The following is a 50,191-nucleotide window of genomic DNA, read 5'->3' as shown; positions in this document are numbered from 1 at the left end:
GTGGGCATGCAGGGCATAATCGCTTCACCGCCCTGCATGCCCACCCACCGCCCCAACCGTCCAGGGGTGACCGAGCACCGGCCCCTCAGAGCACCCGATGAACCCAGTTGAAGGGATCGGCGGAACGGCCGCGCTGGATGTCGACCAGTTCCTTGCGGAGGGACATGGTGACCTCGCCCGGGCCGCCGTCCGCAACGGTGAACTCGCCGTCGAGGCCCTTGATCGTGCCGATCGGGGTGACGACGGCCGCCGTGCCGCACGCGAAGGCCTCGCGGACGCGGCCGGAGGCGGAACCCTCGCGCCACTCGGCCAGGCTGATCGGGCGCTCGGTGACGGTACGGCCCGCGCGCTCGGCGAGCTTGATCACCGAGTCGCGGGTGATGCCCGGGAGGATGGTACCGGTCAGCGGCGGGGTGACCAGGCTGCCGTCGTCGAGGACCAGGAAGACGTTCATGCCGCCGAGCTCGTCGACGTACTTGCGCTCGATCGCGTCCAGGTACACGACCTGGTCGCAGCCGTGCTCGATCGCCTCGGCCTGCGCGGAGAGCCCGGCCGCGTAGTTGCCGCCGCACTTGGCCGCGCCGGTGCCGCCGGGGGCCGCGCGGGTGTAGTCCGGGGTGACCCAGACCGAGACCGGCTTGACGCCACCGGAGAAGTACGGCCCGACCGGGGACGCGATGACCAGGTAGAGGTACTCCATCGCGGGGCGGACACCGAGGAAGACCTCGCTGGCGTACGCGAACGGGCGCAGGTAGAGGCTGCCCTCCTCGCCTTCCGGGATCCACTTCCGGTCGATCGAGATGATCTCGTGGAGGGATGTGAGGAAGAGCTCCTCGGGGAGCTGGGGCATCGCCATCCGCTGGGCGGACTGGGCGAAGCGGGCCGCGTTCGCGTCCGGGCGGAACATCGCGACGCCGCCGTCGGGCAGCGTGTACGCCTTCAGCCCCTCGAAGATCTCCTGCGCGTAGTGCAGCACCGCGGCGGCCGGGTCCATCGGGATCGGCGCGCGGGCCTCGACGCGGGGCTCGTACCAGCCTTTGCCGTCGGCGTAGCGCACGGTGACCATGTGGTCGGTGAAGATGCGGCCGAAGCCGGGGTTGGCCAGCAGGGCGGCGCGCTCGGCGTCGCCTACGGGTACCGGGTTCGGACGGATCTCGAATTCGAGGCTGTCACCACCGCTCATGACAAGGAGACCTGCTTTCACAGAAAGATAGGCATGCGAGGGGCACCCGTGGTGCGCCCATGAAATCTACCCCGAACGGTCGTTAAAGCAACGACCGCCGGGGCATGGAGGAGGGTACGAGAACGGCGCTCAGACGGCGGCGGCGACCCGGTCGCCGACCTCGGCGGTACGCAGCGGCGCGCCCGGCGTACGGGACGCGACCTCGGCCGCGACCGCCTCGGTCACTCGCGCTGCCTCGTCGTGCCGGCCGAGGTGCTCCAGCAGCAGGGCGCCGGAGAGGATGGCGGCCGCCGGGTCGGCGATGCCCTGGCCGGCGATGTCCGGTGCGGAGCCGTGCACCGGCTCGAAGGTCGACGGGTACGTGCGCTCCGGGTTGACCGAGCCGCTGGCCGCCATGCCGATGCCGCCGGTGACGGCCGCGGCGATGTCGGTGAGGATGTCGCCGAAGAGGTTGTCGGTGACGACCACGTCGAAGCGCTGCGGGTTGCTGACCATGAACATGCTGGCCGCGTCGATGTGCTGGTACTCGGTGGTCACCTCGGGGAACTCGGCCGCGACCGCGGCGAAGGTCCGGGACCACAGGCTGCCCGCGTGGGTGAGCACGTTGGTCTTGTGTACCAGGGTGACGTGGCGCCGGTCGCGGCGCTGGGCGCGGGCGAAGGCGTCGCGGACGACCCGCTCGACGCCGTGCCGGGTGTTCAGGCTCTCCTCGGTGGCGATCTCGGCGGGGGTGTCCCGGTGCAGGACGCCGCCGGCGCCGACGTAGAGGCCCTCGGTGCCCTCGCGGACCACGACCATGTCGATCTCGCCGGGCTTCACGCCCGCGAGGGGGCTGGTGGTGCCGGGCCAGAGCTTCGACGGGCGCAGGTTCACGTACTGGTCGAAGTCGAAGCGGAGCTTCAGCAGCAGGCCGCGCTCGAGCACGCCCGGCGGGACGCTCGGGTCGCCGATCGCGCCGAGCAGGATGGCGTCGTGACCGGCCAGCTCGTCCTCGATCGCCTGGGGCAGCACCTCGCCGGTCCGGTTGTAGAGGCGGGCGCCCAGGTCGTACTCGTCGTACTCCACCCCGGGGAGGACGGCGTCGATCACCTTGCGGGCCTGCGCGGTCACCTCGGTCCCGATGCCGTCGCCGGCCACCACCGCGATCCGCGCCACGCTCACGTCGAACTCCCTCGAGAAATGAGAAACAACCCAGCCCACCGTAGCCCGATGTCCCGACAACCGGAACGGCGGTCTCACGAAATGAAACGGCGAGCAGGGGACCCCGGACGCCAACAGCCCCCGGACCGCGGCAAACGGTCACGGGGGCTGTTGCGACGAGTACGCGTGGCTCGGTCCCGCCCAAATTGTCACCGCTCGGCTCATGACGGACTCCGTCACCCGAAGACGGGCCCGTCTCAAGACGCGCGGCAGGGACAACGCTAGCGATGCGGACTTAAGACGCGCAAGACACGCCCCCGCGTGTCGGCCCACGGGTTCTCACACGAACGCTGCGGTGATGGCACCATGCGCCGGTGAGTTTCGACCTTGTGGTGTGGGCCATGGACCGGACGGCCGCGCCGGACGCCGTGCGCGAAGCCAATACCCGGTGCGCGGAGGGTATCCACCCGCAGCGCCCGGCCGATCCCCGTGTCGTCGCCTTCTATGATGCCCTGACCAGCCAATACCCCGATCGCGGCCCACACGCCGCGGCCCCCGGCTCGCCCTGGGCGAGCGCACCCCTGCACGCCGCCGCCGACCATATCCAGATGCGGCTCGACGAGAACTGCCCGGACGTGGTCCTGGAGACCATCGAACGGCTGGCCTCCGAGCTCAACCTCGACCTGCTCGATCTGCAGGACGGGACGGTCTATCGCGGATTCTGACGAGAGCGCCCGTTCCGACAGGGCCGCCGAGCACGGTGCGCGGCCCGGCCGGCCTGCCGGAACGGGCGCCTTCAGTTCCGCAGGTCCACGACGGCCGCCCGGGCCGAGCCGATCTCGGCGGCCAGGGCGGTCAGCAGGTCCGGCTCGACCGACGAGTCGACGGTCAGGGTCATCAGCGCCTCGCCGCCGGCCGCCCGGCGGGCCACCTGCATCGCCGCGATGTTGACGCCGGCCCGGCCGAGGGTGGTGCCGAGCAGGCCCACCACGCCGGGGCGGTCCGTGTACCGGAAGAAGAGCAGCACGCCGTCGGCCGGCTGGTCGAGCTCGAACCCGTCGACCTCGACCAGCTTGGCCCCGGCGCCGGCGACCGCACCGGTCCCGGCGACCGCGACGGTCCGTCCGTCGGGCAGGGCGCCGCGGACGGTGATCAGGCTGGGATGGTCACCGGTCTCCTCGGCGGTCTCGAGCGCGACCTCGACGCCCCGGTCCGCGGCGAGCTGGGGCGCGTTCACGTACGTCACCCGCTCGACCACCACGGGGGCGAAGAGGCCCTTCGTGGTGGCGAGCCGGAGCACCGAGACGTCGTGCCCGGCGGCGGCACCACGGACCTCCACGGTCACGTTCGCCGCCACGCCGCCGGCCACCGCGGTGAAGACCCGGCCGAGGCGCTCGGCGAGCGGCAGGAGCGGGCGTACGTCCTCGTCGACCGCGCCGCCGTCGCGGACGTTGACCGCCTCGGGGACGAACTCGCCGCGCAGCGCCAGGTCGACGCTCTGCGCCACCGCGAGGCCCGCCTTGTCCTGCGCCTCGACCGTGGAGGCGCCCAGGTGCGGGGTGGCCACCACGGTGTCGAACGCGAAGAGCGGCGACGCGGTGAGCGGCTCGGTCTCGTAGACGTCCAGCCCCGCGCCGGCCACCCGCCCGTCGGCGAGTGCCTCGGCGAGGGCGCGTTCGTCGACCAGGCCGCCGCGGGCCGCGTTCACGATCCGGACCCCGGGTTTGACCGCCGCCAGTTCCTTCTCGCCGATCAGGCCGACCGTCTCCGGGGTACGCGGCAGGTGCACCGAGACGAAGTCGCTCTCGGCGAGCAACTCCTCCAGGCTCACCAGCCGGACGCCGAGTTGCGCCGCCCGGGCGGGCTGCACGTACGGGTCGTACGCGACCAGCCGTACCCCGAAGGCCGCCATGCGCTGCGCGAAGAGGACGCCGATCCGGCCGAGACCGACCACCCCCACGGTCTTGCCCGCGATCTCCACGCCCGTGTAGGCGGAGCGCCGCCAGGCGCCCGCCTTGAGCGCCGCGCTCGCGCTCGCGGTGTGCCGCGCCACCGCCAGCAGCAGGGCCACCGCCTGCTCCGCCGCCGAGACGATGTTGCTGGTCGGCGCGTTGACCACCAGGACGCCGCGGGCGGTCGCGGCCGGGATGTCGACGTTGTCCAGGCCCACCCCGGCGCGGGCCACCACCCGCAGGCGTGGCGCGGCGGCCAGCGCCTCGGCGTCGATCCGGGTGGCGCTGCGGACGATCACCGCGTCGACACCGGCCAGCGCCGCCAGGAGCGCGGGACGGTCGGTGCCGTCCACGTGCTCGACGGTGTGACCGGCCCGCAGTACGGCGAGCGCGGCCGGAGCCAGCTCCTCGGTTACCAGGACGACGGAAGCCATGGGCCCTCCATCCAGAAGCACCGACATTGACACGCTCGAATCTATGACCTCGCCACGCCCGATGAGAAGACCGTCCGGCGGGAACCGCTGACCGGGCGGCGGCTCCGAGGGCACGCGGCGCAGCCCACTACCCTCACGAGCGTGAGCGGTGAAGAACCATCCCCCGGCGGGCCGAAACCGGACAAGGAACGGCAGATCCTGACGGCCGTCCTCGCCCTGCTGGGTGACAAGGGCATCGCCGGGGTGAGCATGCGCGCCGTCGCCACCGAGGCGGGGGTGTCGCTCGGGCTGGTCAACTACTACTACTCGGACAAGATGGGCCTGATCGCCGCGGCGCTGCGGCACATCGAGGAGCAGGACATCGCCATCGTCGCGCCCGAGGAGTCGGCGCCGCCGGTCGAGCGGCTCCGGAGCGCCCTGCGCCGCGTCGCCGACCGGGAGTACCTGACGACCGAATACCTCGCCCTGCGGCTGCAGCTCTGGTCCCTGGCGCAGGCGCATCCGGAGTTCGCGGAGATCAACACGACGGCGCAGAAGCGCTACCGGTCGGGGCTCGCCACGCTCATCCAGGCGGCCCGGCCCGGCGTGACCCGCGCGGAGGCCCGGCGGCGCGCCGCCGACGTCGACGTCATCCAGAACGGCATCTGGCTCACCGCCCTGCTCGGGCTCGACCGGGCGTCGGTCCGGCGCAGTGTCCGGCGCTGCGAACAGATCGCGCTGGACGGCTGACGGGCGTTCGCCGCCCATGAGAATGCCCGGCCGGAAGTCCGGCCGGGCATGTCGTGCGGCGGAACGCCGGCGAATCTCAGGCGGTCTCGGTGATGGGCCGGTCCACCCAGCTCATCATGCCGCGCAGCTTCGCACCGGTGATCTCGATCGGGTGCTTGGCGGCCTCCTCGCGGAACTTCTTGAGCTCCGGCGCGCCGGCGTCGTCGTCCGCGATCAGGCGACGGGTGAACTCGCCGGACTGGATGTCGGCGAGGATCTTCTTCATCTCCTCCTTGACCGACGCGTTGATCACGCGCGGGCCGGAGACGTAGTCGCCGAACTCGGCGGTGTCCGAGACGCTGTAGCGCTGGCGCGCGATGCCGCCCTCGTACATGAGGTCGACGATCAGCTTGAGCTCGTGCAGGCACTCGAAGTAGGCGATCTCGGGGGCGTAGCCCGCCTCGGTCAGCACCTCGAAGCCGGTCTGCACGAGCGCGGACGCGCCACCGCAGAGGACGGCCTGCTCGCCGAAGAGGTCCGTCTCGGTCTCTTCCTTGAAGGTGGTCTTGATGACGCCGGCACGGGTGCCGCCGATCGCCTTCGCGTAGGAGAGAGCGAGCGCCTGGCCCTCGCCGGTCGGGTCCTGCTCGATCGCGATCAGGGCCGGGACGCCCTTGCCGTCCACGTACTGGCGGCGGACCAGGTGGCCCGGGCCCTTCGGGGCGACCATGGCGATGGTGACGTCGGCCGGGGGCTTGATCAGCTCGAAGCGGATGTTCAGGCCGTGACCGAAGAAGAGCGCCTTGCCGGCGGTCAGGTTCGGCTCGATCGACTCGGCGTAGATCTTGCGCTGCGCGGTGTCCGGCGCGAGCACCATGATCACGTCAGCCCACGCGGCGGCCTCGGCCGGGGTCTTCACGGTCAGGCCCTGCTCCTCGGCCTTCGGACGGCTCTTGGAGCCCTCCTGCAGACCGACGACGACCTCGACACCCGAGTCACGCAGCGACAGCGAGTGCGCGTGGCCCTGGCTGCCGTAGCCGATGACGGCGACCTTCTTGCCCTGGATGATCGACAGGTCGGCGTCGTCGTCGTAGAAAACTTCGGCGGTCATGACTTCCTTCTTCTCTCGTCTTGCTCGGTGTCAGGCGGCGCGTAACGCCGGGCCCGTGGTGATGGAGCGGGATCCGCGGCCGATGGCCACGAGGCCCGACTGGACCATCTCCTTGATGCCGTACGGCTCGAGGTCGCGCAGCAACGCATCCAGTTTGTCGGGATTACCGGTGGCCTCGATCGTCAGGGTGTCCGGAGCGACGTCGATCACTCGCGCCCGGAACAGCTCGACGGTCTCCAGCACCTGGCCACGCTGCGCCCGATCGGCACGCACCTTGACCAGCAGGAGTTCGCGCTGGACCGACTGGGACGGGTCCAGCTCCACGATCTTGAGGACGTTCACCAGCTTGTTGAGCTGCTTGGTGACCTGCTCCAGCGGGGAGGAGTCCGCGTTGACCACGATCGTGATGCGGCTGACGTCCGGGTTCTCCGTCTCGCCGACCGCCAGGGAATCGATGTTGAAGCTGCGCCGGGAGAACAGCCCACTGACCCGGGCCAGCACGCCGGGCTTGTTCTCGACCAGCACGCTCAGCGTGTGCTTGTTCGTCATCAGAGGTCGTCCTCGTCGAAGGTCGGGCGCACGTCCCGGGCGAACAGGATCTCGTCGTTGCTGGTGCCGGCCGGGACCATCGGCCAGACCATGGCGTCCTTGCCGACGGTGAAGTCGATCACCACCGGCGCGTCGTTGATCTCCATGGCCTGCTGGATGACCTTGTCGACGTCGTCCTTCGACTCGCAGCGCAGGCCGACGCAGCCCAGCGCCTCGGCCAGCTTCACGAAGTCCGGGATCCGGTGCTTGTGGGTGCCCAGCTCGGTGTTGGAGTAGCGGCCGTCGTAGAAGAGCGTCTGCCACTGCCGGACCATGCCCAGGTTGCCGTTGTTGATCACGGCGATCTTGACCGGGATGCCCTCCAGCGCGCAGGTGGCCAGCTCCTGGTTGGTCATCTGGAAGCAGCCGTCGCCGTCGATCGCCCAGACCGGGGTCTCCGGCCGTCCGACCTTGGCGCCCATCGCGGCCGGGACGGCGTAGCCCATCGTGCCGGCGCCGCCCGAGTTGAGCCAGGTGCCCGGCTTCTCGAACTTGATGAACTGGGAGGCCCACATCTGGTGCTGGCCCACGCCGGCGCAGTAGATCGCGTCCGGGCCGACCAGCGCGCCGATCCGCTCGATCACGTACTGCGGGGCGAGCGTGCCGTCGGTCGGCTCCTCGTAGCCCAGCGGGTAGCGCTCGCGCAGCTCGTTCAGGGTGTTCCACCACGGCGCGTACTGCTCGACGCCGCCGGCCGTGGCGGAGACCGCGGCGATCAGCTCGTCGATCACGTGCCGGGCGTCGCCGACGATCGGGACGTCCGCGTGCCGGTTCTTGCCGATCTCGGCCGGGTCGATGTCGGCGTGCACCACCTTGGCGTCCGGCGCGAACGAGTCCAGCTTGCCGGTGACCCGGTCGTCGAAGCGGGCGCCGAGGGTGACCAGCAGGTCCGACTTCTGCAGCGCGTAGACCGCGGGGACGGTGCCGTGCATGCCGGGCATGCCCAGGTGCTGCGGGTGCGAGTCGGGGAACGCGCCGATGCCCATCAGCGTGGTGATCACCGGGATGCCGGTGAGCTCGGCCAGCTTGCGCAGCCCGTCGGTGGCCGCGGCCTTGAGCACGCCGCCGCCGACGTACAGGACCGGGCGCTTGGCCGCGGCGATCAGCCGGGCCGCCTCGCGGATCTGCTTGCCGTGCGGGTGCAGGGTCGGGCGGTAGCCGGGCAGGTCCAGGGTCGGCGGCCACTGGAAGGTGGTCTGCGCCTGGAGCACGTCCTTGGGGATGTCGACCAGGACCGGGCCGGGACGGCCGGTGAGCGCCAGGTGGAACGCCTCGGCCAGGATCCGGGGCAGCTCCTCGGCGGTCTGGACGAGGAAGTTGTGCTTGGTGATCGGCAGGGTGATGCCCTGGATGTCCGCCTCCTGGAAGGCGTCGGTGCCGATCGCCGGGCGGGCCACCTGACCGGTGATCGCGACGATCGGGACCGAGTCCATGTACGCGTCCGCGATCGGGGTGACCAGGTTGGTCGCGCCCGGGCCACTGGTCGCGATGCAGACGCCGACCTTGCCGGTGGCCTGCGCGTACCCGGTGGCGGCGTGACCGGCGCCCTGCTCGTGCCGGACCAGGATGTGGCGGACCGTGGAGTCGAAGAGCGGGTCGTACGCCGGGAGGATCGCACCGCCCGGGATGCCGAACGCGACCTCAACGCCGAGCGCCTCGAGGGACCGGACGAGCGCGCCGGCACCCGTCGTGGCTACCGGTGCCGTGACGGCCGGAGCGGTGTTCGCGGCCGCCGCGACGGTGGCCGGAGTGGCTCGATGGGCGAGGGTTTCTGGCGTGGGTCTCGTCATGGCAGTTAGACCTTTTCGGGTTGGCATCCGGCGGTACTTGAATCAGCCCAGTCTTTGAGCAACAAAAAAGGCCCTCGTGCGTATGCACGGGACCTAGCGCACTCACCCCTCATCGGGATGGTGCGCTCAGATAAGTACTCGGGACGCGAAGCACATGCGGCTAACCTTGCCCCATCTCACGGCCTGAGTCAACTGATCCCACATTTTGATCGTCACCCGGGGCTACGAACTCCGGATCCGTCGGCAGCAACGCTCTGAGCTGCCTGATCCCAGGTCCGAGCCTAACCATCTGGCTACGCGCGGTCGCGTCTTTCGGCGGACTCGTACGCGGTGCCGGCAACGCCCGCGACACGTGCGAGCGGGACGACTTGAGCCGCGACTCGAAGTGCTCGGCCGGCACGCCCCAGCCGAAGAGCGAGCCCTGCCCGAGCCGGCAGCCCGCCTCCTCGACGACGTCCCGCTGCGCCGGGGTGCCGATCCCCTCGGCGAGCACCTCCAGCCCGAGCCGGTGGCCGAGCCGGACCACCACGTCGACCAGCGGGGCCGCCGTGCCGGTCCGGGACTCGGGCTCGGCGACCAGCGCGTGGTCGATCTTGAGGATGTCGACCGGGAGGGTACGCAGCTGGGTCAGCGACGAGTACCCGGCGCCGAAGTCGTCCAGCGCGATCCGGACCCCGGTCTCGCGCAGCTCGGCCAGCCGGCGGACCAGCTCGTCCATGTCGGTGGCGACGGCGTGCTCGGTGACCTCCAGGACCAGGCGCTGCGCCGGTACGCCGTACTCCGCCAGCACGTCCGCGACCCGCCCGGCGTAGTCGGCGTTGTGCAGCTCCTTCGGCGACACGTTCACCGAGAGCCAGATGTCGTGCCCGTCGGCGAGCCAGGCGGCCAGCTGCCGGCAGGCGTTCTCCAGCACCCACGCGCCGATCCGGTCGATCAGGCCGGACTCCTCGGCGACCGGGATGAACTCGTCCGGCCGGACCGCACCGAGCTCCGGGTGCGTCCAGCGGAGCAGCGCCTCGCCGCCGACCAGCCGGGTCGAGGGGAGCGCCACCACCGGCTGGAACACCAGGCGCAGCTGGTCGCGCTCGATCGCGTGCCGCAGCTCGCCGGTGAGCGTGCCGCGGCGGCGCAGCAGCTCGTCGTAGCCGGTGTCGTACCGCTCGACGCGGTTCTTGCCGCGCTGCTTCGCGTACCGCAGGGCCAGGTCGGCGTCGTGCAGCAGCTCGCCGGTGGAGGCCACCCCGACGCTGGCGGAGAGGAAGATCTGGCCGCCGTCGACCTCGTACGGCTCCCCGAGCACCGCGAGCAGCCGGTGCGCCGCCAGCACCGCCTCGTCCGCGTCGCCGCGCATCAGCACCGCGAACTCGTCGCCGCCGAGCCGGGCCGCCACGTCACCGTCCAGCAGGTTGCGCTGCAGGCGGGCGCCGACCTCGGCGAGCACCGCGTCGCCCACGTCGTGCCCGCGCAGGTCGTTGACGGTCTTGAAGCCGTCCATGTCGACGCCGATCAGGGCGGCCCGGTCCGGGCGTTCCCGCAGCGCCACCTGGAGGCCGCGGCGGTTGGCCAGGCCGGTCAGCGGATCGGTGTGCGCCAGGTCGCGGAAGTGCGCCTCGCTCTGCCGCAGGCGCACGGTGTACCGCCGGACGTCGTCGAGCGCCAGATACTGCCGGGCGACCAGGGCCAGGCCCTCGACGCTGAGGCCGAAGTACCCGTACGCGTCCATCGTCCCGCCGGCGGAGAGGTGATAGCCCAGCGCGGCGAGGATGCCCAGCATCGGGACCACCGCGTACGCCCCGCCGCGCTCCAGCACGTCGCCGCTGATCCGGACCGGCCGGTCGGCGGCGCGGACCGCCCAGGCGACCAGGATCAGGCCCGCGCTGAGCAGCAGCACCGCGGAGAGGACGAGCCCGTCGCGCTGCCGGCAGATCCCGCCGGAGATGCCGGTCGCCGCGATCGCCATCACACTCACCCCGGCGCCCACCCGGACGGTGTGCCGCCGGGGCCGGTGCGCGTGCAGGCCGAGCACCCCGGTCAGGCCGAGCGCCAGCACCGCGAGGATCGCCGGGATCAGCACGGCCGGGCACTCGTTCGGCGTGGCGCCGCCGAGCAGGTGGGTCGGGTGGGCGATCAGCACCCAGCCGACGAAGAAGATCGCGGCGGCGATCACCAGACCGTCCAGCACGTGCCGGACCGCGGCGGCCGGACCGCGCGCGGCGCCGGGCAGCGCCACCGTGCCGGCCAGCAGGGTCATCGTGCCGATCCCCATCCCGATCGCGACCAGCGTGGCGAGCGACTGGGAGTGCATCTCCTGCATGCTGAGCAGCGCGGACGCGCATCCGGCCAGGGCCGCGCCGGTGGCGGTCGCGCCACCGGCGGCGAGCAGCAGATGCGCCCGGCGGGCCGCCCCGGTGTGCCGGCGGCCGGACTGCCCGAGGAACGCCACGGCCGGCACGGCGGCGAGCAGGCCCGCGAGGCCCGCCAGCTCCATACCGGACGGTGAGTGCACGGACACACTGTGCCGGATCTTCCGGATTTCCGCACCCCCCGGTGTCCCGAGCTGTGGACGTCACTCGCCGTGAGGGCCGGGACCGGTGGCACACTGGGTGACATGCCTGAGCTGCGCTCCCGGACCTCGACCCACGGTCGAACGATGGCCGGTGCCCGCGCCCTGTGGCGCGCCACCGGCATGACAGACGACGATTTCGGCAAGCCGATCGTCGCCATCGCCAACAGCTACACCCAGTTCGTACCGGGGCATGTGCACCTCAAGGACCTCGGTGGCCTCGTCGCCGAGTCGATCGCCGCGGCCGGCGGCGTCGGGCGCGAGTTCAACACCATCGCGGTCGACGACGGCATCGCGATGGGCCACGGCGGCATGCTCTACTCCCTGCCCAGCCGCGAGCTGATCGCCGACGCGGTGGAGTACATGGTCAACGCGCACTGCGCGGACGCCCTGGTCTGCATCTCGAACTGCGACAAGATCACCCCCGGCATGCTGATCGCCGCGCTGCGGCTCAACATCCCGACGGTCTTCGTCTCCGGCGGCCCGATGGAGGCCGGCAAGACGATCGCCATCGAGGGCATCGTGCACGAGAAGCTCGACCTGGTCGACGCGATGAGTGCCGCCGCCAACGACAACGTCACCGACCAGCAGCTGGACACCATCGAGCGGTCGGCCTGCCCGACCTGCGGCTCGTGCTCCGGCATGTTCACCGCCAACTCGATGAACTGCCTGACCGAGGCGATCGGCCTGTCGCTGCCCGGCAACGGCTCGACGCTGGCCACCCACGCCTCCCGCAAGGCGCTCTTCGAGGAGGCCGGCCGGCTGATCGTGGAGATCGCCAAGGAGTACTACGAGAAGGACGACGAGTCGGTCCTGCCGCGCTCGATCGCGAACCTGAGCGCGTTCGAGAACGCGGTCGCCCTGGACGTGGCGATGGGCGGCTCCACCAACACGGTGCTGCACCTGCTGGCCGCGGCCCGCGAGGCCGAGCTGGACTTCAGCGTGGCGGACATCGACGCGATCTCCCGCCGGGTGCCGTGCCTGGCCAAGGTCGCGCCGAACAGCCCGAAGTACCACATGGAGGACGTGCACCGGGCCGGCGGCATCCCCGCCCTCCTCGGTGAGCTGCACCGCGGCGGCGCGCTGAAGACCGACGTCCGCTCCGTGCACTCCCCCTCGCTGGACGCCTGGCTCGGCAAGTGGGACATCCGCGGCGCCTCGCCGTCGGCCGAGGCGCTGGAGCTGTTCCACGCGGCACCCGGCGGGGTGCGGACGACCGAGGCGTTCTCCACGCAGAACCGCTGGGCGAAGCTCGACACCGACAGTGAGGGCGGCTGCATCCGGTCGGTCGAACACGCGTACACGGTCGACGGCGGCCTGGCCATCCTCTTCGGCAACCTGGCCCCGGACGGCTGCGTGGTCAAGACCGCCGGCGTCGACGAGTCGATCTGGAAGTTCACCGGCCCTGCCCGGGTCTACGAGTCCCAGGACGACGCGGTCGCCGGCATCCTCGGCAAGGAGGTCGTCGAGGGCGATGTCGTGATCATCCGCTACGAGGGCCCGCGTGGCGGTCCCGGCATGCAGGAGATGCTCTACCCCACCTCCTTCCTGAAGGGGCGGGGGCTCGGCAAGGCCTGCGCGCTGATCACCGACGGCCGCTTCTCCGGCGGCACGTCCGGCCTCTCCATCGGCCACGTCTCCCCGGAGGCGGCCGGCGGTGGCCTGATCGCGCTGGTCCAGACCGGCGACGAGATCACCATCGACATCCCCGGACGGAGCATCACGCTCAACGTCCACGACGACGAGCTGGCTCAGCGCCGCCACGAGGAGGAGCGGCGCCCGAAGCCGTACTCGCCCGTGTCGCGTCAGCGTCCGGTCAGCGCGGCGCTGCGCGCCTACGCCTCGATGGCCACCAGCGCCAGCGACGGCGCCTACCGCCGCGTTCCGGAATAGGGACCGCTTTCCCGTACGCCCCCGGGGCCGGACGACCGCGACAGCGGGGTCCGGCCCTCGGCTTGCCCGGCCGTCACATCACCCGGCCGTCACATCACCCGGCCGTCACATCACCCGGCCGTCACCGTGATCGGGCGGCTTCGGGGCGTGCAGCTTAACCGGTCAAGTACACTCCGGGGCGAACGGCGGACGCAGACCGGGGCAGCGCCGTTAAGCTCAGCACCGCCGTGACGCGGGTCCTTCGGGGCGACAGCGGCGGCGCGGACGGAGGAGACTGAGTGAAACGGCCCACGATCGCGGACATCGCCCGGCGCGCCGGGGTGTCCAAGGGCGCCGTGTCCTACGCGCTGAACGGCCAGCCCGGCGTCTCCGACGCGACCCGCAAGCGGATCATCGCGATCGCCCAGGAGATCGGCTTCAACGCGAACAGCGCCGCCCGCGCGCTCTCCGGCGCCCGCGCCCGCGCCGTCGGCTTCACCCTCTGCCGCCCCGCCCGGATCCTCGGTATCGAGCCCTGGTTCATGGGCCTGATCAGCGGTTTCGAGGCCGAGCTCGGTGCCCGGTCGTACGCGCTGACCCTGCAGGTGGTGGCCACCCCCGAGCAGGAGGTCGAGGTCTACAAGCGCTGGTGGGGCGAGCGCCGGATCGACGGCGTGATCGTCACCGACCTGCGCGAGAACGACCTGCGCATCCCGGTCCTGCAGCAGCTCCAGCTCCCGGCCGTGGTGATCGGCGGCTCCGGCGAGTCCGGCACGGTCACCCAGATCTGGTCGGACGACGGCGGCGCGATCACCGAGGCGGTCCGCTACCTGGTGGCGCTCGGGCACCAGAAGATCGCCCGGGTCAGCGGTGTGCCGGACCTGCTGCACACCCAGGTGCGGACCCGCGCGTTCAACGACGTCTGCGCCTCACTCGGCCTGGGGGACGCGATCACCGTGCCCGCCGACTACACCGGCGAGGAGGGCAGCCGGGCCACCCGCCGGCTGCTGATCGGCGGCGACCGGCCGACCGCGATCATCTACGACAACGACGTGATGGCGGTGGCCGGGCTGGCCGTGGCGCAGGAGATGGGCCTCTCGGTGCCGGGCGACCTCTCGATCGTGGCCTGGGACGACTCGCCACTCTGCAGCCTGGTGCACCCGCCGCTGACCGCGCTCAGCCGGGACGTCTCCGGGTACGGCGCGCAGGCGGCCCGTGAACTGCTGCACGCCATCGACGGCCGGAAGGTCGGGAACGTCAAGGCGCAGACCGCGCATCTCACGCCACGGGGGTCGACGGCTCCGCCGCGTACGTAAGAAAGCTGTCAGGAAAGAAGAAGCCGCAGCCTGTGCGCCCCCGTAGCGTGGCTGCCATGACGCACATCGCCGACAGTCACGACCTGATCCGCGTGCACGGCGCGCGCGTGAACAACCTCAAGGACGTCAGCGTCGAGATCCCGAAACGGCGGCTGACCGTCTTCACCGGCGTCTCCGGCTCGGGCAAGAGCTCGCTGGTCTTCGGCACCATCGCGGCCGAGTCGCAGCGCATGATCAACGAGACGTACAGCGCGTTCGTGCAGGGGTTCATGCCGAACCTGGCCCGGCCGGACGTGGACGTCCTCGAAGGGCTGACCACCGCGATCATCGTGGACCAGGAGCGGATGGGCTCGGACCCGCGCTCCACGGTCGGCACCGCGACCGACGCCAACGCGATGCTGCGGATCCTGTTCAGCCGGCTCGGGAAGCCGCACATCGGGTCGTCGCAGGCGTTCTCGTTCAACGTCGCGTCGATCTCCGGCGCCGGGGCGGTCACCCTGGAGAAGGGCGGCGTCACCACCAGGGAGCGGCGCAGCTTCAGCATCACCGGCGGGATGTGCCCGCGCTGCGAGGGGCGTGGCGCGGTGACCGATTTCGACCTGACCGCACTCTACGACGAGGAGAAGTCGCTCAACGAGGGCGCGCTGACCATCCCCGGGTACAGCATGGAGGGCTGGCACGGCCGGATCTTCCGGGGCAGCGGCTTCTTCGACCCGGACAAGCCGATCAGGAAGTACACCAAGCGCGAGCTGGCCGACCTGCTCCACAAGGAGCCCACCAAGATCAAGGTCGACGGCATCAACCTGACCTACACCGGCCTGATCCCGGCGATCCAGAAGTCGCTGCTGGCCAAGGACCGGGAGGCGATGCAGCCGCACATCCGGGCCTTCGTGGACCGGGCGATCACGTTCACCACGTGCCCCGAGTGCGACGGCACCCGGCTCAGCGAGGGCGCCCGCTCCTCCAAGATCAAGGGGATCAGCATCGCGGACGCCTGCCGGATGCAGATCAGCGACCTCGCCGCCTGGGTCCGCGACCTCGACGAGCCCTCGGTGAAGCCGCTGCTCGCCAAGCTCCGGCACAGCCTGGCGTCGTTCGTCGAGATCGGCCTCGGCTACCTCAGCCTGGACCGGCCCTCCGGCACGCTCTCCGGCGGCGAGGCCCAGCGCACCAAGATGATCCGGCACCTCGGGTCGTCGCTCACCGACGTCACGTACGTCTTCGACGAGCCGACCATCGGCCTGCACCCGCACGACATCCAGCGGATGAACGAGCTCCTGATCCAGCTCCGCGACAAGGGCAACACGGTCCTGGTCGTCGAGCACAAGCCGGAGGCGATCGCGATCGCCGACCGGGTCGTCGACCTCGGCCCCCGAGCCGGCACCGCGGGCGGCGAGGTGGTCTTCGAGGGCACCGTCGAGGGGCTGCGCGCCAGCGGCACCCTCACCGGCCGGCACCTGGACGACCGGGCCCGGCTCAAGGCCACGGTCCGTACGCCCGCCGGGAAGCTGGAGATCCGCGGCGCCGCCACCCACAACCTGCGGAACGTCGACGTCGACATCCCGCTCGGCGTCCTGGTGGTGGTCACCGGGGTGGCCGGCTCCGGCAAGAGCTCGCTGATCCACGGCTCGGTCGCCAAGCGCGACGGCGTGGTCGCCGTCGACCAGACCCCGATCCGGGGTTCGCGTCGCAGCAATCCGGCCACGTACACCGGACTGCTGGAACCGATCCGCAAAGCCTTCGCCAAGGCCAACGGCGTGAAGCCGGCCCTGTTCAGCGCCAACTCCGAGGGCGCCTGCCCGACCTGCAACGGCGCCGGCGTGATCTACACCGACCTGGCGATGATGGCCGGCGTCGCCAGCCCGTGCGAGGAGTGCGAGGGCAGGCGCTTCCAGGCCTCGGTGCTGGAGTACCACCTCGGCGGCCGCGACATCAGCGAGGTCCTGTCCATGCCGGTCACCGAGGCGGAGCAATTCTTCGGTACGGGTGACGCCCGGGTCCCGGCCGCGCACGCCATCCTCACGCACCTGGTCGACGTCGGTCTGGGCTACCTGACCCTGGGCCAGCCGCTGACCACCCTCTCCGGCGGCGAGCGGCAGCGCATCAAGCTGGCCACCCGGATGGGCGAGAAGGGCGGCGTCTACATCCTCGACGAGCCCACCACCGGCCTGCACCTGGCCGACGTGGAGAACCTGCTCGCCCTGCTGGACCGCCTGGTCGACGCCGGCAAGTCGGTGATCGTCATCGAGCACCACCAGGCGGTGATGGCGCACGCCGACTGGATCGTCGATCTGGGGCCGGGCGCGGGCCACGACGGCGGCCTGGTCGTCTTCGAGGGCACACCCACCGACCTGGTCGCCGCGAGGTCCACGCTCACCGGGCGGCACCTGGCCGAGTACGTGGGGAGCTAACCGATGCGGTGGGTCTCCAGGTAGGCCTCGATCCGCTCGGCCGGGGCCGGTGGCGCCAGCGCCAGGCCCTGGCCCCAGCGGCAACCCGCGGCGGCGGCACGGTCGATGTGGGCCGCGGTCTCCAAGCCCTTCGCGACGATCTCCAGGCCCAGGCGTTTGCCCAGGCTGACCACGACGTCGATGATCGCGGGGCTGCCGCCCGACACCGCCTCGGACGGGGTGGCGGCCAGGGCGGCGCTCAGCTTGAGCATGTCGACCGGGAGACGGCGCAGGTGGGAGAGGGAGGTCTGGCCCGAGCCGAAGTCGTCCAGGGCAGCCCGGACGCCCAGCTTGCGGAGGCCGGTCAGCGCGGCGACTATCGCGGGGACGTCCTCGGCGATCCAGGTCTCGGCGACCTCGACGACCAGGCGTTCCGGGGCCAGGCCGTACCGGAGAAGGGTCTCGGAGACGTGCTCGGGGAAGCGGGCCGTGAGCAGCTCGCGCGGGCCGATGTTGACCGAGAGCCAGAAGTCGTCGTTGCCGGACCAGCCGGTCAGGCGGCGGCAGGCGGTGTCCAGGACCCACTCGTCCAGCTCGGCGGTGATGCCGAGGGACGCGGCGATCGGGAAGAGCTCCTCCGGCAGGATCGTGCCGAGCTGCGGGTGCCGCCAGCGCAGCAGCGCCTCCACCCCGGCCGGGCGGCCGTCCGACAGGCCCGCGACCGGCTGGAAGACCAGGTCCAGCTCGCCGCGGGCGGCGGCACCGAGCAGCTGCTGCTCCAGCTCCATCCGGCGGTGCAGCTGGATCTCGACGTCCGGGTCGTACCACTCGACGCGATCGTGGCCGATCTGGCGGGCGCGCTGCCGGGCCAGGTCGGCGTGGCGGAGCACCTCGTCCGAGTCGTCGCCGCCGGAGAGCTCGGCCAGGCCGACGCTGGTGTGCAGCTCGACCCGGGAGCCGGGCAGCGGGTACGCCTCACCGAGCGCCGCCACGATCCGGGTGGCGAGGGCGTACGCCGGAACCGCCGACTCGGTGGTCAGCACCGCGAACTCGTCCCCGCCCAGCCGGGCCGGCACGTCCTCGCCGGTGACCAGGGCGCGCAGCCGGCGGGCCACCTCGACCAGCACCGCGTCGCCGGTCTCCCGGCCGTGGGCGTCGTTGACCTCGGCCACCCCGTGCAGGTCGATCACGAGCAGGGTGCCGTGCTGACCGGCCCGGCGGCGGTGGGTGAGCAGGTCGCGCATCAGCGCCCGCCGGTTCGCCAGACCGGTGAGCTGGTCGAGATAGGTGAGCCGGGTCAGCGCGCGCTCCAGGTGGACCCGCTCGCCGACGTCCCGGACGTGCACCACCAGGGCGGCCACCTCGGGTACGGCCCGCTGGTCGGAGATCGTCGACTCGGTGTCCCGCCACAGCGCGGCGCCGTCCCGCAGCCGGGCCTTGACCAGCACCGGCGGGCCGCCCTCGTGCTCACCGGCGAGCACCGATCCGATCACCGCGAGCGCGTCGGCGGCGTCGTCGGGGTGGATCAGCTCGCGGTACTCCCGGCCCACCACCACCTCGTCGCGGAGCCCGAAGAGCCGGGCGGCGGCCGGGGACTGCCAGCGGACCCGCAGCCGTTCGTCGAGGACCAGCGTGAGGTCGGTGGCCCCGGCGACCAGGGAGCGGAAGTGCGCCTCGGTGACGCGCAGGCGGCCCGCGTACCGGCGGATGTCCCGGACCACCAGCACCTCGCGGGCGGCGAGCACGCTGACCATCACGAGACCGAAGATGATCGCCTCGTTGTCGAAGTCGCGGACGGTCACCAGGTGCCACACCGCGGCGACCACCCCGACGGCGGCCGGCACCGCCAGCAGGGGGTAGCTCGCCAGGTACTGGTCCGGGTTGCGGGGCTCGGCGGGCGGCAGCGGCACGTCGCGGCGCGCGCCGCCCAGCACGGCGGCGGTCAGCCCGGCCACCACCGGCAGGCCGAGCAGCGGGACCGCCGGGCCGGTCACCCCGAGGGCGAGCAGGTCGGCCAGCGCCCCGAGCGCGGCGAGCACCACCGCGGCGCCGGTGCCGCACCAGACCGCCGGGCGGACCCGGGGACGGGCGCGGAGCACCACCACGGCCACGATCGAGACGCCGCCGGCGGCGATCAGCACGGCGGGCACCGCGGCCGGGCGCGTCTCACCGTCCGGCGGGATCAGGTACGCGGCGAAGCCCACACTCACGCCCAGGCCGACCCCGTCGTACGCCCGCCGGAACCGGACCTTCCAGTCGGTGGCCGCGCCCGGCAGCAGCGAGGCGCCGAGCACGTAGCAGGCGGCGGCGACGCCCAGCCCGGCGGTGAACCAGCCGATCATGTGCGGCGGCGCCCACCAGGGGACCAGCATGGTCAGGGTGGTGGCGAGCGCGCCCATCCCGACGAACCCGGCGCCCCGGCAAGCCGCGAACGCCTGCTCGGCGTGGTGGATCGCCAGTGCCGTGCGGACCAGGACGACGGTGGCGGAGAGCCCGGCCAGGCCCACTCCCGCTGCCAGCGCCACGACGCCGGGCAGCAGTCCCCCGGCACCCGCGCACAGCACCGCGGCCGCCGCCGAGGCGACGGAGAGCGGAATCGTACGGGACACGGCCACGACGACGAGGTCCTCTGCGTTCGGGGCGGGAACAAGAGGCGGGCACCCGGTCAACGACCCGGCGCGGGCGCGGTTACGGCGCCCTACCCGGATCGTCGACCATGGACTGTCGCCGGTCAACTCGGACCTGCGTGAACACGCCAGGTCAGGGGTGGGATGATGGGGTACGTGAGCAGTCGTCCCGTCCTCCGTGTCCGCAAGTCCGGCGCTGTGCTGGTCGCGGCCGGCATCGCGTTCGTCGGCACGGCCCCGCTGGCCGGTTCCACCTGGGCGCTGGCCCCGCTGCTCCTGATCCCGGTCGTGTTCCTGCTCTGGGCCTGGCGCGCCGGCACCGACGTCTTCCCGGACGAGCTCCGGGTCCGCGCGCTGGCCGGCGGCACCACGGTGCCGTGGGACCGGATCGCCGAGCTGGCGCCGGACCGGTCCGGCCAGGTCTCCGCGCTGCTCGACAACGGCAACACGATCCGCCTGACCGGCGTGACCCGGGAGAACCTGCCGCTGGTCCTGGCCGCCGCGGGCCACGCCCCGGAGAAGCCCGCCGAGACCACGGAGGCCCCGGCCGAGCAGTGATCGGCGACCCGAGCCACGCCGGTGGATCGGTCCCGGGCGGAACTGTCAGGGAGCGCGGCTACCCTGGTCGGCAGCAAAGCTGAGGGGGTGTGTTGCTCGTGCGTTTCCGCCGGGGCCGGGCCGCGGTCGCGACACTCGGCACCGTGCTGGTGCTGAGTTCAGGGTGCAGCTTCGGGCCGCCCGACGCCGACGAGGCCGGGGCACCGCCCAATCTGCCCGGCCCGTCCGTCGCCGCCACCGCGAGCGCCGACCCCAACGAGCGTGAGGTCGCGGTCACCGTGCTGGCCAAGGGGCTGGAGGTGCCGTGGGGCATCGCCTTCCTGCCCGACGGCGCGGCGCTGGTCACCGAGCGCGACACCGGCCGGATCCTCAAGGTGGGCCCGGAGTCCGACGCCGACGGCCTGACCGTGACCGAGGCGGCCCGGCTGGGCGAGGTGCGCGCCTCCGGCGACGGCGGCCTGCTCGGCATCGCCGTCTCGCCGGACTACGCGACCGACAAGACGGTCTTCGTCTACTACTCCACCGCGAGCGACAACCGGATCGGCAAGCTGACGCTCGGCGGCTCCCTGCAGACGATCCTCACCGGCCTGCCCCGCTCCACCGATCAGAACGGCGGCGCGCTCGCCTTCGGCCCCGACGGATTCCTGTACGCGGGAACCGGCGACGGCACCCCATCCGGCTCGCAGGCCCCGAGCGCCAAGAGCCTGGGCGGCAAGATCCTGCGGATGACCACGGCGGGCAAGGCCGCGCCGGGCAACCCGGTCAAGGCCTCGCTGATCTGGGCCTCGGGCTTCCGCAACGTGCAGGGGCTGGCCTGGGACCAGAACAAGCGGCTCTACGCCACCGACAGCACCCAGCCCGAGTACGGCGAGCTCAACGTGGTCGTCAAGGGGAAGAACTACGGCTGGCCCAAGGCGGACGGGCCGGGCACGAACGCGGCGTACACGAACCCGCTCGCGTCCTGGCCGAGCGCGGAGTCGACCTGCGGCGGCGTCGCCACGGTGGAGAGCATGGTGGCCACCGCCTGCCTGCTCGGCAAGCGGATCTACCTGCTCACGGTCACCGGCAACGGGACCGTGCTGGGCACCCCGCAGCAACTGCTCACCGGCAAGTACGGCCGGCTGCGCGCGCTGGTCGCCGCGCCGGACGGCTCGCTCTGGGTGAGCACCTCCAACCAGGAGGACGCCGGCGAGCCCGACCCCGAGGACGACCGTCTGATCCGGCTGGTCTTCTCCGACGGTGGCGCCGGCCGGAGTTGACGGGGATGACTGTTTCACGGTTCACCGGGTGGGGCAGGTGAGGCCCCGATGACTGATGCGCTTGTCCGACTCCGCTCCTTCGGCGGGGCGATCACCCGGCACGGCCGGACCGTCGGCCACGGGAGTGTCCGGGTCTGGCGGCACCGGTGGGCTCACCGGATCCGGGTCGCCGTCGCGGTCGGCCTGGTCAGCCTCTGCTCGGCGCTGATCGGCGTCATGCTGTTCGCGCACGCCGACATCAACGTCGGGCCGTTCAAGGCCGAGATGTCGATCCGGCCGTCCCTGGTCGGCGGCACCGAGGTGAGCATCCCTCCGCTCGGCTCGCTGCACCTGGACAGCCACCGCGGCACGCTGCATCTCAAGGTGGCCCTCGGGTCACTCGACCAGAGCCGTACCGAAGAACTGATCGACAATCCGACGGCGATCAGCTCGGCCGGCGACCGCGCGGTCGAGGAGGTGGTGGACGGCGTCTCCAAGCTGGCCCTGCGGCTGGTCGCGCTCGCCGTGCTGAGCGCGATGCTCGCCGCCGCCCTGATCTTCCGGAACGTCCGCCGGGTCGCCGCCTCCGGGGTGACCGCGCTGGTCGCCGCGCTGGGCAGCCTCGGTCTGGCCGCCGCCACCATCCGCCCCGACGCGATCAGCGAGCCGCGCTACGAGGGGCTCCTGGTCAACGCCCCGGCGGTGGTCGGTGACGCCCGCCGGATCGCCGACAACTACGGGCGGTACGCCGAGCAGCTCCAGCAGATCGTCAGCAACGTCAGCCGCCTCTACACGACGGTCTCCTCGCTCCCGGTGTACGAGCCGGCCGGCAACACCACCCGCCTGCTGCACGTCTCCGACCTGCACCTGAACCCGGCGTCCTGGGGGCTGATCCGGACCGTGGTGCAGACCTTCGACATCGACGCGGTGATCGACACCGGCGACATGGTCGACTGGGGCACCGGCGCCGAGACGTCGTACGTCTCCTCGATCCCGTCGGTGGGCGTGCCCTACATCTACGTCCGCGGCAACCACGACTCGACCGCGATCCAGGCCGCGGTGGCGAAGCAGAAGAACGCGGTCGTCCTCGACGACGAGCTCTACACGATCGACGGCGTCACCGTCGCGGGCATCGGCGACCCGCAGTTCACCCCGGACAAGAGCGAGACGAACGCCAACGGCGACAACGCCGGCGTCGAGCTGCTCACCGAGGCCGGTCAGACCCTGGCGACCACGATCCGCGACTCCGGCAAGAAGGTCGACATCGCTCTGGTCCACGACCCGGCGATGGCCCAGCCGCTCTCCGGTGTCGTCCCGCTGGTCCTGGCCGGGCACAAACACTCGCGCTCGGTGAGCATGCTCCCGGCCCCCGTCGCGCCCACCCCGGACCCGTCCGCCTCGGCGCCGGCCTCGCCCGCCCCGTCCGCCTCCACCGCCGCCGAGCCGATCATGTCGACCCGGCTGATGATCGAGGGCTCCACCGGCGGCGCCGGGCTGCGCGGGCTGGAGGGCGAGGAGCCGACACCGCTCTCCCTCTCGGTCCTCTACTTCGACGAGAACCACGAGCTCAAGGCGTACGACGACATCCAGCTCGGCGGCACCGGCGAGTCCAACATCGAGATGCAGCGCAACGTCGTCGGCGTCGGCCCCGACGAGACCCCGAGCCCGTCGGCGTCGGCCTCCCCGGCGTCCAGCCCCTCGGGACGGTAGGACCTCCCGTACTCGATGATCGATTAACGTCTCCCCATCGTCACCGGGCGCATCGATCAACGGGGAGAGTCCATGAAAGACAACCGGGACACGGCGCTCAAGCCACCGGCAAGCTGGGAGTTCGGCACCAGGGCCGTGATGGCGGCGATCGGCGCGGCGGGCGGGTTCGCAGTCCTGCTCTTCGCCTGCGACCTGGCGCTGCGTCACTACCTGTCGACCGGCGACCCGGCGGTCTCACCGCTGCTGATCTGGGTCGTCGAGAATCCCACCGACATCCAGCTGCTGCACTTCCTGTTGCTCGGCGCCTACCTGGGCGGCTTCTACCTGTGGCGGCACCGAACCCGGGAGATGCTCGTCTACTTCGTTCCCGCGGACACCGCGACCCCGGTCCGGCACTGGTCGATCCCGGTCTGGAGCGCATCGGTCTTCGCGGCCTTCCTGATCCGCCTGAACGACCCCGGCGCGGGCTCCGACGCGCTCTTCGCCCTGCAGGTCGACGCGATCCAGGAGGCGGTCCGGATCGGCGGCATCACCGTGCTGCTGTTCGGTGTCTGGACCATCCGTGATCAGGTACGGCAGGCGATCGTCGACTCGCGGGCACCACGACCGCCCGCGCACCCGCCGATCGTCGCCGCCGAGTTCACCGAGGGGGTCGCCGACGACGGCTGGTGGTGGCAGGTCCGGGAGACCGTCCACGAGCAGGATCTGGTCATGCTGGTGAGCACCGGCGAGGCGGAGCACCGGTGGCTGTTCGTGCCGAAGGGCGGCGATCCGGCCGCGGTCCGTGCCACCGTGCCGGCCGGCGCGACGATCACCGCCTTCCCCGAGCCGCCCGCGGGCGGGGGCACCGAGGAGTGGACGGCGCCGGAAGCCGAGGAGTTCCACGGCCTGATCAAGGAGGCCGGGAGCGGGGAGCTCCGGTATCGGCGGGTCAGCCCGGACGAGGTCCCCGAGTTCCTGGCCGAGGCGCGGTCCGCGCTGCGCTGGGCGTTGTACCCCACCGACACCCCGGACTCGGTGGTCGCCGTCGCCCCCAGCGTGTGAGGCTCGGGTGCGCTGAGCACCCGAACCTCACACACCGGAGGGCGTACCAGAGATCAGGAGACGCCGAGGCGCTCCAGCAGCAACTCGCGGACGGTCTTGGCGTCCGCCTGGCCCCGCGTGGTCTTCATGACCGCGCCGACCAGAGCGCCCGCCGCCGCCACCTTGCCGTCGCGGATCTTGGCGGCGATGTCCGGGTTGGCGGCGATGGCCTCGTCGACTGCGGCGGTCAGCGCACCGGTGTCGTTGACCACCTCCAGGCCACGCGCGGCCATCACCGCGGCCGGGTCGCCCTCGCCGGAGACCACGCCCTCCAGCACCTGGCGGGCCAGCTTGTCGTTGAGCTTGCCCTCGTCGACCAGCTTCTGCAGCGCGGCGACCTGCGCCGGGGTCGCGCCGACCCCGGCCAGCTCGATGCCGAGCTCGTTGGAACGACGGGACAGCTCGCCGAGCCACCACTTGCGGGCGCCGGCCGGGGACGAACCCGCGGCGATGGTCTCCTCGATCAGCTCGACGGCGCCGGCGTTCGCGGCCGACTGCATCTCCTGCTCGGAGATGCCCCACTCCTCGCGGAGACGGGCCCGCTTGACGCTCGGCTTCTCCGGCAGGCTCGCCTTGAGCTCGGCGACCCAGGCCGGGTCCGGCGCGATCGGCACCAGGTCGGGCTCGGGGAAGTAGCGGTAGTCGGTCGCGGTCTCCTTGGAGCGCCCGGCGCGCGTGTCACCGGTGGTCTCCTGGAAGTGCCGCGTCTCCTGGAAGATCTTGCCGCCCTCGTCGAGGATGCCCGCCTGGCGGATGATCTCGGAGCGGACGGCGCGCTCGACCGAGCGGAGCGAGTTGACGTTCTTCGTCTCGGTACGCGTGCCCCACTCGTCGCCGGGCAGGTTCAGCGAGGTGTTGACGTCGCAGCGCATCGAGCCCTGCTCCATCCGGACGTCGGAGACGCCGAGCGAGCGGACGATGTCGCGGAGCTCGGCCACGTACGCCTTGGCCACCTCGGGAGCGAGCGTGCCGAGGCCGGGGACCGGCTTGGTGACGATCTCGACCAGCGGGATGCCGGCCCGGTTGTAGTCGACCAGCGACTCGGTCGCACCGTGGATGCGGCCGGTGGCGCCACCGACGTGCAGCGTCTTGCCGGTGTCCTCCTCCAGGTGCACCCGCTCGATGCCGATCCGGTACTCGACGCCGTCCACGGTGACGTCGACGTAGCCGTCCACGCAGAGCGGCTCGTCGTACTGCGACGTCTGGAAGTTCTTCGGCATGTCCGGGTAGAAGTAGTTCTTCCGGGCCATCCGGCACCACTCGGCGATGTCACAGTTCAGCGCGAGGCCGATCCGGATCGTCGCCTCGATGCCGGCCCGGTTCGCCACCGGCAGCGCGCCGGGAAGCGCCAGGCAGACCGGGCAGACCTGGGTGTTCGGCTCGGCGCCGAAGTCGGTCTTGCAACCGCAGAACATCTTGGTCGCGGTGCCCAGCTCGACGTGCGTCTCCAGGCCGATCACCGGCTCGTACCGGGTGAGGATCTCCTTGTAGCTCATCGTCGGCTCCATCGGATCGGTTAAGCAGGGCAACATTCCTAGATTAATAGGCCGGTCGTACGCGTCTCGCACGGGTGTCATGACACGTCACCGGCGATAGCCGAGCTGGGCGAGAGCGCTCGTCGTCCGATCGCGGACGGCGGCGAACGACGGCACCGTCCGCAGCACGTCCAATGAGATCGACTCGGCGAGCTCCTCGTAGAAGTCGTCGATCGGCCGGGCCAGCCGCCTCACCAGGCGGCCGATGGGATCCTTCGGCTCGGGGATCCTCTCGACGTCGCGCGGTCGCGCCGGGACGCCGAGCTCGGTGTCGGTCCACCGGACACCCAGCACGTCCCGGAGAGCATCGCCGTCGGCGAGCACCCACGCCTCGGTCTTGCGGATCGGGATCACCGGGATCAGCCGTTCCGGCCAGCCGGGATCCCAGGCGCCGAGCAACGGGCCGATCCACTCCCGGTTCACCCGGTCGGTGTTGCCGTCCTGGTCACGGTGCACGAAGACCAGGTGGAACTCGCCACGGTGCCCACGCACCAACTCGATGATCTCGGGAACCGTGGACGGTCGTGCTCCCCCACGAAGCGCGGTGACCGCGTCGACGTCCACGGAGTCGGCGAACTCGGTGCCGCAGACGTCTTCGAGGACCCGGCGCAGGAGGAACGGCAGAAAACGATCATCCGAGTTTCCCTCGGCGATCAGGGCCGACGTGAGGAAGCGCATCAGGCCTCCAGCACCTGGCGAACCTCGAACTCGGCGATCTCCGCCGGGCTGATCAGGCGCTCGTTCGGATCCCGGGCGTCCTGATCCGCCAACGACGGGCGTTCCCCGCTCCCGATCAGCCGGGGCTGGGTGATCCGGCTGCGGGACCGGCCCGGGAAGACCCGGGTGACCGTGGTCAGAAAGACCGCGTCCGCGCTCGGATCCAGCGCCCGCAGGATCGCCGGGGAGTGGCTGCTCAGCAGCAGTTGGACCAGGGGCGCGGCGGGATCGGACGACCGGCGCTCGACGGCCCGCTCGACCACCGAGTGCAGACGCCGCACGAGGGTGACGAGACGCTGCGGGTAGATGCCGTTCTCCGGCTCCTCGAAGCAGAGCAGGCCCGAGTTCGCCGGGTCGTAGGCCGCGGTGAGCAGCGCGGCGGCCCGGAGCGTGCCGTCGGACGCGACGCGGGCGGAGACCGGCTCGCCGCCGCCCCGCGCACGGAACTCGACCTCACGGCGACGCCGCTTCGTGTCCTCGTCGACCCGGATGCCGCTGACATCGGAGATGACGCCGGCCAGGTCGGCGGAGATGTCGCCGAGAAGGCCCTTCGGCCGATCCCCGCTCCCGGTGGTCTCGGCGATCCGGTGCAGGGTGTTGGGCAGGTGAGCCCCGTCCGCGGCGAGTTCCGCCGGGTCGTCGAAGCCGTCCGGGCGCCGCAACGCGGCCGGATCCAGGTGCAGATGCCGCCAGGAGGAGAGCTCGCGCTTGAGCGCGAAGAGCGTCGCCGACTCGCTGACCGTGCCGATGACCGACAGCACCGTGGACACCGCGCCGGTCGCCGGCAGCGACACCACCGCACCCTCGGCATCCCGCCGGATCAGGAAGGTCGTCCCGACCGTGTCGAGGAACGGCCGGTCACGACCGGACCCGGAAGGAATCGGGCGGGCGGACTCCTCGGCGACGAACAGCCGTGCCGAGCGCTGCTCGATCACGAGTTCGTAGCGCACCCGCGTATCCGGCAACGCCGCCGTCGCGCCGAAGTCGTCGGTGACCTCGCGGTCGAGCGTCACCTCGACCGCGAATCGCATCCGCGTCTCCCGGCGGCCCTCCGTGTCCTGGTGGAACAGCTCCGGCAGCTCGCCACGAGCATGCGGAGCGGCTTTCGCCAGCGGCTCGTGGGCCAGCCGGGAGAGGAACCGGAGTGCGTCGAACAGGTTGGACTTGCCCGCGCCGTTCCGCCCCAGCACCACCAGGAACGGTGGCAGGTCCAGGGCGAAATCGCGGAACGTCTTGAACCCGTCGATCTCGATACGAGTCAGCACTCCGGTCCTCTCCGATACTCAGAGGGCCGGCGGGGTGAAGGTGCCGACGGCGGACTCGAGAGCACCCGCGACCCGGTACATCCGGTCGTCGGCCAGGGTGGGCGCCATGATCTGGAAACCGACCGGCAGGCCCTCGGAGAGACCGCACGGGACCGAGATGGCCGGGCCGCCGTACAGGTTCGTCGGGATGGTGAAGAGGTCGGCGAGGTACATCTGGTACGGGTCCGAGGTCCGGGATCCGAACGGGAACGCCGTGAACGGGGTGGTCGGCGAGACGAGCACGTCGACCCGCTCGAACGCCGCCTGGAAGTCCCGGGTGATCAGGGTACGGACCTTCTGCGCCTGCCCGTAGTACGCGTCGTAGTAGCCGCTCGACAGCGCGTACGTGCCGAGGATGATCCGGCGCTTGACCTCGGGACCGAAACCGGCCTCCCGGGTCAGCGACATGACCTCCTCGAGCGACCGGCTGCCGTCGTCCCCGGCACGCAGGCCGTAGCGCACGCCGTCGAAGCGGGCCAGGTTGGACGAGGCCTCGGACGGGGCGATCAGGTAGTAGGCCGGGAGGGCGTACTGGAAGTTCGGGCAGGAGACCTCGACGACCTCGGCGCCCAGCTTGACCAGCGCCTCCAGCGACTCCCGGAACGCGGCGGTGACGCCGGGCTCGGAGCCGTCCGCCGCGAACTCCTTGACCAGGCCGAGCTTGACACCGGTCAGGTCGCCGAGCAGACCCTGGCGGGCGGCGGCGACCACGTCCGGCACCGGCTGCGGGATCGAGGTGGAGTCGCGCGGGTCGTGCCCGGCGATCGCCGCGTGCAGCAGGGCGGTGTCCTCGACGTTGCGGGCGCAGGGGCCCGGGGTGTCCAGCGACGAGGAGAACGCGATCAGGCCGTACCGCGAGGTGCCGCCGTAGGTGGGCTTGGCGCCGACCGTGCCGGTGACGGCGCCCGGCTGGCGGATCGAGCCGCCGGTGTCGGTGCCGATGGCGAGCGGGGCCTCGTAGGCGGCGAGCGCCGCGGCCGAGCCACCGCCGGAGCCGCCGGGGATGCGGCCCAGGTCCCACGGGTTCTTGGTGGGGCCGTACGCGCTGTACTCCGTCGAGGAGCCCATCGCGAACTCGTCCATGTTGGTCTTGCCGAGCATGATCGTGCCGGCCTCACGCAGCCGGGAGACGATCGTCGCGTCGTAGGGCGGCTTCCAGCCCTCAAGGATCTTGGAAGCGGCGGTGGTCGGCACGCCCTTGGTGGCGATGACATCCTTCACCGCGACGGGCACACCGGCCAGCGGTCCGGAAATTTCGCCCCTGTCCACCTTTTCTGCCGCTGCGAGAGCCCCCTCACGGTCGACGTGCAGGAACGCGTGCACCCGCTCGTCGACAGCCTCGATACGGTCCAGGTGCGCGGTCGCCACCTCGACGGCGGAGACCTCCTTGGAGGCGATCAGCGCGGCCAGCTCAGCTGCGGACTTCCTGGTCAAATCGGACACAGTCACTCCTCCTCGTCCAGGATGCGCGGCACCCGGAACCGGCCCTCGTACGCGTCCGGGGCGCCGGAGAGCGCCTCGTCCTGCGTCAGGCTCGGCGCCGGGACGTCGTCGCGGTACACGTTGGTCAGCGGAACCGAGTGCGAGGTCGGCGGGATGTCATCCGCGGCCACCTCACCGACCCGGGCGACCGACTGGAGGATCACGTCGAGCTGACCCGCGAATCGATCCAGTTCCTCTTCGGTCACGGCGAGCCGCGACAGGCGCGCGAGATGCGCTACCTCTTCGCGGGAGATGGCGGCCATCCTGCCCCCTCATTGTTCGACGGAATACCAGCGAGCCCCGAGTCTATTTCGCCGCGTTTCCCGGGCCGGACCGGGCGGTACCGGTTCAGCCACCCGGTCAGCTCGGCGGCCGGCATCGGGCGGGCGTGGAACCACCCCTGCGCGGTGTGGCACCCGGCGGCCGCGAGCAGCCGCCAGGTCGCCTCGTCCTCCACGCCCTCGGCGACGGCCCGCAGACCGAGCGCCCCGGCCAGCCCGATCACCGAGCGGACGATCGCGGCGTCCCCCCGGTCGGCGACCATGCCGAGCACGAAGGACCGGTCGATCTTCACCTCGGCGAGCGGCAGACGGCGCAGATGCTGCAAGGATGAGTACCCGGTGCCGAAGTCGTCCAGCGATATCGCGACGCCCATCCGGTCCAGCCGGGTCAGCGTCTCCAGCACCCGGTGCGGGTCGGCCATCAGCGCGCTCTCGGTGATCTCCAGCTGGAGCAGGTCGGCGGGGACCTCGTGCTCGCGGAGCAGCCGGCTCACCCGGTCGGCCACGTCACCGGCGTGCAGGTCGCGGGCGCTCACGTTGACCGCGGCGCGCAGCGGCGTGCCCCGTTCCCGCCAGGCGGCCAGCTGCGCCACCACCTCGTCCAGCACGTGCGCGGTGAGCAGGCGCATCACCGGGGTCGGCTCGGCCACCCGGAGCAGCTCCTCCGGGCCGACCACGCCGCGCCGCGGGTGCCGCCAGCGCAGCAGCGCCTCGACGCCGACCACCTCGCCGGTCGCGATGGCGATCTGCGGCTGGTAGTAGAGCTGTATCCCGGCGCCGTCGTGCCGCAGCGCGTCGCGCAGGTCGGCGAGGAGCGCCAGCCGGTCCGGCGAGTGGTGCGGCGCGTCCGGGCCGTGCACCGCGATCTGGTCGCCGCGCTGCTTGGCCTCGTACATCGCGGTCTCCGCCTCGCGCAGCAGGGTGGCGCCGTCCCGGCGGCCGGACTGCAGCGCGATGCCGATCGAGGCGGAGAGCTCCACCGGCGTGCCGTCCAGCGGGAACGGACGGCTCAGGGTCTCGGCCAGGTGCTGCGCGATCCGGCGGGCCGACGCCGGGCCCTCGACCCGGGTGGCGAGCACCGCGAACTCGTCGCCGCCGAGGCGGACCACCAGGTCGTGCTCGGGTACGACCGCGGTGAGGCGGTCCGCGACCCGGGCCAGCAGGCGGTCGCCGGCCGGGTGACCGAGCGCGTCGTTGACCGTCCGGAACCGGTCCAGGTCGAGCAGGAGCAGGGCGCGCTGCCGGTCCGGGCCGCGCTCGGCCATGGTGGTCTGCAGGGCGCGGCGGTTGGGCAGGCCGGTGAGCGGGTCGACCCGGGTGGCCCGCTCCGAGTCGCCGGCCCAGCGGACCGTCCGGTGCACGGCGTGCAGCGCGAGCAGGGCGAGCGGCAGCAGCGCGAGACTGACCCGGGCGGCGACCAGGATCACCGGGCCGAGCAGCAGCAGCGAGGCGGTCGCCAGCAGGTCGGCGCGGGTGCGGCGCCTCCTGCGGGTACGCCGGTCCGCCGTCCACCGCCGGACCACGGCCGCCACCGCGTACCGGGCGGCGATCCACGCGCCCGCCGCCGCGCAGGCCACCGCCGCGTCCCGCCAGTCCGGCCGGGCGCCGATCGGCGGCACCGCCAGCCCGGCGACCGCGGCCGCGGCGCCGAGGGCCGCGGTGTGCTGGAGCGCGAGGTGCACCCAGCGGCGCACCGGGCTGCGCATCCGCGCCCCGGCCACGGTGATCGCGGCCAGCTGGACGACGAGCGCCGGGGCGAGCCCCCGGTCCAGCACGATCGCGAAGGTGAAGCAGATGGACGGCAGGATCACCGCCCGGACCCGCCGGTCGGGCACCGGGTGCGGGCGGGCGTCGACCAGGAGCGCCAGCAGCGCCATCACCCAGTACGCCGCGGGCAACCCCCGGAACGCGCCCGGGTCGGCGGCCCAGAGCACCAGACCGGCGGCGGTGGCCAGGCCCGCCGTGACGATCAGCGCACGGCGTAGCCGGGGGCCGGGCGCAGCCGTACGCGGGCGGGCGGCATCCATGCGTCCTCCAGGCTGGCCTTGATCACTGAACGCCTACACCATAGATCCAAAATGGTGCCTTTCCAGCAAAAGCACTTAGCCGGATTTCTGGTCTTATAGGCGATCAAACGATCATTTCACCCGCTGGCGTGACGTCGATCCGCGTTTTTCGGCTCTCCGCCGTCAGCCCTCCGCGGGCGCCACCGGTGCCACCTCGGCGACCGCCCGGGCCGCCTCCGGGCCGTCGGCGAGCAGCACCCCGAAGCCCGCCTCGTCGAGCACCGGGACCTTGAGCGCGAGGGCCTTGTCGTACTTGCTTCCGGGGTTGTCGCCGACCACCACGAAGCCGGTCTTCTTCGAGACCGAGCCGCTCACCTTGCCGCCGCGCGAGGTGACCGCCTCGGCCGCCTGGTCACGCGTGTAGCCCGCCAGCGTGCCGGTGACCACCACGGTCATCCCGTCCAGCGGGCGCGGGCCGGTCTCCACCCGTTCGTCGGCCATCCGGACGCCGGCCTCGCGCCACTTGCGGACGATCTCCCGGTGCCAGTCGACGGTGAACCACTCGCGCAGGCTGTCCGCGATGATCGGGCCGACGCCCTCCACCTCGGCGAGCGGATCGACCACCCTGGGCTTCCGCTTCGCCGGCTCGGCCTCGGCCGCGACCTCGGCCTCCGCCTCGGCCTGAGGTGCCGGAACGGCCAGGGGCCGGGCGACCTCCTCCTCGATCGCGGTCATCGAGCCGAACTCGCGGGCCAGCGCCTGCGCCGCGGTCGGGCCGACGTGCCGGACCGAGAGCGCGACCAGGATCCGCCAGAGCGGCCGGGACTTCGCCTCCTCCAGGCTTCGCAGCATCTTGCCGGCGTTACTGCCCAGCTTGCCGCTCTGGTTGACGAAGAACGGCACCCGGAGCAGGTCGTCCTCGGTCAGCGCGAAGAGGTCGCCCTCGTCGAAGAGCACCCCGGAGTCGAGCAGCGCCCGCGCCGCCTTCTCGCCGAGCACCTCGATGTCCAGCACGTTCCGGCTGCCGACCGAGCTGAGCCGCTCCCAGCGCTGGCCGGGGCAGGCCCGCGAGTTGGGGCAGCGGATGTCGACGTCGCCCTCCTTGGCCGGGGCGAGCGGGGTGCCGCAGGAGGGACAGTCGGCCGGCATCACGAACGCGCGGGCGTCGGCGGGCCGCAGGTCGATCACCGGACCGAGGATCTCCGGGATCACGTCGCCGGCCTTGCGCAGCACCACGGTGTCGCCGATCAGCACGCCCTTGCGGGCCACCTCCTGGGCGTTGTGCAGGGTGGCCTGGGCGACCACCGAGCCGGCCACCTTCTTCGGCTCGAGGATCGCGTACGGCGTGACACGGCCGGTGCGCCCCACGTTCACCGCGATGTCGAGCAGCTTCGTGGTGACCTCCTCGGGCGGGTACTTGAAGGCGATGGCCCATCGCGGCGCCCGGCTGGTCGACCCGAGACGGCCCTGGATCGCCACCGCGTCCACCTTGACCACCACGCCGTCGATCTCGTGCTCGACGTCGTGCCGGTGCTTGCCGTAGTAGTCGATGAACTCGCGCACCCCGGCCATGTCGTCGACCAGCCGCCACCGTGGGCTGGTCGGCAGGCCCCAGGCCTTCAGCGCCTCGTACGCGTGTGACTGCGACGCCGGGGTGAAGCCGTCCCGCGCGCCGATCCCGTGCACCACCATCCGCAGCCCGCGGGACGCGGTGACCCGCGGGTCCTTCTGCCGGAGGCTGCCGGCGGCGGCGTTGCGCGGGTTGGCGAACGGCGCCCTGCCCTGCTCGACCAGGGACGCGTTGAGGTCGGCGAACGCCTCGGCCGGGAAGTAGATCTCGCCCCGCACCTCCAGCAGGTCGGGGACGTCGTCGCCGGCCAGCCGCTCCGGGATCTCCCGGATGGTCCGCACGTTGGGCGTCACGTCCTCGCCGGTGCGCCCGTCGCCGCGGGTGGCGCCCCGGACCAGCCTGCCCTTCTCATACGTCAGGTTGATCGCGAGCCCGTCGACCTTGAGCTCGCAGAGGAAGCGCACCGGCCCGCCGGCGTCGCGCACGGTCCGCTCCGCCCAGCCCGCGAGGCCGTCCAGGTCGAAGACGTTGTCCAGCGACATCATCCGCTCGGCGTGCTCGACCGGGGTGAAGAGTGTGGAGAAGCTGCCGCCCACGTTCTGCGTCGGGGAATCCGGCGTCCGCAACGCGGGGAACTCCGCCTCCAGCGCCTCGAGCTCGCGCAGCATCGCGTCGAACTCGGCGTCGGCGATCGTCGGTGCGTCCAGCACGTAGTAGCGGTACTGATGCCCGCGGATCTCGTCGGCGAGCTCGGCGTGGCGAGCGCTGTCCTGCGGCGACGGGTCCCGGCCCGCGGCCGCCACCTGCTCGGAAGTCGGGGCTGCGTCTGACATACGAGGCACGGTAGTCGCACCCCCCGACAAATCCGGGCTCAGACCTCGGCGATCCTTCTCGCCGCCTCCGCGCAGGCTTTCAAGAGCTTTCTCGCGTACGCCGGAGAGGAGCCCGCCAGTCCGCAGGCGGGCGTGACGACCACCTGCCGGGGCAGCCGGGCGGCCGGGAAACCGAGCCGGGTCCAGAGGGTGCGCACCCGCTCGGCGATCTGCTTCGAGTCGGGACGCGTCCCCGCGGCCGCCAGGGTGGGCGCCGCCCCCACGAAGAGTCCCAGCCCCGCCTCGATCGCCTCGCCGACCGGGTCCAGGTCCTTGAGCAGCGAGAGGTCGAACGCCACCGCCGCGGCCCCGGAGTCCCGGACCACCTGGAGCGGCACCGCCGGAGCGCAGCAGTGCACGACGACCGGAGCCCCGGACGCCTCCACCACGGTCCGCAGCCGCGCCGCCGCGTCCGGGGTGTCCACGGGCTTGTACGCCCCCAGCCCGCTCTCCGTCGGCACCCGCCCGGCCAGCACCGACGGCAGCGACGGCTCGTCCAGCTGGAGCAGCACGGTCGCGCCGGGCACCCGCTTGCGGACGTCGTCGACGTGCCGGCGCAGCCCCTCGGCGAGCGAGTCGGTGAGGTCCCGGACCGCGCCCGGGTCCCGCAGCATCCGCCCGCCGATCTGCAGGTCCAGGCTCGCGGCGAGCGTCCACGGCCCGGCGGACTGCACCTTCAGCGTGCCGGTGAAGCCGTCGGCCTGCTCGGTGAGCTGATCCAGGTCTCGTTCCCGCAGGTCGGCCGTGCGCCGCGCGTCCTTACCGGGCCGGGCCGCGACCTGCCAGCGCCCGGCGTAGAGCTGCACCGGGAGCTCGACCAGGAACCCCGCGGTCCGCCCGATGATCTCGGCGCCCGGCCCGCGCTCCGGCAGCTCGGGCAGGTGCGGCAGGTCGGGCAGCTCGCCGAGGACGATCCGCTGTGCCTCGGCCACGTCGGTGCCGGGCAGCGAGCCGATCCCGGTCGCGGCCCCGGCCGGCCAGGGGAAGTCAGACATGCGCCGACGCCTTGACCCCGGCGGTGATGGTGGCCGAGCCGAGAACGATGTCGCCGTCCGGGTCGGGCCGGTACGCCACGATGGCCTGCCCGGCGGCGACACCCCGGGCGGGGGTGGCCAGGCGGGCCTCCAGCACGTCGCCCGTCACCGAGACCCGGGCGGCGTGCACCGATCCGTGGGCACGGAGCTGCACCTCGCAGTCGGACTCGTGCGAGACGTCGTGCCAGATCGGGCGATCGGCCGTCACCACGTCGACCTCGAGGTCCTCGCGCGGGCCGACGGTCACCGTGTTCGTCACCGGAGTGATCGAGAGAACATAGCGGGGCCGGCCGTCGGCGGCGGGAACCCGCAGGTCGAGGCCCTTCCGCTGGCCGACCGTGAAGCCGAAGGCGCCCTCGTGGGTACCGAGCGTCTCCCCGGTCCGGCCGTCCACGATGTCGCCGGGCGCGTTCCCGAGATGCGAGGCCAGGAAGCCCCGCGTGTCACCATCCGCGATGAAGCAGATGTCGTGCGAATCGGGCTTGTCGGCCACCGCGAGCCCGCGCTCGGCCGCCTCCTGGCGGACCCGCTCCTTGGTCGAGTCGCCGAGCGGGAAGACCGCCCGGTCCAGCTGCGCCCGGTTCAGCACGGCCAGCACGTAGGACTGGTCCTTGGCCAGGTCGACGCTGCGCCGGAGCAGACCGTCCGTGCCGAGACGGGCGTGGTGCCCGGTGACCACCGCGTCGAAGCCGAGCGCCACCGCCCGGTCCAGCACGGCGGCGAACTTGATCTTCTCGTTGCAGCGCAGGCAGGGATTGGGGGTACGGCCGGCCGCGTACTCCGCGACGAAGTCGTCGACCACGTCGGCGTGGAACTCGTCGGCCATGTCCCACACGTAGAACGGGATCCCGATCACGTCGGCCGCCCGGCGCGCGTCCCGGGAGTCCTCCAGCGTGCAGCAGCCCCGCGCGCCGGTCCGGTAGGTCTGGGGATTACGCGCCAGCGCCAGGTGCACGCCGGTCACGTCGTGCCCGGCATCCTTCGCACGGGCGGCGGCAACGGCGGAGTCGACACCACCGGACATGGCCGCAAGAACTCGCATGCGTTCCAGACTATCTGGGGGTCTTCCAGGCTCCGGCCCGGCGGGCCCGCTCCACGGCGCCGGGCAGCGCGGCCAGGAGGGCGTCGATGTCCGCACCGGTGCTGTCGTGCCCGAGCGTGAAGCGCAGAGAGGAGCGTGCCCGCGCGTCGTCGGCACCCATCGCCAGCAGCACGTGGCTCGGCTGGGCCACCCCGGCCGAGCAGGCCGAACCGGTCGAGCAGTAGACCCCCTGCGCATCCAGGAGCAGCAGCAGGGCGTCCCCCTCGCAGCCGGGGAAGGAGAAGTGCGCGTTGCCCGGCAGCCGGTGCTCCGGGTCGCCGTTGAGGATCGCGTCGTCGACCGCGCCCCGGACCCGCTCGATCAGCTGGTCCCGCAGCGCGGCGACCCGGGCCGCGGACTCCTCCTGAGTACGGACCGCGGCCTCGACCGCCACCGCGAACGCCACCACTCCGGGGGTGTCCAGGGTGCCGGAGCGCACATCCCGCTCCTGGCCGCCGCCGTGCAGCAGCGGGGTGCAGGCCACGTCCCGGCCGAGCACCAGCGCGCCGACGCCGACCGGTCCGCCGAGCTTGTGCCCGGTCAGGGTGAGCGCCGCGGCGCCGCTCGCCGCGAAGTCGACCGGGACCTGCCCGGCCGCCTGCACCGCGTCGGTGTGGAACGGGATGCCGGCCGCCGCCGCCACCGCGGCCAGCTCGGCGATCGGCTGCACCGTGCCGACCTCGTTGTTCGCCCACTGCACGCTGACCACGGCGATCTGCTCACCGTGCAGCCGGATCAGCTCGGCGAGGCCCTCCGGGGCGACGCGACCGGCGGCGTCCACCGGCAGCAACGTCACGTCGGCGCCCTCGTGCGCACCGAGCCAGTCCACCGCGTCCAGCACCGCGTGGTGCTCGACCGAGGAGGCGACCACCCGGGTCCGCCGCGGGTCGGCCACGCGCCGCGCCCAGAAGACGCCCTTGGTGGCCAGGTTGTCCGCCTCGGTCCCGCCGCTGGTGAAGACCACCTCGGAGGGGCGCGCCCCGATCACCGCCGCGATCCGCTCCCGTGACTCCTCGACCAGCCGTCGCGCGCCACGGCCGGCCGCGTGCAGGGAGGACGGATTGCCGATCTCGCGCGCCGCCGCCGCATAAGCGTCCAGCGCCGCGCTCAGCATCGGCGTGGTCGCCGCATGATCGAGGTAGGCCATCCCACCCACTCTAGAACTCCTCTCCGGCGCCGCCCCTCGGCGTCCCACCGACAGGACAGCGGGCGTTCGGGCGTACCCGCCGAAGGGAGACGGCCCGGCGCAGAACGCCGGGCCGTGACCAGGAACGGGTGTTACTTGCGCTTGCGGATCTCCTCGGCGGCCTGCGGTACGACCTTGAAGAGGTCGCCGACGACGCCGAAGTCGGCCAGCTCGAAGATCGGGGCCTCCGCGTCCTTGTTGACCGCGACGATCGTCTTCGAGGTCTGCATGCCCGCGCGGTGCTGGATCGCGCCGGAGATGCCCAGCGCGACGTAGAGCTGCGGGGAGACCGTCTTACCGGTCTGGCCGACCTGGAACTGGTGCGGGTAGTAGCCGGAGTCGACCGCGGCACGGGACGCGCCGACCGCGCCGCCGAGCAGGTCGGCGAGCTCCTCGACCACCTTGAAGTTGTCCGCGTTGCCGACGCCGCGGCCGCCGGAGACCACGATGCCGGCCTCGGTCAGCTCCGGGCGCGAGCCCTTCTGCTCGGCGACCCGCTCGACCACGGTGGCCAGCTTGTCCTTGTCGCTCACCGACACGGTCAGCGCCTCGGTGGACGGGGTGGCCGGCGCGGCGACCGGAGTCGTCGAGTTCGGCCGGATGGTGACGATCGGCAGGCCCTTGGTCACCTGGGACTTGACGATCGTCGAGCCCGCGAAGACCACCTGGGTCGCGGTGCCGTCGGCGGCCAGGTCGACCGCGTCGGTCAGCAGGCCGTTGTCCAGCTTGACCGCCAGGCGACCGGCGATCTCCTTGCCCTCCTGGGTGGACGCCAGCAGCACCGCCGCGGGCGACACGCTCTTCACCAGCTCGGCCACCGCGGTCGCCTTGGGGGCGGGACCGTGGTCCTCGACGTCCGCGCCGGACGCGGTGTAGATCTTCTCGGCGCCGTACTCGGCGAGCTTCTCGGTGTCGGCGCTGCCGAACACCACCGCCGAGACGCTGCCCAGCCCACGCGCGATGGTGAGCATCTCCAGCGTGACCTTCTTGACGCCGGCCTCGACGACGACCAGTACCTCAGCCATGTCTCTCTTCCCTCTCCCGGCTCAGACGAACTTCTCGGTGGTGAGGTACGCGACGAGCTGCTCGCCGCCGTTGCCCTCGTCGACGACCTTCGCGCCACCGGTCCGCGCCGGGCGCTTCGTGAACTCCAGGACCCGGCTGGTCGCGCCGGCCGCGCCGACCTCGTCCGCCGCCACGCCCAGGTCACCCAGGGAGAGCGCCTGCACCGGCTTCTTCTTCGCGGCCATGATGCCCTTGAAGGACGGGTACCGCGGCTCGTTGATGGTGTCCCAGACGCTGACGATGGCCGGCGTGGCGGCGGTGACCACCTCGTAGCCCTCGTCGGTCTGCCGCTCGATGGTCAGCTGCGAACCGTCCACGGTGAGCTTGCGCGCACCGGTCAGCGCCGCGATGCCCAGCCGCTCGGCCAGCATGTGCGGGATCACCTGGACCCGGCCGTCGGTCGACTCGGCGCCGGAGAGGATCAGGTCGGCGTTGAGCGTGCTCAGAGCGGCGGCGAGCACCTTGGAGGTGGCCACCGCGCACGAGCCGTGCAGCGCGTCGTCCTGCACGTGAACGGCCTTGTCCGGGCCCATCGAGAGCGCCTTGCGGATCGACTCGGTCGCGCCGGACGGGCCGACCGTGAGCACGGTCACCTCACCGCCGTGCGCTTCCTTGATCTTCAACGCCTCCTCGATGGCGTACTCGTCCATCTCGTTGATGACGTTGCTCGCCGAGCCCCGCTCGACGGTGTTGTCGCTCGCGCTCAGGGTGCGCTCGGCACCGGAGTCGGGCACCTGCTTGACCAGTACGACGATGTTCATCGCGCTCCTACGACCCTCCTGTATTGAACGCACCGTTGCGATCGACCGGGCCACCGGCCGTCATGTTGCGGCCGGGGGTACATGTCGCAAAGGTTACCCGCCAGTAGCTTTACTGTTGCCGGGCACCCAGAGTGACACACCTCACCCATAGCACGATCACGATCGCTACAGTGAGTTGAAGGAGGTGTCATGACATGTCCGGCCGAAACGCCTCACTGCTGGACGGGTTGAGCCCGTCCGTGTCCCATCCTCTACCACCGCCACCTGAGCCGGGGCCACAGTCCCATGGCCGAGCGGCCCCGGAATCGCCGTGGTGCCGGTGCGGGCGACCCCGCGAAGCCTGCGTCAGTGACGAAGTCCGCAGTCTCTGGAGCCACATTCTCGACTGATTAGGTCAATAATCGGCTCGTGTTCGGTGGCCTGCTGCAGTGGTTCGACCCGGCGAGAGCGACGACCGTCGGCAGCCAGCCCGACTACCGCTTCTCGCTGGCCAACGAGCGCACCTTCCTGGCCTGGATCCGCACCGGACTGGCGCTGATCGCGGGCGGGCTGGCCTGCGCCCAGTTCCTGCCCCCGCTGCCGATCGCCCGGCTACGCGAGGTGATCTCGGTCGCCCTGCTGGTGCTCGGCGGCCTGGTCGCGCTCCGCGCCGTCGACCATTGGGCGCGGACCGAGCGGGCCATGCGCCTCGGCACCGACCTTCCCAAGTCCCGTTTCCCGGCGGTGCTGGCGATCGTGGTGGCCGTCGGCGCCGTGCTGCTGGTGGCCGCCGTGCTCTTCCGCGTCTTCTGAGCCCCGTGCGAGATCCCGGCCCCGTACGAGATCCCGGAGCGGCCCCGGAACGCACCCGCCTGGCCTGGCGCCGGACCGGCATGTCCGCCGCGGCCGTCGGGCTGCTGGAGATCCGCCCCGCCTTCGAACCCGGCGCCGGAGCCACGCAATGGCTGATCGCGGCCCTCGCGATGGCCGGCTGGGCCGCCATGATCGGCCTCTCCTTCGCTCGCGGGCACGCCCTGCGCGACGCCGCCCCGAAACCCGCCGGCGTCGCGGTGGAGGCCTACGCGCTGATCACCGCGGGCCTCGCCGTCATCGCCGGACTGGTTGTCATGCTCTGATCGTCGCCGGAGGAGCGCGGGAGGAGCATCATTGCGAGCATGGTCCGGTTGTTCATCCTTCTCGCCGCGGCTGAGCTCGTGCTGCTCATCCTGGCCCTCATCGGCAGTCTGTCGGCGGAGCGCGTCCGCAACCTGCCCCGGGCGCTCTGGGTGCTGATCGTCGTCCTCGTCCCGCTGGCCGGCCCGATCGCCTACTACCTCTGGGGCCGCCCGGTCGACCGGGCCACCCACCGCTCCACGCACCACCGCCCGTCCTCCCCGGACGACGACCCCGACTTCCTCCGCTCGATGGACTCCGAACAGTCCCGCCGCGACCGCGAGCTGCTGGCCCAGTGGGAACGCGACCTCCGCCGCGACGACGAACAGCAGCCCTGACCCCCGAGACCGCCTCGTTGTGCAGCGCCGCCGCCCCGGCACCCGCGAACGTGCCCTTCCTCCGCCCCCGCACCGGCACCCGTCCCGCTGCCGGCGGCACCGCCGTTCGAGGAGCAGCGAGGTCAGAGGCCGAGCAGGCCGGCGATGTCGCGGAAGACGTCGATGACGTCCTCCTGGAGCGGGGTGCCGTTCGCGTAGCCGTAGGCGAACACCAGCGCCGCCAGCGGCACGAAGACCATTGCCAGCACGCTGAGCAGCCATTGGAAGGCGCGCACGACGCGGCCGGGCCGGCGCTTCTTCGCCTTCCCGGCCCTCGCCGCCGCCTTCGCCGCGGCCTTTCCGGCCTTCTTCGCCGCTTTTCCGGTCGGCGGCTGCGGGCGCGCCGAGGCCACCGCCCGGGCGGCGGGCGGCGACACCGGGCGGGCCGCGCCCATCGCCGGGGAGACCGGGCGCGCCGGTGCCGGGCCGGGTTGATTCTGGGGTACGCCCACCCGCCCCTCATGCCGCGGCTGGACACCCACGCGACCGTTTCCGGACACCGCGCCGGACCGCTGCCCGGTCGACTGCAGACGATCCGGACCGGGCGGCTGCCGCGGCACGATCGGTGGGCGGTTGTCCGGTTTCGACAGGCCGGACGGGCTGCTGCCCTCGTACCGGGGCGGGCTGGTGGCGACGGTAGCGTCCGGGTCCGGCTGCCAGGTCAGCGGCTGGGCGTTCGGCCACGGGTCGACCGGCGGGCGCAGGTGCGGCGGAAGCGACTCGGGGTGCTCCCGCGAGCCGGCCGCCGGGCCGGAGTTCTCCCGTGAACCCGCCGGAGCGGAGTGCTCCCGCGAACCCGCCGGGCCGGAGTTCTCCCGTGAACCCGCCGCCGGGCCGGAGTGATGTCGCGAGTCGGTCGACGGGTCCGCGCCGACCGCGCCGCTGAGGTCGGGCCGTTTCCGGGGCTGCGTCTCGGCATCCCCGTCGATCCCGCCGAGATCGGGTCGCCTCCGCGGTTCGGTCTCCGCGTTCGGGTCGGGCCCGGACTCCCCCGGCGCCCGGTACGCCTCGGGCACCATCCGGTGCCCGGGTCCCCGATAGGGCTCCAGCACCGGATACGCCCCCGGCTCCTCGGGTCCCGGGGTGGGACCCGCCACGGCGGAGCCCGGAGCACGGCGCGGCAACGGCGTACCGGCGTCCGGCGCCTCCTCCCCGGGTACGCCCGGCGACGGCACGGAGGTCTGCGAGCCCGGCGCCTTGCGCGGCACGGAGGTCTGCGAGCCCGGCGCCTTGCGCGGCACGGAGGTCTGCGTGCCCGGTGCCTTGCGCGGCGCCGGAACCGGGATGACGGCCGACGTCGCCGGTGCGATCGACGGCTCCCCGTCCGTACCCTGCCGCACGGCCGGTACCGAGATGACGGCGGACGTCGCCGGCGACGGCGAGGCGGCGAGCGCGGGCACGACGACCGTCGCACCACCCGCGGGAGCAACGGCCTCCGGGGTGGGGACCTCGGGCACGGAGACCGCGGGCACGACCACCGTCGCACCACCCACGGGAGCACCACCCACGGGCTCCGGCGACGCGGCGGATGCCATCGCCGCCGCAGAACCGGTGGAGGTGGAAGAGACCGGAGCAGCGGGCAGCGCGGAGGCGGTGGAGGCACCGGCGGGCCCCGGCCACGCGGGCGAAACCGGGTTCGGGCCGGCCGGGGAGACGGGTGGCAGGTCGCGGGAGGGCAGGCGCATCTCGGAGGTCGGCACCGACGCCGCCGGCTCGCTGGAGAGCGCCGCCGTACCGGCCAGGACGCTGCCCTCCGCGACCACCAGCTCCGGCTGCTCGATGGCGACCGGCGCGTCGCCCAACTCGCGGTGCAGCAGCGTAGCGACCAGCGGGATCCGGCTCGCCCCGCCGACCAGGAAGACCCCGGCCAGCCGGCCCTCCGGCAGCCTGGCGACGTCGAGCAGGTGCTTGGTGATCCGTACGGTCTGCTCCAGCACCGGGCGGGCGACCTGTTCCAGCTCGTCCCGGGTCAGGTGGACCTCGGTGTCGAGCATCGGGACCACGAAGTCGGCGGACTGGGCCCGGGAGAGGCGCTCCTTGGCGATCCGTACGTCGTCCCAGAGCTGCCGCCGCGCCCGCCGCTCCTCGACCGTGCCCGGTTCGAGCAGCGACTGCCAGGCGTCCGTCCGCAGGTGCTCGACGATCGCCGCGTCCACGTCGAGGCCGCCCAGGTCGTCGCGCCCGTCGACGGCGAGCACCTCGAAGCCGGTGGCCGTACGCGAGACGAGGCTGGCGTCGAAGGTGCCGGCACCGAAGTCGTGCACCATGACGACCGAGCCGATCGGCACGTCACGGCCGAGCACCTCGGCGAAGTAGGTGGCGGCGGCGACCGGCTCGGCGACCAGGCGGGCACCGGCGAGACCGGCCCGCGCGGCCGCCTCGGCCAGCAGCGTGCGGCGGGTCGCGCCCCAGGTGGCCGGGCAGGTCAGGGTGGTCTCCGGGCGGTGCGGCCCGACGGCCCGGTGCCACTCCTCGGCGACCCGGGCCAGCACCGCGGTGATCAGCTCGATGACCTCGAACTCGCGCTCGCCGAGCAGCACCAGGCCGTCGTCGACACGGCGTTTCGGGTTCGGCTCGAAGCGGGCCGGGTCGAGCCGCGCGCTGTGCACGGCGTCCCGCCCGACCAGCAGCGTCCCCTCGGCCTCGGCGTAGACCGCGGACGGCAGCAGCGGCGAGCCGTCGACCAGGATCGGCCGGGCCCGCCCGTCCGGCCATCGCGCGGTGGCGACGGTGTTCGAGGTGCCGAAGTCGATGCCGAGGGCGTACCGCTTCGGATCACCCTGGTCGATGGCCATGTGAGCAGTCTAGGGGGTCCCTGTGACGGGCCTAGTTTCCCGTGAAGCCGGGCTTGCGCTTCTCGACGAACGCGGTGGTGCCCTCGACCCGGTCGTCGGTGGCGAAGAGGCCGGCGAACAGGTGCGACTCCAGCGCGAGACCGGCCGGCAGGTCCATGCTGAGGCCCGCGTCGATCGCCTGCTTGGCCGCCCGGAGCGCCAGAGCGGGCCCGGTGACGTACGGCCGCACCAGCTCGACGGCGGTCGCGTACACCCGGTCGGCGGGGACGACCCGATCGGCCAGGCCGATCCGCAGGGCCTCCTCGGCGTCGACCATCCGTCCGGAGAAGATCAGATCTTTGGCCTTGGCCGGGCCGATCAGCCGGGCCAGGCGCTGGGTGCCGCCGGCGCCGGGGATGATGCCCAGCTTGATCTCCGGCTGTCCGAGTCTGGCGTCCTCGGCCACCACCCGCCAGTCGCAGGCGAGAGCGAGTTCACACCCGCCGCCGAGGGCCCAGCCGGTGATCGCGGCCACCACCGGCTTGGGGATGCGCGCGACCGCGTCGAACGCGCCGGAGAGGGCGGCCGCCCGGCCCACCATGTCCTGGTACGTCACCGTGGTGAACTCGGTGATGTCGGCGCCCGCGGCGAACACCTTCTCCCCGCCCCAGACGATCACGGCGCGGACCTCGGCACTGCCGGCCGCCTCGGCCGCCGCGGCCCGCAACTCCTCCTGGACCTGGGTGTTGAGCGCGTTCATCGGTGGCCGCTCGAGGCGGATGACGCCGATCCCGTCCGCGGTCTCCAGCCGTACGAACTCCCCCACGCCGCCTCCTCCGTTTGCCCGCCAGCCTACGACGGGTACCGGTTAGATTGGGTCCCCTGGGGAGGAGAGATGACCACGTACTACCGGGATCCGGACGTGCTGATCACGTCGTCCGGCGTACACATGAACGGCCGCGAGTTCCGTCATCGCGACCTGATCCAGGTCTGGCACACCCGGGGGCGGCGCTCGTGGGGTGCGATCGCCCGGCGCGGCGCGCTCGGGATGGCGATCCTGACACCGCTGCTGGTGGCCGCGCTCGCGGTCGGGTTCGCGCTGATGATGGAGGCCGCGGTCACCACCACGATCTCGGTGGCGATCGGCGGCGTCCTGGCCGGGCTCGCGGTCGTGCCGGTGGCCGACCTGCTCCTGGAACGGGTCGACCGCAGCTATGACAGGGGCACCCGCAGCCTGGAGATCTGGGGACGGGTGCCGGACGGGGAGGTTCTGCTCTTGCGTACGGACAACGCACAGCGATTCGGGCGCGTCTACCGTGCCCTGCAGCGGGCTCTCGAGCCGGCGGTCCGCCGGTGAGGCGGGACGCCGCCGGACTCGCCGGGCTGCTGGCCACCACCGGGGTGCTGCACTTCGTGGCGCCCAAGCCCTTCGACGGGATCGTGCCGCGGTCCCTGCCCGGGTCGCCGCGCACGTGGACGTACCTGAGCGGGGTCGCCGAGATCGCGGTGGCGGCCGCGATCGCGCACCCGCGGACCCGCCGGGCCGGTGGGCTCGCGGCGGCCGCGCTCTTCGCCGCGGTCTTCCCGGCGAACGTCAAAATGGCGATCGACTGGCGGCACGCGCCGCCCGCCCAGCGCGCGATCGCCTACGGCCGTCTGCCCCTGCAGGCACCCCTGATCGCCTGGGCACTCAGGATCCGGCGATAAGGGCGTTCCCCGGGGTACGGCCGTCAAGAGCCGACCAATCCCACGATTCGCCGCGTCGGGGCCCCGTCGTTCGGCACGATCAGACCATCATGCGAGCAACGAAGCCCGGCGTCACCGAGGTCGAGACCCTGGACCAGGCGATACGCGTCGTCACCGAGGTCTGCGACCGGGCCCGCCACGGCGACCTGGAGGCCCGGGTGCCGCGGCTGGGCAGTCCCGCGCCCGGCGAGCCCGACCTGGCCACCGGGCTGCGCGCCGCGGTGAACGGCCTGCTGGACCAGGTGGACGCGTTCGTCCGGGAGTCCGGCGCCGCCTCGTCCGCGGCCGCCGAGGGCCGGTTCCACCGCCGCTTCCTGGCCCAGGGCCTGAACGGGATCTACCGGTCGGCGGCCCAGCAGATCACCCACTCCAACCAGGTGATGAGCCGGACCGCCGCGCAGTTCGCCGAAGCGGCCCGCGAGCGCCAGGCCCTCGCCGACGAACTGGAGTCGGCGGTGCTGACCGTTTCCGAACAGGTGGCCACCGCCGCCACCGAGATGGGCGCGTCCGCGAACGGGCTGGCCGACTTCGCCCGCGACGCGGTCACCGACGCCGAGCGCGGCATGGGCACCGTCGCCTCGCTGCGCGCCTCCTCGGACCAGATCCGGCACGCCGTCGACCTGATCAACAAGGTGGCGGCGCAGACCCGGCTGCTCGCGCTGAACGCCACCATCGAGGCGGCCCGGGCCGGTTCGGCGGGCAGCGGCTTCGGCGTGGTCGCCAACGAGGTGAAGAGCCTGGCGAACGAGACCAGCACCTCCAGCGAGGAGATCATGAGCCAGGTGGACGCGGTGCAGGCGGCCGCCGCCGACTCGATCGGCGTCCTGGAGGCGGTGACCAACCGGATCCGCGAGATGAGCGACCTCGTCGAGGGGATCGCGATCGCGGTGGACGGCGGGCCGCACCACGCACAGGACGGCGGGTTGTCCCAGCTGGCGGAGGTGCTACGCGCCGAGGTTTCGCGATTCGTCACCACGATTCGCAAGTCCTAAACCTACTTTTTCCGGCAATATCGGAAGCACTATGAAATCCACTCGCGTTCGCCCTACGGGCAAGGAGCGCACGTTCAGCGACAACGAGCTGATCGTGACCAAGACCGATCCGCGCGGGGTGATCACCTACGCGAACGACATCTTCCTGCGGATCTCCGCGCTCGACGAGGAGGACGCCGTCGGCCAGCCGCACAACCTGATCCGGCATCCGGACATGCCCCGGGCCGTCTTCAAACTCCTCTGGGACACCCTCAAGGAACAGCAGGAGATCTTCGCGTACGTCGTCAACCTGGCCTCCGACGGCGCGCACTACTGGGTCTTCGCGCACGTCACACCCTCGTTCGACACCGGTGGCCGGGTGATCGGATACCACTCGAACCGGCGGGTGCCGTCGCGCCCAGCGGTCGCCGCCGCCGACGAGCTCTACGGCGTGCTGCGCGCCGCCGAACGCCGCCACGACCGCCCGCAGGACGCCGTCGTCGCCGGGACAGCGGCCCTGGACCAGGTCCTGGCCGAACGCGGGCGGACCTACGACGAACTGGTCTGGGACCTCGCCGGCGGCCGGGGATGACCGCCCCGGAGCCGGAGGAGGCTCTCTTCGAGATCGCCGAGGTGTGCCGCCGCGCCGCCTCCGGCGACCTGGAGTCCCGGGTACCGCCGCTCGGCGAGTCCGAGGCGGCCGGCGAGGCCCGGCTCGCGATCAACGAGCTGCTGGACCGGACCGACGCGTTCGTCCGGGAGGCGGGCGCGGCCTCGGCGGCGGGCGCGAGCGGCGCGTTCCACCGGCGCTTCCTGGTGGCCGGGATGGGTGGGGCGTACCGGCGGGCCGCCGTGCAGATCAGCGACTCGATGGACGCGATGAGCGGCAAGGCCGGGGAGATCGCCGAGGCCGCCACCGCCCGGGTCCGGCTCGCCGACGAGTTGGAGACGGCCGTCCTCGCGCTCTCCACCCGGATCGCCTCGGCGGCCGGCGAGATGGGCCGCTCCGCGAACGGGCTGTCCGACTTCGCCCGGCGCGCGGTCGGCGACGCCGAGCAGGGCCTGGAGACGGTGACCGAGCTGCGCCGCTCCTCCGGCCAGATCCGGCACGCGGTCGACCTGATCAACCGGGTGGCGATGCAGACCCAGCTGCTCTCGCTCAACGCCTCGATCGAGGCGGCCCGCGCGGGCACCGCCGGTCGCGGCTTCAGCGTGGTCGCCAACGAGGTCAAGACGCTCGCGAACGAGACCGGCGAGTCCAGCGGCGAGATCATGGACCAGGTCGACGCGGTCCAGCAGGCCTCGGCCGACGCGGTCCGGGTGCTCCGCTCGGTCACCGAGAGCATCCGCGAGATGAGCGGCCTGATCGACGGAATCGCGACCGCGGTCGAGGGCGGCGAGAACACCGAGGAGAGCGGCCTGACCGAGCTGGCCGAGGTGCTACGGGCAGAGGTCACCCGCTTCCTCGTTCAGGCCCGTCAGCCCTGACCGTTTCTGCCCACGGCTTCAGCCCGGCCCCTCGGCCCACGGCCTCAGCCCTGATAGAGGGCGTCGATCTCCGCTCGCTCCGGCAGGGCGTTGCTGGCGCCGATCCGGCGGACGCACGCGGCCCCGGCGGCGTTCGCCCACCGGACGGCGTCGACCAGATCGCGCCCCTCGCCCCAGGCCACCGCGAGCGCGCCGGTGAAGGCGTCCCCCGCCGCGGTGGTGTCCGCGACCTCCACCGCGAAGGCGGGCACCCGAACGTCGCGGCCGTCGCGGTCCGCGTACCGGGAACCGGCGCCGCCGAGCGTGAGCACCACCCGCGGCACCAGCTCCAGCAGCGCGGCGACCTCCGGCTCGGCGCGGCCGGTGATGGCCCGCGCCTCCGTCTCGTTCACCACCAGCAGATCCACCCGGTCGAGCAGGCCGGCCGGCAGATCCCGGGCGGGCGCCGCGTTCAGGATCGTCCGGGTGCCGGCCGCACGACCGGCGGTCAGCGCGGCGGCCACCGTGGACAGCGGGATCTCCTGCTGGCAGAGCAGCACGTCGGCGCCGGCCACGGCGGCCCGCTCGGCCTCGCCCAGATCCAGGAACGTCTGGTTCGCGCCGGGGCTGACCAGGATCGAGTTCTCCCCGGCCCGGTCCACCATGATCACGGCGACACCGGACGCGCCGTACGCGGTACGCAGGTGTGACGTGTCCACGCCCGCGGCCGTGAGCCGGGCGCTCAGGGTGACCCCGAACGCGTCCGACCCGATCGCGCCGAGGAACGTCGTCGCGCCACCCGCCCGGCACGCGGCGATCGCCTGATTGGCGCCCTTGCCGCCCGCGGTCATCACGAAGTCGTCGCCGAGCACCGTCTCCCCCGGCCGGGGCAGCCGCTCGGCGAGCCCGACCAGGTCCATGTTGGCGCTGCCCACCACGACGACACGGGTCGTCACCTCAGCCGGCCCGGGCCGTGTACCGGTCGCCGATCCGGTCCACGACCAGCGGCAGCCCGAACGTCTTCGTCAGATTCTCCGCGGTCAGCACCTCGCCCAGCAGACCGGAGGCGACCACGGTGCCCTCGCGCAGCAGCAGCCCGTGCGTGAAGCCCGGCGGGATCTCCTCCACGTGGTGGGTGACCATCACCATGGCCGGCGCGTCCGGGTCCAGGGCCAGCTCGGTCAGGTGCTGGATCAGCGTCTCCCGGCCACCCAGGTCGAGACCGGCGGTCGGCTCGTCCAGCAGCATCAGCTCGGGGTCGGTCATCAGCGCCCGGGCGATCTGCGTACGCTTGCGCTCCCCCTCGGACAGGGTGCCGAACTCGCGGTCCGCCAGCGCGCCCATGCCCAGCTGGGTGAGAAGCTCCCGGGCCCGCGCCACGTCCTGCGGGTCGTACGTCTCCCGCCACCGGCCGACCACCGACCAGGCCGCGGTGACGACCACGTCGAGCACCTTCTCGTCCGGCGGGATCCGGTCGGCGAGGCGTCCCGTGGTGAGCCCCACCCGGGTACGCAACTCGTTCAGGTCGGTCCGCCCCAGCCGCTCGGCCAGCACGTACGCCGTGCCCCGGGTCGGATGCAGCTGCCCGGTGGCAAGGTTGAGCAGCGTGGTCTTGCCGGCCCCGTTCGGGCCCAGCACCACCCAGCGCTCATCCAGCTCGACCTGCCACGACAGGCTGTTGATCAGGTGATTCCCGCCGCGCACCACGGTAACGCGATCGAAGGCGATAACGGTGTCCTCGTCGGGCGGGTTCGGTACGGCAGCCTCCAGCACGCGTCCATCCAACCACGGGGGGAGGGGGCGGCCGGACGCCGTGCCGCCCGTTCCTCCTCGTGGTCGCCGATCGTGGTCTCGCGTCGTGTCGTTCCGGGGGGGTGTGGGGGCATCTGCGGAATGGGGCGGTCGGCTTTCTCGCCCTGTGACGGTTGGGGCGGAGGGTGGGCATGCAGGGCGGTGAGGCATTTATGCCCTGCATGCCCACCCTCCGCCCCAACCTTGCATGGTTTTCGCTTTCGCCAGGGGATCGGTTGCTCTCCGCTGGGTGCCTGGCACGGTCGGACTTCGCCTTCAGCGCCGTGGTCCGGCTACCGCGTGGTGGGTGCTCCAGGCGGCATGTCGCGCAGGCCGGCCACCTGCCGGGTCAGGCGAATAGACCGCGCCGGTCACCCCGGGGGGTTCCGAACCGTCCGAACTCGCTAGGTCGGCTCTCTCACCCTAAGCGTGCGAGACCTCCAAAGCCTTACAAGCCTTCGGCCTTCGAGCCTTACAAGCCTTTCAAGGCTTTCAAGGCTTTCAAGGCTTTCGAGCTTTGAGGGTGGGCGGCGCGGTCTATTCGCTTGAACCGGCAGGTGGTTGGCCTGCGTGAGGTGGGGGGCTGGGGTGGGCGCCGCGCGGTAGCCGGACTACGGGGCTGGAGGTGAAGTGCGGGGCCGGCCATGCACCCAGCCAGCAGGTACCACGGTGCAAGCGCAAGCCGAAACCATGCAAGGTTGGGGGGCTGCGGGCGGCGTCCGGCACCAGCACCTCGATCGGCTGGCCGAGCAGTTC

41 protein-coding genes are annotated in these 50,191 nt (G+C 72.3%); 17 read left to right on the top strand and 24 right to left on the bottom strand.

Annotation, left to right across the window (positions count from 1 at the left end; all coding sequences use genetic code 11):
* Positions 1–85: 85 nt before the first annotated feature.
* Positions 86–1,183 carry a branched-chain amino acid aminotransferase gene (locus AB0M08_RS39155; RefSeq protein WP_364505025.1) on the bottom strand — a complete coding sequence of 366 codons (1,098 nt, stop codon included), beginning with the start codon at positions 1,181–1,183 and terminating at the stop codon, positions 86–88.
* A gap of 129 nt (positions 1,184–1,312) precedes the next feature.
* Positions 1,313–2,338, bottom strand: coding sequence for a 3-isopropylmalate dehydrogenase (locus AB0M08_RS39150; RefSeq protein ID WP_364505031.1), 1,026 nt, complete (start codon positions 2,336–2,338; stop codon positions 1,313–1,315).
* A gap of 359 nt (positions 2,339–2,697) precedes the next feature.
* Here AB0M08_RS39150 and AB0M08_RS39145 point away from each other — a divergent pair, with 359 nt between their 5' ends.
* Positions 2,698–3,048: a hypothetical protein gene (locus AB0M08_RS39145; RefSeq protein ID WP_364505023.1), complete on the top strand. Its 351-nt coding sequence runs from the start codon at positions 2,698–2,700 to the stop codon at positions 3,046–3,048.
* 71 nt (positions 3,049–3,119) lie between these two features.
* On the opposite strand, the gene serA is transcribed toward AB0M08_RS39145, so the two are convergent.
* The gene (gene serA / locus AB0M08_RS39140; RefSeq protein ID WP_364505021.1) at positions 3,120–4,709 is read right to left on the bottom strand and encodes a phosphoglycerate dehydrogenase; all 1,590 of its coding nucleotides are present in this window, start codon (positions 4,707–4,709) and stop codon (positions 3,120–3,122) included.
* Positions 4,710–4,850: 141 nt separating this feature from the next.
* Here serA and AB0M08_RS39135 point away from each other — a divergent pair, with 141 nt between their 5' ends.
* The gene (locus AB0M08_RS39135; RefSeq protein ID WP_364505019.1) at positions 4,851–5,438 is read left to right on the top strand and encodes a TetR/AcrR family transcriptional regulator; all 588 of its coding nucleotides are present in this window, start codon (positions 4,851–4,853) and stop codon (positions 5,436–5,438) included.
* Between the two features lie 76 nt (positions 5,439–5,514).
* On the opposite strand, the gene ilvC is transcribed toward AB0M08_RS39135, so the two are convergent.
* The 4 genes from ilvC to AB0M08_RS39115 all read right to left on the bottom strand — a co-directional run bounded on the left by ilvC (position 5,515) and on the right by AB0M08_RS39115 (position 11,412).
* Positions 5,515–6,528 (bottom strand): ketol-acid reductoisomerase, encoded by a 1,014-nt coding sequence (ilvC, locus tag AB0M08_RS39130; protein WP_364505017.1) that lies wholly within the window; start codon positions 6,526–6,528, stop codon positions 5,515–5,517.
* A 30-nt stretch (positions 6,529–6,558) separates the two neighbouring features.
* Positions 6,559–7,077, bottom strand: a complete 519-nt coding sequence (ilvN, locus tag AB0M08_RS39125; protein ID WP_093618977.1) for an acetolactate synthase small subunit — start codon at positions 7,075–7,077, stop codon at positions 6,559–6,561.
* Positions 7,077–8,906 (bottom strand): acetolactate synthase large subunit, encoded by a 1,830-nt coding sequence (locus AB0M08_RS39120; protein ID WP_364505015.1) that lies wholly within the window; start codon positions 8,904–8,906, stop codon positions 7,077–7,079. The genes ilvN and AB0M08_RS39120 overlap by 1 nt, the downstream gene beginning before the upstream one ends.
* Before the next feature lie 160 nt (positions 8,907–9,066).
* Positions 9,067–11,412: a bifunctional diguanylate cyclase/phosphodiesterase gene (locus tag AB0M08_RS39115; RefSeq protein ID WP_364505013.1), complete on the bottom strand. Its 2,346-nt coding sequence runs from the start codon at positions 11,410–11,412 to the stop codon at positions 9,067–9,069.
* A gap of 102 nt (positions 11,413–11,514) precedes the next feature.
* Between AB0M08_RS39115 and ilvD the strand changes: the two genes are divergently transcribed.
* From ilvD to AB0M08_RS39100, 3 genes are all read left to right on the top strand, one after another.
* The gene (ilvD, locus tag AB0M08_RS39110) at positions 11,515–13,362 is read left to right on the top strand and encodes a dihydroxy-acid dehydratase (protein WP_364505011.1); all 1,848 of its coding nucleotides are present in this window, start codon (positions 11,515–11,517) and stop codon (positions 13,360–13,362) included.
* Between the two features lie 278 nt (positions 13,363–13,640).
* Complete coding sequence (locus tag AB0M08_RS39105) at positions 13,641–14,657, top strand: LacI family DNA-binding transcriptional regulator (protein WP_364505009.1); 1,017 nt, start codon at positions 13,641–13,643, stop codon at positions 14,655–14,657.
* Between the two features lie 56 nt (positions 14,658–14,713).
* Positions 14,714–17,068, top strand: coding sequence for an excinuclease ABC subunit UvrA (locus AB0M08_RS39100; protein WP_364505007.1), 2,355 nt, complete (start codon positions 14,714–14,716; stop codon positions 17,066–17,068).
* On the opposite strand, the gene AB0M08_RS39095 is transcribed toward AB0M08_RS39100, so the two are convergent.
* Positions 17,065–19,662 (bottom strand): EAL domain-containing protein, encoded by a 2,598-nt coding sequence (locus AB0M08_RS39095; protein ID WP_364505005.1) that lies wholly within the window; start codon positions 19,660–19,662, stop codon positions 17,065–17,067. The two genes, AB0M08_RS39100 and AB0M08_RS39095, sit on opposite strands and share 4 nt — an antisense overlap.
* 168 nt (positions 19,663–19,830) lie before the next feature.
* Between AB0M08_RS39095 and AB0M08_RS39090 the strand changes: the two genes are divergently transcribed.
* The 4 genes from AB0M08_RS39090 (at position 19,831) to AB0M08_RS39075 (ending at position 24,224) form a co-directional block, all read left to right on the top strand.
* A complete protein-coding gene (locus tag AB0M08_RS39090) occupies positions 19,831–20,232 on the top strand; it encodes a PH domain-containing protein (RefSeq protein ID WP_364505003.1) in 402 nt (133 codons plus the stop codon).
* Between the two features lie 98 nt (positions 20,233–20,330).
* On the top strand, positions 20,331–21,491 hold the full coding sequence (locus AB0M08_RS39085; protein WP_364505029.1) for a PQQ-dependent sugar dehydrogenase: 1,161 nt from the start codon (positions 20,331–20,333) through the stop codon (positions 21,489–21,491).
* 48 nt (positions 21,492–21,539) lie between these two features.
* Positions 21,540–23,180 carry a metallophosphoesterase gene (locus tag AB0M08_RS39080; RefSeq protein ID WP_364505001.1) on the top strand — a complete coding sequence of 547 codons (1,641 nt, stop codon included), beginning with the start codon at positions 21,540–21,542 and terminating at the stop codon, positions 23,178–23,180.
* Positions 23,181–23,252: 72 nt separating this feature from the next.
* Entirely contained in the window at positions 23,253–24,224 is a 972-nt protein-coding gene (locus tag AB0M08_RS39075; RefSeq protein ID WP_364504999.1) for a hypothetical protein, read from the top strand.
* Between the two features lie 53 nt (positions 24,225–24,277).
* Here the strand turns inward: AB0M08_RS39075 and gatB are convergent, their stop codons facing one another.
* The 12 genes from gatB to AB0M08_RS39015 form a co-directional block, all read right to left on the bottom strand.
* Complete coding sequence (gene gatB / locus AB0M08_RS39070; protein ID WP_364505027.1) at positions 24,278–25,771, bottom strand: Asp-tRNA(Asn)/Glu-tRNA(Gln) amidotransferase subunit GatB; 1,494 nt, start codon at positions 25,769–25,771, stop codon at positions 24,278–24,280.
* 75 nt (positions 25,772–25,846) lie between these two features.
* Positions 25,847–26,476, bottom strand: coding sequence for a hypothetical protein (locus tag AB0M08_RS39065; RefSeq protein WP_364504997.1), 630 nt, complete (start codon positions 26,474–26,476; stop codon positions 25,847–25,849).
* A complete protein-coding gene (locus AB0M08_RS39060) occupies positions 26,476–27,780 on the bottom strand; it encodes an AAA family ATPase (protein ID WP_364504995.1) in 1,305 nt (434 codons plus the stop codon). Before AB0M08_RS39060 ends, AB0M08_RS39065 begins: the two co-directional genes overlap by 1 nt.
* 18 nt (positions 27,781–27,798) lie before the next feature.
* Positions 27,799–29,262 (bottom strand): Asp-tRNA(Asn)/Glu-tRNA(Gln) amidotransferase subunit GatA, encoded by a 1,464-nt coding sequence (gatA, locus tag AB0M08_RS39055; protein ID WP_364504993.1) that lies wholly within the window; start codon positions 29,260–29,262, stop codon positions 27,799–27,801.
* A 2-nt stretch (positions 29,263–29,264) separates the two neighbouring features.
* Positions 29,265–29,564: an Asp-tRNA(Asn)/Glu-tRNA(Gln) amidotransferase subunit GatC gene (gatC, locus tag AB0M08_RS39050; protein WP_364504991.1), complete on the bottom strand. Its 300-nt coding sequence runs from the start codon at positions 29,562–29,564 to the stop codon at positions 29,265–29,267.
* Positions 29,537–31,609, bottom strand: a complete 2,073-nt coding sequence (locus AB0M08_RS39045) for a bifunctional diguanylate cyclase/phosphodiesterase (RefSeq protein ID WP_364504989.1) — start codon at positions 31,607–31,609, stop codon at positions 29,537–29,539. The genes gatC and AB0M08_RS39045 overlap by 28 nt, the downstream gene beginning before the upstream one ends.
* Before the next feature lie 162 nt (positions 31,610–31,771).
* Positions 31,772–33,991, bottom strand: a complete 2,220-nt coding sequence (gene ligA / locus AB0M08_RS39040; protein ID WP_364504987.1) for an NAD-dependent DNA ligase LigA — start codon at positions 33,989–33,991, stop codon at positions 31,772–31,774.
* 38 nt (positions 33,992–34,029) lie between these two features.
* A complete protein-coding gene (locus AB0M08_RS39035; protein ID WP_364504985.1) occupies positions 34,030–35,025 on the bottom strand; it encodes a methionine synthase in 996 nt (331 codons plus the stop codon).
* The gene (mnmA, locus tag AB0M08_RS39030) at positions 35,018–36,106 is read right to left on the bottom strand and encodes a tRNA 2-thiouridine(34) synthase MnmA (RefSeq protein ID WP_364504983.1); all 1,089 of its coding nucleotides are present in this window, start codon (positions 36,104–36,106) and stop codon (positions 35,018–35,020) included. Before mnmA ends, AB0M08_RS39035 begins: the two co-directional genes overlap by 8 nt.
* Positions 36,107–36,116: 10 nt before the next feature.
* Entirely contained in the window at positions 36,117–37,292 is a 1,176-nt protein-coding gene (locus AB0M08_RS39025) for a cysteine desulfurase family protein (protein WP_364504981.1), read from the bottom strand.
* A 131-nt stretch (positions 37,293–37,423) separates the two neighbouring features.
* The gene (locus tag AB0M08_RS39020) at positions 37,424–38,356 is read right to left on the bottom strand and encodes an electron transfer flavoprotein subunit alpha/FixB family protein (RefSeq protein ID WP_364504979.1); all 933 of its coding nucleotides are present in this window, start codon (positions 38,354–38,356) and stop codon (positions 37,424–37,426) included.
* A 21-nt stretch (positions 38,357–38,377) separates the two neighbouring features.
* Positions 38,378–39,157: an electron transfer flavoprotein subunit beta/FixA family protein gene (locus AB0M08_RS39015; protein ID WP_364504977.1), complete on the bottom strand. Its 780-nt coding sequence runs from the start codon at positions 39,155–39,157 to the stop codon at positions 38,378–38,380.
* Positions 39,158–39,565: 408 nt separating this feature from the next.
* Between AB0M08_RS39015 and AB0M08_RS39010 the strand changes: the two genes are divergently transcribed.
* The 3 genes from AB0M08_RS39010 to AB0M08_RS39000 are packed head-to-tail and all read left to right on the top strand — an operon-like array spanning position 39,566 to position 40,647.
* Complete coding sequence (locus AB0M08_RS39010; protein WP_364504975.1) at positions 39,566–39,949, top strand: DUF202 domain-containing protein; 384 nt, start codon at positions 39,566–39,568, stop codon at positions 39,947–39,949.
* Between the two features lie 5 nt (positions 39,950–39,954).
* Positions 39,955–40,272, top strand: a complete 318-nt coding sequence (locus tag AB0M08_RS39005; RefSeq protein ID WP_364504973.1) for a DUF202 domain-containing protein — start codon at positions 39,955–39,957, stop codon at positions 40,270–40,272.
* A 39-nt stretch (positions 40,273–40,311) separates the two neighbouring features.
* Positions 40,312–40,647 carry a PLD nuclease N-terminal domain-containing protein gene (locus tag AB0M08_RS39000; RefSeq protein WP_364504971.1) on the top strand — a complete coding sequence of 112 codons (336 nt, stop codon included), beginning with the start codon at positions 40,312–40,314 and terminating at the stop codon, positions 40,645–40,647.
* A 122-nt stretch (positions 40,648–40,769) separates the two neighbouring features.
* On the opposite strand, the gene AB0M08_RS38995 is transcribed toward AB0M08_RS39000, so the two are convergent.
* Together AB0M08_RS38995 and AB0M08_RS38990 are read right to left on the bottom strand one after the other, a co-directional pair.
* On the bottom strand, positions 40,770–43,481 hold the full coding sequence (locus AB0M08_RS38995; protein ID WP_364504969.1) for an Hsp70 family protein: 2,712 nt from the start codon (positions 43,479–43,481) through the stop codon (positions 40,770–40,772).
* Between the two features lie 31 nt (positions 43,482–43,512).
* Positions 43,513–44,286 (bottom strand): enoyl-CoA hydratase-related protein, encoded by a 774-nt coding sequence (locus AB0M08_RS38990; protein ID WP_364504967.1) that lies wholly within the window; start codon positions 44,284–44,286, stop codon positions 43,513–43,515.
* A 69-nt stretch (positions 44,287–44,355) separates the two neighbouring features.
* Here AB0M08_RS38990 and AB0M08_RS38985 point away from each other — a divergent pair, with 69 nt between their 5' ends.
* From AB0M08_RS38985 to AB0M08_RS38965, 5 genes are all read left to right on the top strand, one after another.
* Positions 44,356–44,817: a DUF6232 family protein gene (locus AB0M08_RS38985; protein WP_364504965.1), complete on the top strand. Its 462-nt coding sequence runs from the start codon at positions 44,356–44,358 to the stop codon at positions 44,815–44,817.
* The gene (locus AB0M08_RS38980; RefSeq protein WP_364504963.1) at positions 44,814–45,167 is read left to right on the top strand and encodes a hypothetical protein; all 354 of its coding nucleotides are present in this window, start codon (positions 44,814–44,816) and stop codon (positions 45,165–45,167) included. The genes AB0M08_RS38985 and AB0M08_RS38980 overlap by 4 nt, the downstream gene beginning before the upstream one ends.
* Before the next feature lie 89 nt (positions 45,168–45,256).
* A complete protein-coding gene (locus AB0M08_RS38975; protein ID WP_364504961.1) occupies positions 45,257–46,198 on the top strand; it encodes a methyl-accepting chemotaxis protein in 942 nt (313 codons plus the stop codon).
* 31 nt (positions 46,199–46,229) lie between these two features.
* Entirely contained in the window at positions 46,230–46,769 is a 540-nt protein-coding gene (locus tag AB0M08_RS38970; protein ID WP_364504959.1) for a PAS domain-containing protein, read from the top strand.
* Positions 46,766–47,665, top strand: coding sequence for a methyl-accepting chemotaxis protein (locus AB0M08_RS38965; RefSeq protein WP_364504957.1), 900 nt, complete (start codon positions 46,766–46,768; stop codon positions 47,663–47,665). The genes AB0M08_RS38970 and AB0M08_RS38965 overlap by 4 nt, the downstream gene beginning before the upstream one ends.
* A 44-nt stretch (positions 47,666–47,709) precedes the next feature.
* On the opposite strand, the gene AB0M08_RS38960 is transcribed toward AB0M08_RS38965, so the two are convergent.
* Positions 47,710–48,600, bottom strand: a complete 891-nt coding sequence (locus AB0M08_RS38960) for a ribokinase (protein WP_364504955.1) — start codon at positions 48,598–48,600, stop codon at positions 47,710–47,712.
* A 1-nt stretch (position 48,601) separates the two neighbouring features.
* Positions 48,602–49,417, bottom strand: coding sequence for an ABC transporter ATP-binding protein (locus tag AB0M08_RS38955; protein WP_364504953.1), 816 nt, complete (start codon positions 49,415–49,417; stop codon positions 48,602–48,604).
* Positions 49,418–50,191: the final 774 nt, after the last annotated feature.

Origin of the sequence: Actinoplanes sp. NPDC051851 (genome assembly GCF_040681165.1) — a bacterium.
In the GTDB taxonomy this organism is placed as follows: Bacteria; Actinomycetota; Actinomycetes; order Mycobacteriales; family Micromonosporaceae; genus Actinoplanes.
Note: the sequence above shows the minus strand (reverse complement) of the source record. Positions and strands in the feature narration are given on the sequence as shown.

Coding starts and splice junctions, on each gene's coding strand:
- AB0M08_RS39155 (WP_364505025.1), bottom strand. CDS start 1,183: ATGAGCGGTGGTGACAGCCTCGAATTCGAGATCCGTCCGAACCCGGTA.
- serA (WP_364505021.1), bottom strand. CDS start 4,709: ATGGCTTCCGTCGTCCTGGTAACCGAGGAGCTGGCTCCGGCCGCGCTC.
- ilvC (WP_364505017.1), bottom strand. CDS start 6,528: ATGACCGCCGAAGTTTTCTACGACGACGACGCCGACCTGTCGATCATC.
- ilvN (WP_093618977.1), bottom strand. CDS start 7,077: ATGACGAACAAGCACACGCTGAGCGTGCTGGTCGAGAACAAGCCCGGC.
- AB0M08_RS39120 (WP_364505015.1), bottom strand. CDS start 8,906: ATGACGAGACCCACGCCAGAAACCCTCGCCCATCGAGCCACTCCGGCC.
- ilvD (WP_364505011.1), top strand. CDS start 11,515: ATGCCTGAGCTGCGCTCCCGGACCTCGACCCACGGTCGAACGATGGCC.
- AB0M08_RS39100 (WP_364505007.1), top strand. CDS start 14,714: ATGACGCACATCGCCGACAGTCACGACCTGATCCGCGTGCACGGCGCG.
- AB0M08_RS39080 (WP_364505001.1), top strand. CDS start 21,540: ATGACTGATGCGCTTGTCCGACTCCGCTCCTTCGGCGGGGCGATCACC.
- AB0M08_RS39075 (WP_364504999.1), top strand. CDS start 23,253: ATGAAAGACAACCGGGACACGGCGCTCAAGCCACCGGCAAGCTGGGAG.
- gatB (WP_364505027.1), bottom strand. CDS start 25,771: ATGGAGCCGACGATGAGCTACAAGGAGATCCTCACCCGGTACGAGCCG.
- AB0M08_RS39065 (WP_364504997.1), bottom strand. CDS start 26,476: ATGCGCTTCCTCACGTCGGCCCTGATCGCCGAGGGAAACTCGGATGAT.
- gatC (WP_364504991.1), bottom strand. CDS start 29,564: ATGGCCGCCATCTCCCGCGAAGAGGTAGCGCATCTCGCGCGCCTGTCG.
- AB0M08_RS39045 (WP_364504989.1), bottom strand. CDS start 31,609: ATGGATGCCGCCCGCCCGCGTACGGCTGCGCCCGGCCCCCGGCTACGC.
- ligA (WP_364504987.1), bottom strand. CDS start 33,991: ATGTCAGACGCAGCCCCGACTTCCGAGCAGGTGGCGGCCGCGGGCCGG.
- AB0M08_RS39035 (WP_364504985.1), bottom strand. CDS start 35,025: ATGTCTGACTTCCCCTGGCCGGCCGGGGCCGCGACCGGGATCGGCTCG.
- mnmA (WP_364504983.1), bottom strand. CDS start 36,106: ATGCGAGTTCTTGCGGCCATGTCCGGTGGTGTCGACTCCGCCGTTGCC.
- AB0M08_RS39025 (WP_364504981.1), bottom strand. CDS start 37,292: ATGGCCTACCTCGATCATGCGGCGACCACGCCGATGCTGAGCGCGGCG.
- AB0M08_RS39020 (WP_364504979.1), bottom strand. CDS start 38,356: ATGGCTGAGGTACTGGTCGTCGTCGAGGCCGGCGTCAAGAAGGTCACG.
- AB0M08_RS39015 (WP_364504977.1), bottom strand. CDS start 39,157: ATGAACATCGTCGTACTGGTCAAGCAGGTGCCCGACTCCGGTGCCGAG.
- AB0M08_RS39000 (WP_364504971.1), top strand. CDS start 40,312: ATGGTCCGGTTGTTCATCCTTCTCGCCGCGGCTGAGCTCGTGCTGCTC.
- AB0M08_RS38995 (WP_364504969.1), bottom strand. CDS start 43,481: ATGGCCATCGACCAGGGTGATCCGAAGCGGTACGCCCTCGGCATCGAC.
- AB0M08_RS38985 (WP_364504965.1), top strand. CDS start 44,356: ATGACCACGTACTACCGGGATCCGGACGTGCTGATCACGTCGTCCGGC.
- AB0M08_RS38975 (WP_364504961.1), top strand. CDS start 45,257: ATGCGAGCAACGAAGCCCGGCGTCACCGAGGTCGAGACCCTGGACCAG.
- AB0M08_RS38970 (WP_364504959.1), top strand. CDS start 46,230: ATGAAATCCACTCGCGTTCGCCCTACGGGCAAGGAGCGCACGTTCAGC.
- AB0M08_RS38965 (WP_364504957.1), top strand. CDS start 46,766: ATGACCGCCCCGGAGCCGGAGGAGGCTCTCTTCGAGATCGCCGAGGTG.